59 protein-coding genes, 1 tRNA gene and 3 pseudogenes (2 of these 63 running past the window's edge) are annotated in these 54,523 nt (G+C 63.1%); 38 read left to right on the top strand and 25 right to left on the bottom strand.

What is annotated here, in order from left to right; genetic code table 11:
- Positions 1–823: the 3' portion of a S9 family peptidase gene (locus H9L14_RS04275; protein ID WP_187709360.1), read on the top strand. The gene continues 1,202 nt to the left of window position 1, outside the view; the window shows 823 of its 2,025 coding nt (coding positions 1,203–2,025); its start codon lies off the left edge, out of view; its stop codon occupies positions 821–823.
- Positions 824–908: 85 nt separating this feature from the next.
- Positions 909–1,688: a phosphoribosylaminoimidazolesuccinocarboxamide synthase gene (purC, locus tag H9L14_RS04270; protein ID WP_187709359.1), complete on the top strand. Its 780-nt coding sequence runs from the start codon at positions 909–911 to the stop codon at positions 1,686–1,688.
- Between the two features lie 3 nt (positions 1,689–1,691).
- On the opposite strand, the gene H9L14_RS04265 is transcribed toward purC, so the two are convergent.
- Positions 1,692–1,994, bottom strand: a complete 303-nt coding sequence (locus H9L14_RS04265) for an antibiotic biosynthesis monooxygenase (protein WP_187709358.1) — start codon at positions 1,992–1,994, stop codon at positions 1,692–1,694.
- Positions 1,995–2,051: 57 nt separating this feature from the next.
- Here H9L14_RS04265 and H9L14_RS04260 point away from each other — a divergent pair.
- The 3 genes and pseudogenes from H9L14_RS04260 (at position 2,052) to H9L14_RS04250 (ending at position 5,789) form a co-directional block, all read left to right on the top strand.
- Positions 2,052–4,213 (top strand): annotated as a pseudogene (locus H9L14_RS04260) (primosomal protein N').
- 51 nt (positions 4,214–4,264) lie between these two features.
- Positions 4,265–4,951: a hypothetical protein gene (locus H9L14_RS04255; protein ID WP_187709357.1), complete on the top strand. Its 687-nt coding sequence runs from the start codon at positions 4,265–4,267 to the stop codon at positions 4,949–4,951.
- Positions 4,952–5,249: 298 nt separating this feature from the next.
- On the top strand, positions 5,250–5,789 hold the full coding sequence (locus tag H9L14_RS04250) for a tetratricopeptide repeat protein (RefSeq protein WP_187709356.1): 540 nt from the start codon (positions 5,250–5,252) through the stop codon (positions 5,787–5,789).
- A 5-nt stretch (positions 5,790–5,794) separates the two neighbouring features.
- Here H9L14_RS04250 and H9L14_RS04245 read toward each other — a convergent pair whose 3' ends face one another.
- The gene (locus tag H9L14_RS04245) at positions 5,795–6,841 is read right to left on the bottom strand and encodes a bifunctional transcriptional activator/DNA repair enzyme AdaA (protein WP_187709355.1); all 1,047 of its coding nucleotides are present in this window, start codon (positions 6,839–6,841) and stop codon (positions 5,795–5,797) included.
- An 86-nt stretch (positions 6,842–6,927) separates the two neighbouring features.
- Here H9L14_RS04245 and H9L14_RS04240 point away from each other — a divergent pair, with 86 nt between their 5' ends.
- Positions 6,928–7,752 carry an endonuclease/exonuclease/phosphatase family protein gene (locus H9L14_RS04240; protein WP_222949915.1) on the top strand — a complete coding sequence of 275 codons (825 nt, stop codon included), beginning with the start codon at positions 6,928–6,930 and terminating at the stop codon, positions 7,750–7,752.
- Here the strand turns inward: H9L14_RS04240 and H9L14_RS04235 are convergent.
- On the bottom strand, positions 7,735–8,217 hold the full coding sequence (locus tag H9L14_RS04235; protein WP_343070224.1) for a DUF1203 domain-containing protein: 483 nt from the start codon (positions 8,215–8,217) through the stop codon (positions 7,735–7,737). The genes H9L14_RS04240 and H9L14_RS04235 overlap by 18 nt on opposite strands.
- 196 nt (positions 8,218–8,413) lie before the next feature.
- Here H9L14_RS04235 and H9L14_RS04230 point away from each other — a divergent pair, with 196 nt between their 5' ends.
- From H9L14_RS04230 to H9L14_RS04195, 8 genes are all read left to right on the top strand, one after another.
- A complete protein-coding gene (locus H9L14_RS04230) occupies positions 8,414–8,968 on the top strand; it encodes a F0F1 ATP synthase subunit delta (protein ID WP_187709353.1) in 555 nt (184 codons plus the stop codon).
- Positions 8,969–8,970: 2 nt separating this feature from the next.
- Positions 8,971–10,500 (top strand): F0F1 ATP synthase subunit alpha, encoded by a 1,530-nt coding sequence (gene atpA / locus H9L14_RS04225; RefSeq protein ID WP_187709352.1) that lies wholly within the window; start codon positions 8,971–8,973, stop codon positions 10,498–10,500.
- A 1-nt stretch (position 10,501) separates the two neighbouring features.
- Entirely contained in the window at positions 10,502–11,389 is an 888-nt protein-coding gene (locus tag H9L14_RS04220) for a F0F1 ATP synthase subunit gamma (RefSeq protein WP_187709351.1), read from the top strand.
- A 27-nt stretch (positions 11,390–11,416) separates the two neighbouring features.
- Positions 11,417–12,946 carry a F0F1 ATP synthase subunit beta gene (atpD, locus tag H9L14_RS04215; protein ID WP_187709350.1) on the top strand — a complete coding sequence of 510 codons (1,530 nt, stop codon included), beginning with the start codon at positions 11,417–11,419 and terminating at the stop codon, positions 12,944–12,946.
- Positions 12,947–12,952: 6 nt separating this feature from the next.
- Complete coding sequence (locus H9L14_RS04210) at positions 12,953–13,138, top strand: eL24 family ribosomal protein (protein ID WP_187709349.1); 186 nt, start codon at positions 12,953–12,955, stop codon at positions 13,136–13,138.
- Positions 13,138–13,398 (top strand): ATP synthase F1 subunit epsilon, encoded by a 261-nt coding sequence (locus H9L14_RS04205; protein WP_187709348.1) that lies wholly within the window; start codon positions 13,138–13,140, stop codon positions 13,396–13,398. Before H9L14_RS04210 ends, H9L14_RS04205 begins: the two co-directional genes overlap by 1 nt.
- Positions 13,399–13,508: 110 nt before the next feature.
- Positions 13,509–15,035, top strand: coding sequence for a TadA family conjugal transfer-associated ATPase (locus tag H9L14_RS04200; RefSeq protein ID WP_187709347.1), 1,527 nt, complete (start codon positions 13,509–13,511; stop codon positions 15,033–15,035).
- Positions 15,036–15,097: 62 nt separating this feature from the next.
- Complete coding sequence (locus H9L14_RS04195) at positions 15,098–15,862, top strand: carboxylesterase family protein (RefSeq protein ID WP_187709346.1); 765 nt, start codon at positions 15,098–15,100, stop codon at positions 15,860–15,862.
- Here H9L14_RS04195 and H9L14_RS04190 read toward each other — a convergent pair.
- The 3 genes from H9L14_RS04190 to H9L14_RS04185 all read right to left on the bottom strand — a co-directional run bounded on the left by H9L14_RS04190 (position 15,855) and on the right by H9L14_RS04185 (position 16,538).
- On the bottom strand, positions 15,855–16,100 hold the full coding sequence (locus tag H9L14_RS04190; protein ID WP_246444443.1) for a DUF2267 domain-containing protein: 246 nt from the start codon (positions 16,098–16,100) through the stop codon (positions 15,855–15,857). The two genes, H9L14_RS04195 and H9L14_RS04190, sit on opposite strands and share 8 nt — an antisense overlap.
- Before the next feature lie 38 nt (positions 16,101–16,138).
- Positions 16,139–16,330, bottom strand: coding sequence for a DUF2267 domain-containing protein (locus H9L14_RS14960; RefSeq protein ID WP_222949914.1), 192 nt, complete (start codon positions 16,328–16,330; stop codon positions 16,139–16,141).
- Between the two features lie 133 nt (positions 16,331–16,463).
- Positions 16,464–16,538 (bottom strand) — tRNA-Val (locus H9L14_RS04185).
- Between the two features lie 92 nt (positions 16,539–16,630).
- Here H9L14_RS04185 and H9L14_RS04180 point away from each other — a divergent pair.
- Positions 16,631–17,353 (top strand): hypothetical protein, encoded by a 723-nt coding sequence (locus tag H9L14_RS04180; RefSeq protein WP_246444440.1) that lies wholly within the window; start codon positions 16,631–16,633, stop codon positions 17,351–17,353.
- 20 nt (positions 17,354–17,373) lie between these two features.
- Here H9L14_RS04180 and cpdR read toward each other — a convergent pair whose 3' ends face one another.
- Positions 17,374–17,751 (bottom strand): cell cycle two-component system response regulator CpdR, encoded by a 378-nt coding sequence (gene cpdR, locus H9L14_RS04175; protein WP_187709345.1) that lies wholly within the window; start codon positions 17,749–17,751, stop codon positions 17,374–17,376.
- Positions 17,752–17,847: 96 nt separating this feature from the next.
- Here cpdR and H9L14_RS04170 point away from each other — a divergent pair, with 96 nt between their 5' ends.
- Complete coding sequence (locus H9L14_RS04170; protein WP_187709344.1) at positions 17,848–18,681, top strand: N-formylglutamate amidohydrolase; 834 nt, start codon at positions 17,848–17,850, stop codon at positions 18,679–18,681.
- Between the two features lie 163 nt (positions 18,682–18,844).
- Here the strand turns inward: H9L14_RS04170 and H9L14_RS04165 are convergent, their stop codons facing one another.
- A complete protein-coding gene (locus H9L14_RS04165; RefSeq protein ID WP_187709343.1) occupies positions 18,845–19,636 on the bottom strand; it encodes a SapC family protein in 792 nt (263 codons plus the stop codon).
- A 240-nt stretch (positions 19,637–19,876) separates the two neighbouring features.
- Between H9L14_RS04165 and H9L14_RS04160 the strand changes: the two genes are divergently transcribed.
- Entirely contained in the window at positions 19,877–20,263 is a 387-nt protein-coding gene (locus H9L14_RS04160) for a hypothetical protein (RefSeq protein ID WP_187709342.1), read from the top strand.
- 95 nt (positions 20,264–20,358) lie between these two features.
- Positions 20,359–21,696, top strand: a complete 1,338-nt coding sequence (locus H9L14_RS04155; protein WP_187709341.1) for a DEAD/DEAH box helicase — start codon at positions 20,359–20,361, stop codon at positions 21,694–21,696.
- On the opposite strand, the gene tgt is transcribed toward H9L14_RS04155, so the two are convergent.
- The gene (gene tgt, locus H9L14_RS04150) at positions 21,693–22,820 is read right to left on the bottom strand and encodes a tRNA guanosine(34) transglycosylase Tgt (RefSeq protein WP_187709340.1); all 1,128 of its coding nucleotides are present in this window, start codon (positions 22,818–22,820) and stop codon (positions 21,693–21,695) included. The genes H9L14_RS04155 and tgt overlap by 4 nt on opposite strands.
- Before the next feature lie 47 nt (positions 22,821–22,867).
- Between tgt and H9L14_RS04145 the strand changes: the two genes are divergently transcribed.
- Entirely contained in the window at positions 22,868–23,623 is a 756-nt protein-coding gene (locus tag H9L14_RS04145) for a TSUP family transporter (protein WP_187709339.1), read from the top strand.
- On the opposite strand, the gene queA is transcribed toward H9L14_RS04145, so the two are convergent.
- From queA to H9L14_RS04110, 7 genes are all read right to left on the bottom strand, one after another.
- Complete coding sequence (gene queA, locus H9L14_RS04140) at positions 23,608–24,645, bottom strand: tRNA preQ1(34) S-adenosylmethionine ribosyltransferase-isomerase QueA (protein WP_187709338.1); 1,038 nt, start codon at positions 24,643–24,645, stop codon at positions 23,608–23,610. The genes H9L14_RS04145 and queA overlap by 16 nt on opposite strands.
- A gap of 9 nt (positions 24,646–24,654) precedes the next feature.
- On the bottom strand, positions 24,655–25,224 hold the full coding sequence (locus H9L14_RS04135; protein ID WP_187709337.1) for a peptidylprolyl isomerase: 570 nt from the start codon (positions 25,222–25,224) through the stop codon (positions 24,655–24,657).
- A complete protein-coding gene (gene coaD / locus H9L14_RS04130) occupies positions 25,221–25,724 on the bottom strand; it encodes a pantetheine-phosphate adenylyltransferase (RefSeq protein WP_187709336.1) in 504 nt (167 codons plus the stop codon). Before coaD ends, H9L14_RS04135 begins: the two co-directional genes overlap by 4 nt.
- A gap of 18 nt (positions 25,725–25,742) precedes the next feature.
- Complete coding sequence (locus H9L14_RS04125; protein WP_187709335.1) at positions 25,743–26,657, bottom strand: polyprenyl synthetase family protein; 915 nt, start codon at positions 26,655–26,657, stop codon at positions 25,743–25,745.
- Positions 26,647–26,892, bottom strand: a complete 246-nt coding sequence (locus H9L14_RS04120; RefSeq protein WP_187709334.1) for an exodeoxyribonuclease VII small subunit — start codon at positions 26,890–26,892, stop codon at positions 26,647–26,649. The genes H9L14_RS04125 and H9L14_RS04120 overlap by 11 nt, the downstream gene beginning before the upstream one ends.
- A gap of 31 nt (positions 26,893–26,923) precedes the next feature.
- Positions 26,924–27,622 carry a DUF1013 domain-containing protein gene (locus H9L14_RS04115; RefSeq protein WP_187709333.1) on the bottom strand — a complete coding sequence of 233 codons (699 nt, stop codon included), beginning with the start codon at positions 27,620–27,622 and terminating at the stop codon, positions 26,924–26,926.
- A gap of 104 nt (positions 27,623–27,726) precedes the next feature.
- The gene (locus H9L14_RS04110; protein WP_246444438.1) at positions 27,727–28,767 is read right to left on the bottom strand and encodes an NAD(P)H-quinone oxidoreductase; all 1,041 of its coding nucleotides are present in this window, start codon (positions 28,765–28,767) and stop codon (positions 27,727–27,729) included.
- Between the two features lie 10 nt (positions 28,768–28,777).
- On the opposite strand from H9L14_RS04110, the gene H9L14_RS04105 reads away from it, so the two are divergent.
- Positions 28,778–28,975 (top strand): DUF1192 domain-containing protein, encoded by a 198-nt coding sequence (locus H9L14_RS04105; RefSeq protein WP_187709332.1) that lies wholly within the window; start codon positions 28,778–28,780, stop codon positions 28,973–28,975.
- A 149-nt stretch (positions 28,976–29,124) separates the two neighbouring features.
- Positions 29,125–31,470 (top strand): ATP-dependent Clp protease ATP-binding subunit ClpA, encoded by a 2,346-nt coding sequence (gene clpA / locus H9L14_RS04100; protein WP_187709331.1) that lies wholly within the window; start codon positions 29,125–29,127, stop codon positions 31,468–31,470.
- A gap of 67 nt (positions 31,471–31,537) precedes the next feature.
- Here the strand turns inward: clpA and H9L14_RS04095 are convergent, their stop codons facing one another.
- From H9L14_RS04095 to H9L14_RS04085, 4 genes are read right to left on the bottom strand one after another with little or no spacing between them, the layout of a single operon-like run.
- Positions 31,538–32,071, bottom strand: coding sequence for an SRPBCC family protein (locus H9L14_RS04095; protein ID WP_187709330.1), 534 nt, complete (start codon positions 32,069–32,071; stop codon positions 31,538–31,540).
- Complete coding sequence (locus tag H9L14_RS04090; protein ID WP_187709329.1) at positions 32,068–32,433, bottom strand: ArsR/SmtB family transcription factor; 366 nt, start codon at positions 32,431–32,433, stop codon at positions 32,068–32,070. The genes H9L14_RS04095 and H9L14_RS04090 overlap by 4 nt, the downstream gene beginning before the upstream one ends.
- Before the next feature lie 49 nt (positions 32,434–32,482).
- Positions 32,483–32,731: a hypothetical protein gene (locus H9L14_RS15565; protein WP_246444436.1), complete on the bottom strand. Its 249-nt coding sequence runs from the start codon at positions 32,729–32,731 to the stop codon at positions 32,483–32,485.
- Complete coding sequence (locus H9L14_RS04085; RefSeq protein ID WP_246444434.1) at positions 32,713–33,702, bottom strand: NAD-dependent formate dehydrogenase; 990 nt, start codon at positions 33,700–33,702, stop codon at positions 32,713–32,715. The genes H9L14_RS15565 and H9L14_RS04085 overlap by 19 nt, the downstream gene beginning before the upstream one ends.
- 187 nt (positions 33,703–33,889) lie before the next feature.
- Here H9L14_RS04085 and H9L14_RS04080 point away from each other — a divergent pair, with 187 nt between their 5' ends.
- From H9L14_RS04080 to H9L14_RS04060, 7 genes and pseudogenes are all read left to right on the top strand, one after another.
- Positions 33,890–35,509, top strand: coding sequence for a S9 family peptidase (locus H9L14_RS04080; RefSeq protein WP_425506896.1), 1,620 nt, complete (start codon positions 33,890–33,892; stop codon positions 35,507–35,509).
- Complete coding sequence (locus H9L14_RS17305; RefSeq protein ID WP_425506921.1) at positions 35,410–35,997, top strand: alpha/beta hydrolase family protein; 588 nt, start codon at positions 35,410–35,412, stop codon at positions 35,995–35,997. Before H9L14_RS04080 ends, H9L14_RS17305 begins: the two co-directional genes overlap by 100 nt.
- A gap of 380 nt (positions 35,998–36,377) precedes the next feature.
- Positions 36,378–37,759: pseudogene (locus tag H9L14_RS17300) on the top strand (M28 family metallopeptidase).
- Positions 37,760–37,884: 125 nt separating this feature from the next.
- Positions 37,885–38,517: a glutathione S-transferase family protein gene (locus H9L14_RS04070; protein ID WP_187709328.1), complete on the top strand. Its 633-nt coding sequence runs from the start codon at positions 37,885–37,887 to the stop codon at positions 38,515–38,517.
- Positions 38,518–38,520: 3 nt separating this feature from the next.
- Positions 38,521–38,958 (top strand): dienelactone hydrolase family protein, encoded by a 438-nt coding sequence (locus H9L14_RS15555; protein WP_246444430.1) that lies wholly within the window; start codon positions 38,521–38,523, stop codon positions 38,956–38,958.
- 100 nt (positions 38,959–39,058) lie between these two features.
- Positions 39,059–39,379 carry a dienelactone hydrolase family protein gene (locus tag H9L14_RS15550; protein ID WP_246444428.1) on the top strand — a complete coding sequence of 107 codons (321 nt, stop codon included), beginning with the start codon at positions 39,059–39,061 and terminating at the stop codon, positions 39,377–39,379.
- 27 nt (positions 39,380–39,406) lie between these two features.
- Positions 39,407–39,922, top strand: a complete 516-nt coding sequence (locus H9L14_RS04060) for a GNAT family N-acetyltransferase (RefSeq protein ID WP_187709327.1) — start codon at positions 39,407–39,409, stop codon at positions 39,920–39,922.
- Positions 39,923–39,977: 55 nt separating this feature from the next.
- Here H9L14_RS04060 and H9L14_RS04055 read toward each other — a convergent pair whose 3' ends face one another.
- The gene (locus tag H9L14_RS04055; protein WP_187709326.1) at positions 39,978–40,724 is read right to left on the bottom strand and encodes a Bax inhibitor-1/YccA family protein; all 747 of its coding nucleotides are present in this window, start codon (positions 40,722–40,724) and stop codon (positions 39,978–39,980) included.
- A gap of 121 nt (positions 40,725–40,845) precedes the next feature.
- On the opposite strand from H9L14_RS04055, the gene thpR reads away from it, so the two are divergent.
- A complete protein-coding gene (gene thpR, locus H9L14_RS04050) occupies positions 40,846–41,379 on the top strand; it encodes an RNA 2',3'-cyclic phosphodiesterase (protein WP_187709325.1) in 534 nt (177 codons plus the stop codon).
- Between the two features lie 60 nt (positions 41,380–41,439).
- Here thpR and H9L14_RS04045 read toward each other — a convergent pair whose 3' ends face one another.
- Complete coding sequence (locus H9L14_RS04045) at positions 41,440–41,640, bottom strand: hypothetical protein (protein ID WP_187709324.1); 201 nt, start codon at positions 41,638–41,640, stop codon at positions 41,440–41,442.
- Between the two features lie 797 nt (positions 41,641–42,437).
- Here H9L14_RS04045 and H9L14_RS04040 point away from each other — a divergent pair.
- The 3 genes and pseudogenes from H9L14_RS04040 (at position 42,438) to H9L14_RS14950 (ending at position 44,751) form a co-directional block, all read left to right on the top strand.
- On the top strand, positions 42,438–43,430 hold the full coding sequence (locus H9L14_RS04040; RefSeq protein WP_187709323.1) for a HupA family protein: 993 nt from the start codon (positions 42,438–42,440) through the stop codon (positions 43,428–43,430).
- A 99-nt stretch (positions 43,431–43,529) separates the two neighbouring features.
- Positions 43,530–43,715 (top strand): annotated as a pseudogene (locus H9L14_RS17295) (surface lipoprotein assembly modifier); the annotation flags it as partial.
- 367 nt (positions 43,716–44,082) lie between these two features.
- Positions 44,083–44,751, top strand: coding sequence for a surface lipoprotein assembly modifier (locus tag H9L14_RS14950; RefSeq protein ID WP_222949913.1), 669 nt, complete (start codon positions 44,083–44,085; stop codon positions 44,749–44,751).
- Positions 44,752–44,757: 6 nt separating this feature from the next.
- On the opposite strand, the gene H9L14_RS04030 is transcribed toward H9L14_RS14950, so the two are convergent.
- The gene (locus tag H9L14_RS04030; protein ID WP_187709321.1) at positions 44,758–45,048 is read right to left on the bottom strand and encodes a hypothetical protein; all 291 of its coding nucleotides are present in this window, start codon (positions 45,046–45,048) and stop codon (positions 44,758–44,760) included.
- Positions 45,049–45,203: 155 nt separating this feature from the next.
- Between H9L14_RS04030 and H9L14_RS04025 the strand changes: the two genes are divergently transcribed.
- Positions 45,204–46,205 (top strand): phytanoyl-CoA dioxygenase family protein, encoded by a 1,002-nt coding sequence (locus tag H9L14_RS04025; protein ID WP_187709320.1) that lies wholly within the window; start codon positions 45,204–45,206, stop codon positions 46,203–46,205.
- 77 nt (positions 46,206–46,282) lie between these two features.
- On the opposite strand, the gene H9L14_RS04020 is transcribed toward H9L14_RS04025, so the two are convergent.
- Positions 46,283–48,343 (bottom strand): M13 family metallopeptidase, encoded by a 2,061-nt coding sequence (locus H9L14_RS04020; RefSeq protein WP_246444426.1) that lies wholly within the window; start codon positions 48,341–48,343, stop codon positions 46,283–46,285.
- A 196-nt stretch (positions 48,344–48,539) separates the two neighbouring features.
- Between H9L14_RS04020 and uvrA the strand changes: the two genes are divergently transcribed.
- Complete coding sequence (gene uvrA / locus H9L14_RS04015; RefSeq protein ID WP_187709319.1) at positions 48,540–51,524, top strand: excinuclease ABC subunit UvrA; 2,985 nt, start codon at positions 48,540–48,542, stop codon at positions 51,522–51,524.
- Between the two features lie 325 nt (positions 51,525–51,849).
- Positions 51,850–52,302 (top strand): YybH family protein, encoded by a 453-nt coding sequence (locus tag H9L14_RS04010; protein WP_187709318.1) that lies wholly within the window; start codon positions 51,850–51,852, stop codon positions 52,300–52,302.
- Positions 52,303–52,356: 54 nt separating this feature from the next.
- On the opposite strand, the gene H9L14_RS04005 is transcribed toward H9L14_RS04010, so the two are convergent.
- The gene (locus H9L14_RS04005) at positions 52,357–52,563 is read right to left on the bottom strand and encodes a cold-shock protein (protein ID WP_187709317.1); all 207 of its coding nucleotides are present in this window, start codon (positions 52,561–52,563) and stop codon (positions 52,357–52,359) included.
- Positions 52,564–52,917: 354 nt separating this feature from the next.
- On the opposite strand from H9L14_RS04005, the gene H9L14_RS04000 reads away from it, so the two are divergent.
- The 3 genes from H9L14_RS04000 to H9L14_RS03990 all read left to right on the top strand — a co-directional run.
- Positions 52,918–53,124 (top strand): cold-shock protein, encoded by a 207-nt coding sequence (locus H9L14_RS04000; RefSeq protein ID WP_187709316.1) that lies wholly within the window; start codon positions 52,918–52,920, stop codon positions 53,122–53,124.
- A 201-nt stretch (positions 53,125–53,325) separates the two neighbouring features.
- A complete protein-coding gene (locus H9L14_RS03995; protein WP_187709315.1) occupies positions 53,326–53,970 on the top strand; it encodes a hypothetical protein in 645 nt (214 codons plus the stop codon).
- Positions 53,971–54,509: 539 nt separating this feature from the next.
- Positions 54,510–54,523, top strand: the 5' portion of a protein-coding gene (locus tag H9L14_RS03990; RefSeq protein ID WP_187709314.1) for a hypothetical protein. The gene runs 325 nt beyond the window's last position; 14 of the gene's 339 nt are visible here — the first part of the coding sequence; its start codon is at positions 54,510–54,512; its stop codon lies off the right edge, out of view.

The following is a 54,523-nucleotide window of genomic DNA, read 5'->3' as shown; positions in this document are numbered from 1 at the left end:
TCGCGACGGCAAGCCGGATCGCGCCGCTCCGATGGTGTTGTTCGTCCACGGCGGACCTTGGGCGAGGGACGAGTTCGGCTACAATCCCTACCACCAGTGGCTCGCCAACCGCGGCTATGCCGTCCTCTCCGTCAATTACCGGGCCTCCACCGGCTTCGGTAAGGAGTTCCTGGCGGCCGGGAACCTGCAATGGGGCAAGAAGATGCACGACGACTTGATCGACAGCGTCGATTGGGCGGTCGCGAATGGCGTCACCACGCCCGACAAGGTCGCGATCATGGGCGGGAGCTATGGAGGCTATGCGACCCTTGCAGGCCTGACCTTCACTCCGGACAAGTTCGCGTGCGGCGTCGATATCGTCGGGCCGTCGAACCTGTTCACGCTGCTCGAGACCATTCCGCCCTATTGGGAAGCCTTCAAGCAGCAATTCTATCAGCGGATGGGTGATCCGACGACCGAAGCAGGTCGAGCGCTCCTGAAGGAAGTGTCTCCGTTGACCTATACGGACCGGATCAAGAAGCCGCTCCTGATTGGCCAGGGCGCGAACGATCCTCGCGTGAACAAGCGGGAGTCCGACCAGATCGTGGACGCCATGAAGGCGAAGAACATTCCCGTTACCTACGTCCTCTTCCCTGACGAGGGCCACGGCTTTGCCCGACCAGCCAACAACATCGCGTTCAATGCGGTCGCCGAAAACTTCCTCCAGCCATGCTTGGGAGGCCGCGCAGAGCCCATCGGAGATGGGTTGAAAGGCTCCACCATCCAAGTGCTCAACGGAAGCAAGTATGTGAACACGCTCGATCAGTCGTTAGCCAGCAAGTAACGCAACTCTGCTTGATTGCGGGAGGGGGACGGCTCGCCTATAGCCGCCCCTCCCCGATCCCCGGGGGTGGAGTAAAGCGACAGCAATGGCCCGGCGCCGCCAGATCTATGAAGGCAAGGCAAAGATCCTTTACGAGGGTCCCGAGCCCGGCACGCTCATCCAGTACTTCAAGGACGACGCGACCGCGTTCAACGCGCAGAAGCGAGGGACGATCAGCGGCAAGGGCGTTCTCAACAACCGCATTTCAGAGCACATCTTCCTCGCGCTGCAGACGATCGGAGTTCCGACGCACTTCATCCGCCGAGTGAACATGCGCGAGCAGCTCATTCGCCAGGTCGAGATCGTCCCGATCGAGGTCGTCATCCGCAATGTCGCTGCGGGGTCGCTGACGAAGCGCCTCGGCATTGAGGAGGGCACGCAGCTCCCGCGGACGATTATCGAATATTATTACAAGGACGATGCGCTCGGCGATCCAATGATCTCCGAAGAGCATATCGCCTGCTTCGGCTGGGCCAGCCAGGAAGAGATGAACGACATCGCTGACATGGCGATCCGCGTGAACGACTTCCTCAGCGGCATGTTCGCCGCGATCGGCATCCGCCTGGTCGATTTCAAGCTGGAATTTGGCCGGGTGTGGGACGGCGACTATGCCCGCATCATCCTCGCTGACGAGATCAGCCCGGACGGCTGCCGACTGTGGGACGTCAAGTCGAACGAGAAGCTCGACAAGGACCGCTTCCGCCAGGATCTCGGCGGCGTCGAGGAAGCCTATCAGGAAGTCGCGCGCCGCCTCGGCCTGCTGCCGGCCGACGACGAGACGTCGGTCCTCGATTTCGACCAGCACCGCAAGAAGCGGGGCAAGTAGGCTTCAGCCTTCGATCACCTGAAAGTGCGTAACCTCGGGCTCCAGTTCGAGGAGGAAGTCGGGGTCGAAGTCGTAAAATTTCGCCTTCGCAATGTCGTCCCCGGCAAAGCGGTGGATCGCCCCGAGATCGTCCCACAGGGTGAACATCTCGACATGGACGACATCGCCCGCGCGGCGGTGCAGGCACCACGCCCCGCGGTTCCCTTCGGTTGATCGGTAATCGGCCAAGCCTACATCGTTCATCAGCCGGAGATATTCTCCGGCCTTCGAACCGGGCACCCGCCCGTGCCAGCGTCTTGCAATCATCGGACTAGTCCTCTTGTTAGAGGTCCTCGTCCCGCAACCCCGAAGTCCCCTTAGCCGATGAACCGCGCCCGTGTCGTTACCCTCAATGCAGCGCTCGGGCCGCTCGACTATCGAGTGCCCGACGACATGCACGTCGAGCCAGGGACGGTTCTGGTCGCGCCGCTCGGGCCGCGGCAACTTCTGGGCGTCGCCTGGGAGCCGGAGCGGCTACCGACTGAAGAGGTAGGTGACAATCGACTCCGGCCGATCATCGGAACCTTGGATGTCCCGCCGATCGCTACCCCGCTGCGGCGGCTCGCGGAGTGGACGGCGGATTACTATCTCTCGCCGCTCGCGTCGGTGCTCCGCATGATCCTTCCTTCGTCAAGTGCGCTCGAGGGCCCTCGACAGCTGACGGAGTACCGCCCGACCGGCTTTCAGCCCGACCGAATGACGCCGCAACGGCTTAAGGCCCTGGCCGCAATCGAAGGTCGCCAGGGCACCGTCCGCGAGCTCGCCGACCATGCCGAAGTCAGCGATGCAGTGATGCGCGGACTAGTGAATGCCGGCGCGTTGGAATCAGTCGCGGTCGAGGCCGACCGGCCCCTGCCCGTCCCCGATCCGGAATTCGCGCCGCCCGAGCTCAACGAGGAACAAGTCGAGGCGGCGGCAAGTCTTTCGTTCGCCATCGGCAAGGGCTTCGATCCGGTCCTGCTCGATGGCGTAACCGGGTCGGGCAAGACAGAAGTCTATTTCGAAGCGATCGCCGAATGTCTTAGGCAAGGGAAACAGGCGCTCGTCCTGCTTCCTGAAATCGCGCTGACCGAGCCGTTCCTGAAGCGCTTCACCAGCCGCTTCGGCTGTGAGCCGGTGGCCTGGCATTCGGACCTTCGCTCGTCGCAACGCCGCCGCGCCTGGCGTGCGATCGTCAGCGGCGAGGCCAAGGTTACCGTCGGCGCTCGCTCGTCGCTATTCCTGCCTTACGCGAAGCTCGGCCTGATCGTCGTCGACGAGGCGCACGAACCCAGCTTCAAGCAGGAGGAAGGCGTCCCGTACCACGCGCGCGACGTCGCGGTGATGCGCGGGAAGTTCGAGGACGTTCCGGTCATCCTTTCCTCCGCCACGCCAGCGATCGAGACGCGGCACATGGTCGAAATCGGCCGCTATCGCGAGGTGACGCTCAGCCGGCGATTTGCCGGTGCGAGCATGCCGGAAATCCGGGCAATCAATCTGACGGAAGATCCGCCGCTACGCGGGCGGTGGCTGGCGCCAAGCCTGGTGGCTGAACTGAAAGCCAATCTGGAACGAGGCGAACAGTCGCTGCTCTTCCTCAATCGACGCGGCTTTGCTCCGCTGACCCTCTGCCGCCATTGCGGCCATCGCTTCCAATGCCCGAACTGCACCGCGTGGATGGTTGAGCATCGGCTGATGGCCCGGCTTGCCTGTCATCACTGCGGGCACGTCATGCCGCCGCCCAAGGTCTGCCCGGAGTGCGGCGAGGAGGACAGCCTCGTTGCCTGCGGTCCCGGCGTCGAGCGAATTGCCGATGAGGTGGCGGCGCTCTTCCCGGATGCGCGGACCGCAATCGTCACGTCCGACACCATCTGGTCCCCGGCACGCGCCGCGGAATTCGTCGCCCAGATGGAAGCCGGAGCGATCGATATCGTGATCGGCACCCAGCTCGTCACCAAGGGCTATCACTTCCCCAACCTGACCCTGGTCGGCGTCGTCGATGCCGACCTCGGCCTTGCCGGCGGCGACCTCCGCGCAGCAGAGCGCAGCTTTCAGCAGATCCAGCAGGTCGCGGGCCGGGCCGGCCGCGGCGACAAGCCGGGCCGGGTGTTGGTGCAGACGCACGATCCGGAAGCTCCGGTCATTGCGGCGCTCGTTTCCGGAGATGCGCCCGGCTTCTACGCCGCTGAAACCGAAGCCCGCCGCGACGCCGCGATGCCGCCGTTCGGGCGACTGGCCGCGATCGTCGTGTCCGCAGAGGATTCCTCGCAAGCGGATTCCGTCGCCCGTCGCATCGGAAATGCCGCACCCAAGGTGGATGGAATGGCGGTCTTCGGTCCTGCCCCCGCCCCCTCGCGATGCTTCGCGGCCGGCACCGCCAACGCCTTCTCGTTCACGCCGCCCGAAGTCTCGACGTGCAGGACGTCATCCGCGACTGGCTGGCCAAAATCGAATGGAGCCCGAAGGTCCGCGTGAGCGTCGACGTCGACCCCTACAGCTTCCTCTAGACAGCTGTTTTCGCTGCGCTAATTTCCCCTTGTTGATTGAGGGAATCACAAATGTTTCTAAGGCTTGCAGCGTTGACGGCGCTCGCACTCGCGCCGTCGCAAGCACTGGCCCAGTGGAACGAGGCCAGAACCAACCACTTCATAATCTATTCCAAGCAGAAGCCGGATGCTTTGCGCGCCTATGCGACGGAGCTGGAGCGCTTCGACAGCGCCGTTCGGGCCGTGCGCCAGATGAAGGACCCGCCGCCCACCTCAACCAGCCGCCTTACGCTCTACACGCTGCGGGATTCGCAGGAAGTCTCGAACGTTACCGGGATCGGCGGCATCGCGGGCGTCTACTTCGGCCGCGCGTCTGGGCCCGTTTCCTTCGCCAACAGCGAACCGAAGCGGGATCGCTGGGATCTCGACGGCAGGACCGTCTTCTTCCACGAATATCTGCATCACCTGATGCTTCAGGACGCAACAGCCGCCTATCCGACGTGGATGGTCGAAGGCTATGCGGAGTTCTTCGCTCCGGCCGAACTGCTTCCGGATGGCTCGGTGGAATTCGGCGAGCCGCCGCATTACCGCGGCGCGTGGCTGCGCCTCCTTCGCGGAATGTCGCTGCCGGACATGCTCGGGGCATCTATAATCAGACTACCGACGAGGAATGGATTTCCCAGTACAGCAGCGGCTGGCTGCTCGCCCATTATCTGGCGTTCGAGCCGTCGCGGCGCGGGCAAACGACCAAGTATGTAGACCTGATCCAGAAGGGCGTTCCGGCCCTTGATGCCGCGAAACAGTCGCTTGGGGATCTCAAGAAGCTCGAGAAGGAGCTCAACACTTATCGCGGTCGAGACACCCTGCCGACCCGCATCATCCCTGCTTCGATGATCAAGGTCGGCCCCGTTGAGGTGCGGACTCTTCGGGATGACGAGCAGGAAATTCTTCCGGTGCGCATGAAGCTGGAGGCGCAGATGGAGGATTCGGCTGCGGCTCGCATGGTGCTCGGGGAGCAAGATCGGCAGCGGAGAAATTCCCCCGCAGTGCGATCGTAATGGAAACTCTCGCGCAGGCTGAATTCCAGGCAAGAAAATACGAAGAAGCATCGGTTGCCGCCGACCAGGCCCTGGCCTTGAATCCGAAGTCCTTCAAGGCGCTGATCTACAAGGGCCGCGCCGGGCTGGAGCTGGCAAAGAAAAATCCGAAGTCGGCGAATTGGACCGCAATCCGCAGCCATTTCTCGAAGGCCAACCGGCTGGACCTCAACTCGCCGGAGCCGCTCATGTACTATTACCAGAGCTTTGTAGAGGAAGGCGTGCCCCCGCCCGCACAGGCCATCGACGGGCTGCTGTTCGCGGTCGACCTAGTTCCCCAAGATGACGATCTCCGCCTGACAGCGGTCCGGCAACTACTCCGCGATACCGACGCGGCCGACGCGAAGGACCTGTTTGCCCCCATAGCCTTCAGTCCACATTTCCCGAGGGAAAAACGCCGTAACCTCGAGATCATGGAGAAGATCAAGGCGGGCGACGGAAAGGGCGCCCTCGTCATGCTCGAGGAAGACGAGAGAAAGCGACAGAAGGCGAAGCGTTAGCGTCCTCAGATCAGCAGCGGGTCGGCGCCCTCGGCCTTCAGAAGCTTACGCTTGCGGTCCAGGCCGCCGGCATAGCCGCCAAGCGAGCCGTCCGAGCGAATTACGCGATGGCAGGGAACGAGCACGGCGACCGGGTTCGAGCCGTTGGCAGTCCCGACCGCGCGCATTGCGCCCGGCTGACCGACCGCTCTCGCGATATCGGCGTAGCTGCGGGTCTGGCCGAGCGGAATCTTGCGGAGCTCGCGCCAGACGGCCTCCTGGAATGCCGTCCCACGCACATCGATCGGAAGCTCGGGAGCCGATTGCGGATGATCGATGGCGGTCAAAACACCTTCGATCAGGTCGGCCATCGATCCATCGTCCGCCACGAGATTGGCGTTCGGGAAGTTCCGGCGCAGCGCACTCTCGTCTTCCTCGAAAGTTAGGCGGCAAATGCCCTTCGGCGTCTTTGCCACCAGCAGCGGCCCAAGCGCACTGTCGACGACCGTCCAATGGATGGTTTCGCCACGGCCGCCATCGCGCCATGCCGAAGGAGTCATTCCGAGACGCTCCTTGGCGTCCGCGTAGAAACGGCTCGGACCGGAATAGCCGGCCTCGTAGATTGCTTCAGTCACCTGATCACTCTCCTCAAGAGCCTCGGCGGCGCGCTTTGCGCGAAGTCCCCGCCAGTATCCGGCTGGAGAGACACCGAGGGCGCGCGTAAAGACGCGCTGGAAATGGTGAGGCGCATAGCCGACGGCTTCGGCAAGGTCGGAAAGGCTGATCGCCTCTTCCGCCTGCTCGATCAGCTTCACCGCCTTGGTAACCGCAAGAGCCTCGCGACCCACCTCGTCCGGCTTGCAGCGCATGCAGGACCGATAGCCGGCTGCCCGCGCTCCAGCGGCGTCAAGGAAGAACTCGACATGCTCGCGTTTCGGGCGCCGCGCTGGGCAGCTCGGCTTGCAGTAGATGCCGGTCGTCCGGACTGCTCCGATTACTCGGCCATCCCAGCTGCGGTCGCGGCGCTCGAAGGCCGCCCAGGCCGCATCTGCATCTATGGTTTTCATCAACATGGACGTAGCATAGCGAGGCGGTCTAGGTCCTGCTTCCCATGGCTTGCTTTCAAACTAGGAAGATAGTGATCGCGGCGGTTGGCGCCATGACGATCGGTGCTGCGCCTGCAGCAAAAACCTGCCCTCCGCTGCGGGTGATGACCTACAACACTCGCCTCGATCTCGAATCCGACGGGATCAACCGCTGGTCCGCCCGCCGCGACCAGTTCATCGGACAAATCAAGATGATGAAGCCGGCTATCTTGGGGCTGCAGGAAGTGGTGCGGGGGCAGCAGGCCGACCTCGAACATGCCTTTCCCGATTACTCCTTTCTCGGGCTGCCTCGTGAAAGCGGTCCTATGGGCGAGTCTTCCAATGTCGCCTTCGATCGTACCGTCTTTCAGCTTAAGTCGAGCGGCACCTTCTGGCTCTCAGAGACACCGGACAAGCCGTCGAAAGGTTGGGACTCAGCTTACAGCCGTACCGCGACTTGGGCGCATCTCGTCCGGCGCAGCGACGGGAAGCGCTTCGTCGCGGTCAACACGCATCTGGACAATGAGGGGAAAGTAGCGCGCCTCGAAGGAGCACGGCAGATTCTTCGCTGGATTGCCGCGAAAAAGGCGCCTGGCGAATCAGTCATCGTCACCGGCGATTTCAATACCGAGCCGGGCACACCGCCCGTGCAGGCAATGACCCATTCAGCGCTCGGCCTTCGGGATGCGCACGACGCGACCCGCTCGATACCAGTGGGCCCGGAAGGAACCTGGAATGATTTCCAGACGCTTCCGAAGGAAAGCAGCCGGATCGATTTCGTATTCGTCAGTCCGCAGCTTAATATCGAACGCTACGCGGTGCTCGCCTGGCATTACGAAGGCGGCCGGCCGGCATCCGACCATTTCCCGGTCGTGGCCGACCTAAGCAGCTGCCGTTGAGCGCTCGATCCGGGCTGAGAAGCAGCCGCGGGTCGCGTTGTGCGCGTCAATGTGATCGACGGCTTTGTTGTCGAACAGGCGGCGGATAACGCCATCGGCCTCGCCCGGCTGGGCAAGCGCGGCATCGACCATCATTCCATTGTCGTCGAATGCGCGGAGTGAGAGGATTCGCTTTTCGAAGACGGGCGGGATCTGGTCGATATATTCAGCCGCTTCTTCTTCGCCTTCCGTGACAAAGATGGCGTGGGCGGCGCGGTAGGGATTGTCGACGTCGTGGCTGACATGATTGAGAAGAAGCACTGACTCCCCGATCTCGCGGTCGGTCAGGCTAACCCGGCACGGGAAGGTCGGGCTGCTGACCGTCATGCGGACGATCCCACGGCCGGCGAGCTCGTCATCGCTCATGCCGAACAGCGGCTTGTAGGGAGCAGGATCCAGGCCGGTAACGCGATAGGTCATCATCATCTCCTTGTTGGAGATCCATTACCGCCTGGCGCAGAGCGCTGCTTCCCGCCGATTGCGTTCAAACCGCGCCCACCCGCCTTGCATCCTGGAAGACCCCCTGCTAGTGGCGCGCCAACTCATGGGGGCGTGCGGGTCTAACCTGCGGCAGCGCCCCATTTTTCATGGGGCAAATTCCAGTTCTGGAGCTTTAAGCGCGGTGGAAACATCCAGCGGCATACAGGCTAGCTTAGCGGGGCGCTATGCGTCTGCTTTGTTCAACCTGGCTCGCGACGAACGGCAGATTGATGCGGTGGGTCAGAGCCTTGGGCTTCTGGCGCAGGCGCTGGTGGATTCGCGCGATTTCGCGGAGCTCACTTCGAGCCCGCTGATCGACCGCGCGGAGGCCGGGAAGGCGTTCGCGGCAGTCGCCAAGCAGCTCTCGCTCGATCCGATAACGGCCAATTTCCTCGGCGTGCTCGCCAGGAACGGTCGCAAGAACCAGCTTCAGAACGTGATCCGTGCGTTCCGCCGCCTCGCTGCCGAGCACCGCGGTGAGACCACTGCCGAGGTCGTGACTGCGCACCCGCTCAAGGACGACCAACTTTCGGCGCTGAAGCAGCAGCTTCGCGCTCGCGCCGGTCGCGACGTTGCGATCGAAACGAGCATCGACCCTGAAATCCTGGGTGGGATCGTGATCAAGATGGGCAGCCAGATGATCGACGCATCCATCCGCACCAAACTCAACAGACTCGCCGAGGCGATGAAAGGCTGAATATGGACATCCGCGCCGCTGAAATTTCCCGCGTAATCCGCGACCAGATCGCGAATTTCGATGCCGACGCGCAGGTATCCGAAGTCGGCACCGTGCTGTCGGTCGGCGACGGCATCGCCCGCATCCACGGCCTCGACAACGTCCAGGCCGGCGAGATGGTCGAGTTTGACGGCGGCATCAAAGGCATGGCGCTCAACCTCGAAGCCGACAACGTCGGCGTCGTCATCTTCGGTTCGGACTCCACCATTCGCGAAGGTTCGACCGCCAAGCGCACCGGCACCATCGTCGACGTTCCGATCGGCAAGGGCCTGCTTGGCCGCGTCGTCGACGCTCTCGGCAACCCGATCGACGGCAAGGGCCCGATCGAAGGCGCGGAGCGCCGCCGCGTTGAAATGAAGGCTCCGGGCATCATTCCGAGGAAGTCGGTTCACGAGCCTGTGCAAACCGGCCTCAAGGCGCTCGACGCCCTGGTTCCGATCGGCCGCGGCCAGCGCGAGCTGATCATCGGCGATCGCCAGACCGGCAAGACCGCCGTCGCGCTCGACACCTTCATCAACCAGAAGGAAATCAACAAGTCGGGCAAGGAGAGCGAGAAGCTCTACTGCATCTACGTTGCGATCGGTCAGAAGCGTTCGACCGTCGCGCAGATCGTCCGCGCGCTCGAAGAGAATGGCGCGATGGAATATTCCATCGTCGTCGCGGCGACCGCGTCCGAGCCTGCTCCGCTGCAGTTCCTTGCGCCCTACACCGGCGCCGCAATGGGCGAATATTTCCGCGACAACGGCATGCATGCCGTGATCGTTTACGACGACCTTTCCAAGCAGGCGGTTGCTTACCGCCAGATGTCGCTCCTGCTCCGCCGCCCGCCGGGCCGCGAAGCCTATCCGGGCGACGTCTTCTATCTCCACAGCCGCCTGCTCGAGCGTGCAGCGAAGATGAATGACGACAACGGCGGTGGCTCGCTGACCGCTCTGCCGATCATCGAGACGCAGGCAGGCGACGTGTCGGCCTACATTCCGACCAACGTCATCTCGATCACCGACGGCCAGATCTTCCTCGAGACGGACCTGTTCTACCAAGGCATCCGTCCGGCGATTAACGTCGGTCTTTCAGTCAGCCGCGTCGGCTCGGCCGCGCAGACCAAGGCGATGAAGAAGGTCGCCGGCTCGATCAAGCTGGAGCTCGCGCAGTACCGCGAGATGGCCGCCTTCGCTCAGTTCGGCTCGGACCTCGACGCCTCGACGCAGAAGCTTCTCGCTCGCGGCGCCCGCCTGACCGAGCTGCTGAAGCAGCCACAATATGCACCGATGCCGGTCGAAGAGCAGGTCGCCTCGATCTACTCGGGCACGCAGGGCTTCCTCGACAAGGTCGATACCAAGGACGTCGTCCGCTACGAGGCCGCGATGCTCAGCTACCTTCGCAACGAGAAGGCCGACATCCTCAAGGCGATCCGCGACAGCAAGGCGCTCGACGACGACACCGCCGCCAAGCTCAAGGACGCGCTGACCGAGTTCGGGAAGACGTTCGCATAAGATGGCCAGCCTAAAGGCCCTCAAGCTTCGCATCGGCTCGGTGAAGTCGACGCAGAAGATCACCAAGGCGATGAAGATGGTCGCCGCGGCGAAGCTGCGCCGTGCGCAGCAGAACGCCGAGGCCGGCCGTCCCTACTCGACCCGCATGAACGGTGTTGTGTCCTCGCTCGCGTCGAAAGTCGCTCGTAGCCCGCAGAGTCCCAAGCTCCTCGCGGGAACGGGCAAAGAAGACACGCATCTGATCGTGGTCGCCACCAGCGACCGCGGCCTGGCAGGCGCCTTCAACAGCAACGTCGTCCGCGCTGCTCGCCGCAAGGCCGACGAGCTAGCCGCCCAAGGCAAGACGGTCTTCTTCTACATCGTTGGCCGCAAGGGCCGTCCGGTCATCCAGCGCTTTTATCCGAAGGGCATCATCGCCCAGTACGATACGAGCGGAATGAAGGCCCCGACCTATGCGGACGCACAGGCGATCGCGAAAGACCTGATCGACCGCTATACGACCGACGGAATCGACGTGGTGCACCTCGCCTACGCGAATTTCCGCTCGACGCTCGTTCAGGAGCCGACGGTCGACCAGATCATCCCGGTCGCAGTGCCCGCCGCCAACGACGCAGGCACTGGCACGGCGTCGCTTGCTGCGGTCGAGTATGAGCCGGACGAGGAAGAGATCCTCGCCGACCTGCTGCCGCGCAATATCGCGATCCAAATCTATCGAGCATTGCTCGAGAACCAGGCCGGTTTCTACGGCTCGCAGATGACCGCGATGGACAATGCGACCCGCAATGCCGGCGACATGATCAACCGCCTGTCGATTCAGTACAATCGTCAGCGCCAAGCCGCGATCACGACCGAGCTCGTCGAAATCATCTCCGGCGCAGAAGCGCTCTAACCGAACACGAAGCCAAGGAAGACAGACATGGCAACCGCCGCTCCCGAGACCAAGCCCCGCAGCCGAGCCAAGAAGGCCGACGCGCCCGCGTCCGGCTCCGGTGCAGCTGCCGAGCAGCAGACCGGCAACCTCGTCGGCCGCGTCGCGCAGGTGATCGGCGCCGTCGTCGACGTCGCGTTCGAGGGTGAGCTTCCGCCGATCCTCGCCGCGCTTGAGACCGACAATGGCGGCAACCGCCTCGTCCTCGAGGTTGCTCAGCACCTCGGCGAGAACGTCGTTCGCACGATCGCCATGGACTCCACCGACGGCCTGACCCGCGGCCAGACCGTCAAGGCGACCGGTTCGCAGATCCGCGTTCCCGTCGGCCCGAAGACGCTCGGCCGTATCATGAACGTCATCGGCGAGCCGATCGACGAGCGCGGCCCGATCGGCAGCGACATGACCGCCTCGATCCACGCCGATGCTCCGGCATTCGTCGATCAGTCGACCGAAGCTGCCATCCTGGTCACCGGCATCAAGGTCATCGACCTGCTCGCTCCGTACGCGAAGGGCGGCAAGATCGGCCTGTTCGGCGGCGCGGGCGTCGGCAAGACCGTGCTCATCCAGGAACTGATCAACAACATCGCCAAGGGCCACGGCGGCGTATCCGTGTTTGCCGGCGTCGGCGAGCGCACCCGCGAAGGTAACGACCTCTATCACGAGTTCCTCGACGCGGGCGTCATCGCCAAGGACGCCGATGGCAACCCGACGCCTGAAGGATCGAAGGTCGCGCTCGTGTTCGGCCAGATGAACGAGCCGCCGGGAGCCCGCGCTCGCGTCGCTCTATCGGGTCTGACGCAGGCCGAATATTTCCGCGACCAGGAAGGCCAGGACGTCCTGTTCTTCGTCGACAACATCTTCCGCTTCACGCAGGCCGGTTCGGAAGTGTCGGCGCTTCTAGGCCGTATTCCTTCGGCCGTGGGTTATCAGCCGACCCTTGCAACCGACATGGGCACCCTCCAGGAGCGCATCACGTCGACCAATAAGGGCTCGATCACTTCGGTGCAGGCCATTTACGTTCCGGCCGACGACTTGACCGACCCGGCGCCGGCCACCTCCTTCGCCCACCTTGACGCCACCACGACGCTGTCGCGCGCGATTTCGGAACTGGGCATCTACCCGGCCGTCGATCCGCTCGACTCCGTCAGCCGTGTTCTGACCCCGGCCGTCGTAGGCCAGGAGCACTACGAGGTTGCTCGTGCGGTCCAGGAGACGCTGCAGAAGTACAAGTCGCTGCAGGACATCATCGCGATCCTCGGCATGGACGAACTTTCCGAAGAGGATAAGCTGGTCGTCAGCCGCGCCCGCAAGATCCAGCGCTTCCTGTCGCAGCCGTTCCACGTCGCCGAGGTGTTCACCAACATCCCGGGCAAGTTCGTGCAGGTCGAAGACACGGTCCGCTCGTTCAAGGCGGTCGTGAACGGCGAGTACGATCACCTGCCGGAAGCCGCGTTCTACATGGTCGGCGGCATCGACGAGGCGGTCGCCAAGGCCGAGAAGCTCGCTCAGGAGGCCTAAGGGGAATTGGCTGACCAACTTCGCCTCGAGGATTGCGTGAATGACGTGTGTCCCTGGTCGGGGAAGCCGGTCAGCTCCGACAGCCTGACGCTCTACAAGGGCAAGGTCGTCGGCTTCTGCAACACGGGCTGCCGCGACAAGTTCGAAGCTGCCGCAGGCGCGTTCGACGCCGCGATTGAGGGTAAGAAGTAATGGCCGATCTGAAGTTCGAACTCGTGACGCCTGACAGGTTGGTCATGTCGGACGACGTCTACATGGTCGTCGTTCCGGGCACCGAGGGCGATTCCGGCATTCTTGCTGGTCACGCGCCCTACATGACGACCCTGCGTGACGGCGACCTGTCAGTCTATCGCTCTCAGGGCGCCCAGCCGGAGAAGATCGCTGTGACCGGAGGCTTCGCAGAGGTCAGCGAGCGTGGCCTTACGGTGCTCGCGGAGAGTGCAGGCGCCTGATTGCGCGACCCGCTTCGGAAGCGGACAAGCTAAACGCGGTTAGCTTTTTCTAAAAGTTTGAGTCCTATTCACCAAACCTGATTTCGGCGGAACCGCAGGAAACGGGTAGAATGAACGCATTCGGCAAACGTGGCGGCGCGGGCGGCAACGGTCGTCCACAATTTGGTGTCGCCAAACCGATGAAATCCTCCGGTGGAGCGGCGGCAGCGCCATCCGTCCCGGATGAGGCCGAACAATTCCCGCCCGTCAGCGACCTGACCGCCAGTCTTGACGGCGGCCTTCAGGAGCCGAACGAAGCCGGCACCGCGGCGATGGACCGCCTGAACAGCCGCCAGAACGCCAGCGGAGACGCAGCAAGCAGCAGGTCTGAGGGCTTCGAAGCCTCCGTCCACCGAATCAAGGAGCAGGTTCTTCCGCGCCTGCTCGAGCGCGTCGACCCCGAAGCCGCCGCCACGCTCAGCAAGGACGAGCTCGCCGAAGAATTCCGCCCGATCATCAGCGAAGTGCTCACCGAGCTGAAGATCAACCTCAACCGCCGCGAGCAGTTCGCTCTCGAGAAGGTCCTCGTCGACGAACTGCTCGGCCTCGGCCCGCTCGAGGAGCTCCTGGCCGACCCGGCCATCAGCGACATCATGGTCAACGGTCCCGAGCAGTGCTTCGTCGAACGCAAGGGCAAGCTCGAACTGGCGCAGATCCAGTTCCGTGACGAAGAGCATCTGTTCCAGATCGCCCAGCGCATCGTGAACAAGGTCGGCCGCCGCGTGGACCAGACGACGCCGCTCGCCGACGCTCGCCTTCAGGACGGCAGCCGCGTCAACGTGATTATTCCGCCGCTTTCGCTTCGCGGCACCGCCATTTCAATTCGTAAGTTCTCCGAAAAGCCGATCACGCTCGACATGATGAAGGGCTTCGGCTCCATGTCCGAGAAGATGGCGACGGTGCTGAAGATCGCTGGCGCAGCGCGGATGAACGTGATCATTTCCGGCGGTACCGGTTCCGGTAAAACGACGATGCTCAACGCCCTGTCGAAGATGATCGACCCGGGCGAACGCGTGATCACGATCGAAGACGCGGCCGAGCTTCGTCTTCAGCAGCCGCACTGGCTTCCGCTTGAGACACGTCCACCGAACCTCGAGGGGCAGGGCGCCATCACGATTCGCGACCTCGTCATTAACGCCCTGCGTATGCGTCCTGACCGCATCATCCTCGGCGAGATTCGCGGCCAGGAGTGTTTCGACCTTCTGGCGGCAATGAACACGGGTCACGACGGCTCGATGGCCACGCTTCACTCCAACAGCCCGCGCGAATGCCTGGCTCGTATGGAAAACATGGTCATGATGGGCGACATCAAGATCCCGAAGGAAGCGATTTCGCGGCAGATCGCGGATTCCGTCGACCTGATCGTGCAGGTGAAGCGCCTTCGCGACGGTTCACGCCGCACGACCAACGTTACCGAGGTGATCGGCATGGAGGGCGAGGTCATCGTCACCCAGGAACTGTTTAAGTTCGAGTATCTGGACGAGACAGCGGACGGAAAGATCCTAGGCGAATATCGCTCGATGGGCCTACGTCCGTACACGCTCGAGAAGGCCAAGCAGTTCGGCTTCGACCAACCGTACCTCGAGGCCTGCCTCTAAGGCATCGTCTTTCGCTTATTGCTGTGCAACGCTGCGGCGGTTCTTGATGAAGGAGCCGCCGCATGCGTTTCTGGGTCGCCGTTGCTCTGGCTGCATTGAGCCTGCCTTCGGCCGTCGATGCGAAAAAGACACCTGCCCAGCCGCCGGCCGTCGAAGGGCAAACCGTGCAGGCTCCCGTCGCAGAAGGCGGCTTCCCCTACCTGCTGTTCATTCCCAAGGGCTACAATGAGAGCGGAGCGGACCGCTGGCCGCTGGTCATCTTCCTGCACGGATCGGGCGAGCGCGGGACCGACATCAATGTCGTCAAGAAGCACGGACCGCCCATGCTCGTGGAGAAGAACCCTGCCTTCCCCTTCATCGTCATTTCGCCGCAGCTACCCGAACAGTCGGACACGATTGGTGAATATTGGCCGGTTCCGCCGCTCGAAGCGATCCTCGATCATGCGATGAAAACCCTCAGGGTCGATCCTTCGCGGGTCTACCTGACCGGCCTCAGCTTGGGCGGAATCGCGACCTGGGAATGGGGCACAACCCATCCCGAGCATTTTGCCGCTCTGGCGCCCGTGGCAGCCTTCGGAGACCCCAAGAAGGCCTGCAATGCGAAGGAGGTCCCTGTCTGGGCATTTCACGGCGACCATGACGACGCCGTCGACACGCGCGGGGACTTTGAAATGGTGGACGCTCTCAAGAAGTGCGGAGCAGCGCCTCGCCTGACCATCTATCCCAACACCGATCACTGGTCATGGGTGCCCGCCTACAACGACCCGGCGCTTTGGATGTGGCTGCTGGAGCAGCGGAAGCCGTTACCGGCCAAGCCCGCTAAATAACCGGCGTCACCTCGAGGACGGTCGCTTCGACGACGATCGCTTCGGCCTCATCCCACATCTGTCTCAGCCCTTTCGGCAGCGCCTGTTTCACGTGGTCGACCTGACCTTGCGAGATATGCCTGGATAACGTCCGGAAGACCGCGTTGACCGCCTTTTCGGGATCGACCGGTCGAGTGTCGCTGAGCCACTCCGCGACCTCGTCCACGAACTCCTCGCGGGTGCGGCACACCGCCGGCATCTTCGCCGGCTCGAACTGGTCGTAATAGACACCGCGGATCAGCAGCGGCAGCTGGGCCCCAGATGGGCCGCAAGGTTGATCGAAAGCCGGTCGCGCAGCTTGTGAAGGACGGTTGAGAGCACCTTCCAGGCGACCTGCTTATCCGGCCCAAGATCCGCCATGATCTCCTTCAGCCAGACGTGCGTGATATCCAGTGTCTTATCGAAGACTTCGAGGCCGTTCGCGCTCATGGCCCCTCTCCTTCCACACGGTTGGTGAGATACGCCGAATTGCGAACGTTCAGGCGCAACGGCGCGTTCCGCAACCCGACGCATTTCAGACGCGCATTGGGGCGCGGTCAGAAAACGGTGTTGAAGGGAAAAATGGTGGGCGTGGCAAGGATTGAACTTGCGACCCCTGCGATGTCAACACAGTGCTCTACCACTGAGCTACACGCCCACTCTGGAGCGGGCATGTAGAGAGCGGCGGCGGACCGCGCAACCCTTCGCGAACAGTGTCTTGCAGTTGCGCGGCGAGCGCCGAGATGAGAGATGACCGCCATGGGCACGGTTCGCATCGAAAGACGGTTCCGGGGTCCGCCGAAGACCGGAAACGGCGGTTACGTGGCGGGTCTCGTGGCGGCTGCCCTTGGTGGCTCCAATTGCACTGTAACGTTGAAGGCGCCGCCTCCCCTGGACCGTGATCTAACGCTCGAGACTGACGGCATCTCGGCCTCCCTCCTGCAAGATGACCAAATAGTGGTGACCGCCGCGAAGGGGCCCGTCGAAATAGACGTCCCGCCACCGCCGACCCTCACGGAAGCGCAGGATGCCGAGCCGCGCTTCTCGGGCCATTCGCATCATATCTTCCCGGGCTGCTTCGTCTGCGGGCCGGATCGTGAAGCCGGCGACGGCATGCGAATATTCCCGGGCGCGCTCCACGATCACGCCAATCGTGTCGCAGCGACCTGGACGCCCGACGATTCGGTGACCGGCGAAGACGGACTGGTCCGGCCGGAGTTCCTCTGGGCCGCGCTCGACTGCCCGGGTTACTTTGCGACCGAGGACAAGGCGGGCCTGGCTCTGCTGGGACGGATGTCGGCGGTGCTTCATCGAGCCGTCCACGCGGGCGAACCGCTCATCGTGACTGGCTGGCCAATCGACAGCGAGGGCAGGAAGCACCGCGTGGGAAGCGCGCTGCACGACAAGGACGGTCAGCTAGTCGCTGCGGCGACCGCTACCTGGATTACCCTGAATGAGGCGAAAGCCGCTTAAAGGCGGCCGAGCACATCTGCTTAGAGACGGCCGTGCTGATCTTCCGTCTGGAAGATCCGGTCGACCTCGGCAACGAGATCCTTCAGGTGAAATGGTTTGGACAGCAGCTTGGCGCCAGGAGTCGTTCGCCCACCCTGCAAGGCGACCGCTGCAAAGCCCGTGATGAACATCACGCGAATCTCGGGGTCGATTGCCGACGCTTTCTGGGCAAGCTCGATCCCGTCCATTTCCGGCATGACGATATCCGTCAGCAGAAGGTCGAAATGGTCGGTTTCGAGGAGCGGCATGGCTTCCGTCCCACACCCTACGGCAGACACCTCGTACCCGACACGCTGCAGCGCGCGCTGCAGATATTCGCGCATCGACGTATCGTCTTCTGCCAGTAGTATTTTCGCCATGCGGGACCTTATGCTCGGAACGTTTAAGATTTTCCAGCGTGATGGGTTCCGGTTGACCCGAAACGCGACAGTCGTAGACAGGATTCATTGACGTCGATGCCGCTATCTCCGCCGGCCATTCATCCGTGCAACGCCGAAGTCCCGGTGCTTCTTTCGGTGCCTCACGCCGGTCGCGACTATCCGAACTGGCTGATTTCGCTGAGCAAGGGGGGTGAGACGGCCCTGGCCGGGCTTGAAGATCCACTGGTGGACGAGTTGGTCGAGAGCGCGATCAACAAGGGCGTGGGCGCGGTTGTTGCGCAAACCCCCCGAGCCGCGATCGACTGCAATCGAGCCGAAGACGAGATCGACCCGACGGTCGTCCGCTCCGGGCCTCTTCCCTCGCTTAGCCCCCGCGCCCGCGGCGGACTCGGAATTGTGCCGGGACGAACGGCTTCCCACGGCTCGCTGTGGCGGCAGCCGATCCCCCGTTACGAGCTGGAGGAGCGGCTGACGCAGGCGCATCGCCCATATCATCGTGCGATCGAGGAGCAGCTGAATTGCCTGCTCGACAGGTTCGGCTGCGCGTTGCTGCTCGACTGCCATTCCATGCCTTCACCGGATAGCGGACCGTCGGTGATCATTGGCGATCGCTACGGGCACAGCGCTGGCCCGTGGGTGACGTCCGAGGCGGTGAAGATCGTGACTTCGATGGGCTTCCGGGTCGGGGTCAACCAGCCCTTCGCGGGCGGGCATGTCGTTCAGCGGCACGGATCGCCCGGCCGAGCCGTTCACGCCTTGCAAATCGAGATCGACCGCCGCTGTTATCTTCAGTCCAACTCGGTGCGGCGAAGCTCTGGCTTTCCAAAGGTTGCTCGATTGTTTGATGAGCTGGCGATGCGGCTGGGCCAATTCCTGCTGGACCGCCGCTTCTCCGAAGCCGCCGAATAAAAAGGGCCGCCCCGGCCATGCAGGCGGGGCGGCCCAGTTCAGGGAGGAAACGCACCCGCTGGGCACGTGGTCCGCACACCGCAAGGAGGGGGCCAGGCGGCGGCGAACGTCCTTCAGATGGTTAGGCTGGGGGCCGAATTCAATTCGGCCCGCCGCGCGTCATTCACGCCTCGGCTGGAACCGGCTGCGGAGCGGCGATCGGGCCTTTGCCCTGTGCGACCTGCCGAGCGAACACCTCGCGAATCTGCGATAGTGAGAAGAGGTGCGCGTAGATGAGCGCGAGCATGCCGCTCTGGTTCATCTTGCGAAGCTCGTCACCGCGAAGCTCGCGCAGCTTCTCTTCGTCGACCATGCGGAAACCGCGATAGACGAACGGCTGCGGAGCGCCTTCGGGCTGGATGGCGACTTCGCCGTCCATGAGAAGGTCGCTGTTCTTCAGCTCCTGGATGAAGGCCGCAGTGCGCTGGCCGGCCGTCTCGAACTGCTCGCAGAACTGCAGAACCGCCTTCGTGGCTTCGGACGGCTGCTCACCGTCGAACAGCGCCTCACCTTCGGCAAACTCGCCGACCGCACCCGACGTCGGGTCGAAGCACAGCGACAGCTCGTCGCTGTCGGGCCGCAGGCGCGCCAGAAGGAACGGATAGCGGCGCATGTAGGCCGGAATGTAGACGCTCGGATCGTGCGGAAGTCCGGTCGAATCCAGGAATGCGTTCGCACCTTCGTTGAGGCCCATGAGCGCCAACGGAACCGGCTCGCCGCCGACGGAGAAGACGATCGGGTAGAAGCGCTGCAGAAGCGCGAACTCATCGACCGTAACCGGAACCGCATGGGTAGAACCCATCTCCGGCGCGCTCTCGATCCGGCGGATCTTCATGTTTCCATGCTGTCCGGCATTCAGAGCTTCGAGCTGATTGTAGAAAAGCGGCAATTCCTGTGTGGGCGCGGCAGTCGCCATTTTACGAGTTTCTCCTGGGTGCCGGCCCGAGCGCGCAGATGCGCACTTCCATCGGGCCGTTGAAATCGTCGCCGCGCTGTACTCATGGCCCTTGGCTTTCGCAAGCGCCGATAGGGGAGAGATCGGCTCGGGCGTTACCCGGACAATTCATTGATTGTTCAACGGACTGCCCGCAAGACCATGTCCGGGGATACAACTATCTTAATGCCATTCGCGTTCTTTCTTTCGCTGCTGCCGGCGATGTTCGGCTTCGCAACCGCCGAGCAGTCGGACCATGTGCGCACGCTCGTCGTCGAGCAGGAGGTGATCATGCGGATCCCCGTCCGTCCGCGCCCCGTTCAGCCCTTCGCATTTGAAGAGAAGAAGGGCCCGAAATGCCTGGATGCGAGCAGCATCCGCGGCGCCGCGCTTTCGGGACGTGAGACGGTCGATTTCCTGCTGTTCGACCGGAGGCGGTTCCGGGCCGAATTGTCCGAGGATTGCCCGGCGCTCGATTTCTACAACGGCTTCTATCTGACCCCGGAGGACGGCAAGATTTGCGTCCGGCGCGACGGCATCCACTCGCGCATCGGCCGTAGCTGTCGTATCGAGCGTTTTCGCCGGCTCGTGCCGAAGTTTCCGCGCTGATTCCTTGACAAGATTGAAAAGCGCGCCTTAGCCCCAATCTCATGGGAAGTGCCGCAACGAATGCGGCTACTCATCGCTCTTCTTCCGGATCTTGCATGACTTTTGCCGACCTCGGCCTTTCTGACCAATTGCTCCGCGCCGTCGATGAAAGCGGCTATTCGGAACCGACACCGATTCAACGCGGAGCGATCCCGTCGGTCCTGATGGGCCGCGACCTGATCGGCATAGCCCAGACAGGCACTGGGAAGACGGCCAGCTTCGTGCTGCCGATGATCGACATCCTCGCTCACGGCCGCAGCCGCGCGCTCATGCCGCGCTCACTAATCCTCGAGCCGACGCGCGAGCTTGCCGCGCAAGTCTCGGAGAATTTCGAGAAGTACGGCAAGTACAACAAGCTATCGATGGCCCTGCTCATCGGCGGCGTTCAGATGGGCGACCAGGTGAAGGCGCTCGAAAAGGGCGTCGACGTCCTGATCGCGACGCCGGGCCGACTGATGGACCTGTTCCAGCGCGGCAAGATCCTGCTTAACGGCTGCGAGCTTCTGGTCATCGACGAAGCGGACCGGATGCTCGATATGGGCTTCATCCCGGACATCGAGGAAATTTGCTCGAAGCTGCCGAAAAATCGACAGACCCTGCTGTTCTCAGCGACCATGCCGCCGCCAATCCAGAAACTGGCGGCCAAGTTCCTCAATGAGCCGAAGCGCATCGAGGTTGCTCGACCCGCTACAGCGAATGTCAACATCGAACAGCGCCTGATCAATGTTCGCGCCGACAAGAAACGTGAAGTCCTCCGCGACATCCTTCGTCACGAAGAGTTCAAGAACGCGATTGTCTTTTCCAATCGAAAGTCGACCGTTCGCGAGCTGGCGACAAGCCTGAAGCGCTCTGGGTTCGCGGTGGGCCAGATTCAGGGCGACATGGACCAGTCAGACCGCATCGCCGAGTTCGACCGCTTCAAGAATGACGAGATCAACGTGCTCGTCGCGTCAGACGTCGCCGCGCGCGGGCTGGATGTCAAAGGCGTCAGTCATGTCATCAACTTCGACGTGCCCTGGCAGCCCGACGATTACATTCATCGCATCGGCCGCACCGGCCGGGCCGGCATGAAGGGTATCGCGATCACGCTGGCGACTCGAGAGGACGCCGAGGCGGTATCCGCCATCGAGAAGCTGACTGGCGTGAAGTTCGCTCGCGCGGATGAACCGAAGAAGGAAGAGGCGGACCCGGCAGAGTCGAAGCGCAGCGAGAAGAAATCCAGCGATAAGAAGCCTGCCGAGAAGAAGCCGATCCGTACGAAGCGCGCGGAGCGGCCCCGACCCGAAGAGCGGGACCTGCCCGAAGAGCGCCAAGAACGCTCGCCGGTGGTCGAGGATATCCAGCCTGACTGGAACGGGCCCCTGCCGTCCTTCCTGTCGGTCGGCGCGCTCTAGCGCGCGACTCGATAGCGCTTCAGAAATTCGGCCGCGAAGGCGGACAATCGCGTTTCGGCGATTGCGTCACGAAGGCCCTGCATCAGCCGCTGGTAGAACCAGAGATTATGCTCCGTCATGAGCATCGCGCCGAGGATTTCTCCCGAGCGTACTAGATGGTGGACGTACGCCCGCTCGAACTTGGTGCAGGTCGGGCATGGACAGCCGGGCTCGAGCGGGTCCTGATCCTCGCCGAACTTTGCGTTGCGGATGTTGAGCGGACCGTCCGCGGTGAACGCCTGCCCCGTGCGTCCCGACCGCGTCGGAAGCACGCAATCGAACATATCTATTCCGCGCCGGACTGCTTCGACGATGTCATCGGGCTTGCCGACGCCCATCAGGTAATGCGGCTTGTCTGCCGGAAGCTGGCCCGGGGCATAGTCGAGGCAGGCGCACATCGCCTCGTGCCCTTCGCCCACCGCTAGACCACCGACCGCATATCCATCGAAACCGACGTCGATCAGCGCATCGGCTGAACTTTTGCGCAGTTGTTCATCGAGTCCGCCCTGCTGGATTCCGAAGAGGGCGGCGGACTCTGCATGCTCGCCGCCGCGGTCGAACTCGTCGCGCGAGCGCTTCGCCCAGCGCACCGAGCGTTCCATCGCGGCAGCCGCTTCCTCACGCGTCGCGGAGGCAGGCACGAGTTGGTCGAACGCCATCACGATGTCCGAGCCGAGCAGCCGCTGCACCTCGATCGAGCGCTCCGGCGAAAGCATGTGCCGCGTCCCGTCGAGATGGCTCGCGAAAGAAACGCCTTCCTCGCTCACCTTGGTCAGCTCGCTCAGACTCATCACCTGATAGCCGCCGCTGTCGGTGAGGATCGGCCGCTCCCACCCCATGAACCGATGCAACCCGCCGAGCCGGGCGACGCGCTCTGCCCCCGGTCGCAGCATCAGATGGTAGGTGTTGCCGAGAATAATGTCCGCGCCGGATGCGCGCACTTCCTGTGGCCTCATCGCCTTTACTGTCGCCGCTGTCCCGACCGGCATGAAGGCGGGCGTCCTGATCTCGCCGCGCTGCATCGCGATCGTGCCGGTACGGGCAGCGCCGTCGGTGGCGGAAATCTGAAAGGAGAAGCGAGACATTTCGCGCGCTCCTAGCGACCGCCGGACGGCGCGGCTAGGACCGCCGGATGATCGAGCCGTGGGTCTACCCCGCCCTGACCGTCATCGCCGTCCTGACCGGCTTCATCGATGCGGTCGCAGGTGGTGGCGGGCTCATCATGCTGCCGGCGCTGCTTTTCGCGGGTGCGTCGCCGATCCAGGCGCTGGCGACCAACAAGCTCCAGTCGATCTTTGGGACCGCAGTCGCGACGCGCAATTATGCGCGCGCCGGCCTTGTCGATTGGCACCGGCACAAGCTGACGATCGCCCTGGTCTTCGTCGGCGCGACCGCCGGCGTACTGCTCGTCCAGGCGATCGACACCAAGGTGCTGGGGCTGATCATTCCGCTGCTGCTGATTGCAGTGTCGCTCTACGTCCTGTTCAGCCCCCGAATGACCGACGAGGATGCGCATCACCAGGTTACCGAGCGAGGCTATGCACCGGTAGGCGGAGCGATCGGCTTCTACGACGGCTTCTTCGGGCCCGGCACCGGAACCTTCTTCAGCACCAGCCTTGTCGCGCTTCGAGGCTATGGCCTCACCCGCGCGACCGGCCTGACCAAGCTGTTTAACTTCACCAGCAATGTGGCGAGCGTCCTGTTCTTCACTCTCGGCGGGAAAATGTTGTGGCTTCTTGGCCTGTGCATGGCCCTCGGCGCGATGACCGGAGGCTGGCTGGGCTCGCACAGCGCAATCCGCTTCGGAGCGCGGCTCATCCGACCGCTACTCGTAGTGATCTCACTCGGACTGACGGCGCGGCTTTTGTCGGGCTATTTCGCCACCTGAGGAAGCAGAAGGCTCGCGTCGCCGTAGGAGTAGAAACGGTACTTCTGCTCCACCGCATGGGCGTAGGCGCGCTTCATCACTTCGAGGTCCATCAGTGCGCTGACCAGCATGAAGAGCGTGGAGCGCGGAAGGTGGAAATTGGTGATGAGGCCGTCGATCGCCTTGAAGCGATAGCCGGGGGTAATGAAGATTGCGGTATCGCCTTCGAAGGGATGGATGATGCCGCTCTCGTCCGCGGCGCTCTCCAGCAAGCGAAGCGACGTGGTTCCGACTGCGATCAGCCGGCCGCCCGAAGCTCGCACCGTGTTGAGCCGCTCGGCAGTTTCCTCGTCGATGCGGCCCCATTCGGCGTGCATCTTGTGCTCGATGGTGTCTTCCGCCTTCACCGGAAGGAAGGTCCCCGCGCCCACGTGCAGCGTCAGCGTCTCGCGGCGAATGCCGTTTTCCTCAAGCCGCTCGATCAGCGTTGGCGTGAAATGCAGCGCCGCTGTGGGCGCAGCTACTGCCCCCTCTTCCCGCGCGAACATGGTCTGGTAGTCGTCGCGGTCCTGCTGGTCCGCAGGCCGGCGCGAGGCAATGTAGGGCGGCAGCGGCATTCGACCTGCGCGCTCGAGCAGGATTTCGACGGGGTCCTCACCCTCGAAGTGGAGGAGAACGGCGCCCTCTTCGTCCCGGTCCGCAACGGTCGCGTGGACGCCGTTCCCGAATTCGACGACGTCTCCGACACGCAGGCGCTTGGCATTGCGTACGAACGCCCACCAATCGCGCGGCCCCTCCCGCTTGTGGAGCGTCGCTCCGATCCGGGCCTCGCCTCGGCGGCCTTCGAGCTGCGCCGGGATCACGCGGGTATCGTTGAAAACGAGCGTGTCACCCGGCCGAAGCAGGTTGGGCAGATCGAGCACGGCCTTGTCCGATATAACCTCGCCATCCACCAGCAGCAGCCGCGCTGAATCCCGCGGCCTGGCGGGCCTCAGCGCGATCAGCTCTGCAGGAAGGTCGAAATCGAAAAGGTCGACGCGCATTCGCGCGCTTTAGCCGCCCAGGGTCGCGCGGACGATCTTTGTCGGCTGCTCCGGCGGCTCCCCCGGTGCAATCGTGTCGACGGCCTGCATGCCCTCTATCACGCGACCGAACGCCGTGTACCGCTCGTTCAGCGTAGCATTTGGCGCGAACATGATGAAAAACTGGCTGTTCCCCGTATCGGGCTTGTCGGTACGGGCTGCGCCTACCGTGCCGCGCAGGAACGGTAGCGAGTTGAATTCGGCCTTGAGGTCGGGAAGCGGCGAGCCGCCATCGCCCTTACCGGTCGGATCACCGCCCTGCGCCATGAACCCGGGAACGACGCGATGGAAAATCAGACCGTTGTAGAAGCCCTGGCGGACAAGCGTTTTGACCCGCCCTACCATCTCAGGCGCGGCGTCGGGACGCATCATGATGACGACCCTGCCGCCCGTGCTGAGCTCCAGGATCAGCTTGTTTGAAGGGTCGTTGGCCACCTCCGCAGGCGCAATCACGCTAAGCATCGGCTTGGCCGGCGGATCGGCGGGCTTCGCCGCAACGAGCGCCAATGCTGAAATCGTAAACAAAACCCGGCCAATCATGCGCCCGCTTCTCCCTCGAGGTGCCTTCTCACGTCCGCCGCAACCAACGGCGTGACAAACTTGTCGATCGAGCCGCCATAGCGCGCGATCTCCTTAACCAGACGTGAGGCGATCGGCTGAAGCGACACGCCGGCCATCAGGAAGACCGTCTCGATATCGTCGTTCAGCTGCTGGTTCATGCCCGCCATCTGGAATTCATATTCGAAGTCCGCGACTGCTCGCAGGCCCCGGATGATCATCGAAGCGCCCTGCGATTCCGCGAAATCCATAAGCAGTGAGTTGAACTCGATGACCTGGATCTTGCCGTCGGCAAGACCGGCAACCTCGCGCCGAACCATTGCGAGCCGCTCCGAAAGTGAAAACATCGGCTCCTTGGACGGATTTGTCGTGACGCCGATGACGAGCCGGTCGACGAGGTGCACGCCGCGCCGGATGATGTCGATATGCCCGAGCGTGATCGGGTCGAACGTGCCCGGATAAACCCCGATGCGTTCCGTCATGCTACTCCCCAGTCCGCCTCAGTGGTTCCGCTCTATAGCGAACCGCGCGAGCGCCCGCAGCAAATCGGCTTCGGCTCCATGGTCCGCGAGATGCTCGATTGCCTGGCTGACGAGGAAGCGCGCCTGCTGCTCAGCGCGCTCGGGCCCTAGGACCGATACGAAGGTCGCCTTCCCCGCCTCCGCGTCCTTGCCGGTGCGCTTGCCGGCCGCGTCGGCGTCGCCCGCATGGTCGATGAGGTCATCGGCGATCTGGAATGCGAGCCCGATGTTGCGGGCGTAACCGCGATATGGCGTCCTCGCCTCCGAAGGCAGCCGGCCCATGATACAGGGCGCCTCGACCGCATATTCGATGAGCGCTCCGGTCTTCAGCTGCTGGAGCCTAGTGATCGCCGAAAGGTCGAGCGATTTTCCCTCGGCGGCGAGATCCATCATCTGGCCTCCCGCCATGCCCGAAGGCCCCGAGGCCTTTGCCAGCGCCAGGACAAGGTCCGACCGGACGAAAGGATCTTCATGGGTTTCGGGATCGGCAAGGATTTCGAATGCAAGTGCGTGAAGGCTGTCCCCGGCGAGAACCGCGGCCGCCTCGCCGAACATCTTGTGGACGGTCGGCTTCCCGCGACGAACGTCGTCATCGTCCATGCACGGAAGATCGTCATGGATCAGCGAATAGACGTGGATCGCCTCGATCGCTCCTCCGACACGCAGGGCCCGATCTCGCGCAATGCCAAACAGCCGCGATGCGGCAACCGTCAGGAGTGGTCGAAGTCTCTTTCCGCCACCGATCGCTGCATGGCGCATCGCCGCGTAAAGATCGTCGCGGCCATCGTTGCGCGACACGAGCAGACGTCCGAACAGCTCATCAATCTCGCCGCGAATCCGTTCGGCCTCGGCGTCCAGCTCGAGCCGCGCCCGGTCGACCGTCTCAACCGGCATCGAAGGGGGTGACGCCGGATGGCCGCCCGTCGGCCCCAAAGGCAATCTGCTCGATCCGTTCCTGAGCCGCCTTCAGGCGCGCCTCGCAATGACGGCGAAGCCGGTCCCCTTCCTGGTAAAGCTCGATCGACTGATCGAGCGGAGCCTCGCCACGCTCGAGCAGGCGCACGATTTCCTCAAGGCGCGCAAGCGCCGCCTCGAAGCTCAGTTCGCTCTGTTGTTCGGGCGCGTCCATGGACGAGGAATGACCCTCCGACAGGCTTAAATCAACGCTTGAACGGGTCGCGGATGCCCGGGACGATCTCGTCGGACGGAGCATCTTCACCAGCTTCGGCAGCCGCAAGCGCGGCCTCCGCGTCGCGATGATGCTGCTCGCGCTCGGCGCGGAGCTGCACGATCAGCGCGTCGCGGTCGCTCTCGAAGCGCTCGTCGGTCGGCGCCGCGCCGCCTGCGGCCTTCTGCGCCTTCGCGATCGCCGCATCCAGCTCGCGCTGGCTCGTCAGACCGAGCGTCACCGGATCCTTTGGCGTGATGTTCGCCATGTTCCAGTGCGAACGCTCGCGGATCGCGGCAATGGTCGTCCGGGTCGTGCCGATCAACTTGCCGATCTGCCCGTCGCTGACTTCCGGATGGTTCTTGATGATCCAGGCGATTCCGTCCGGCTTATCCTGACGCTTCGACACCGGCGTGTAGCGCGGACCGCGCGTGCGGCGGACCGGGTCCGGCGCCTTGTGCATCTGAAGGACGTAACTCGAATCCTTCTGGCCCTTCTCGATTTCCTCGTGGGTCAGTTCGCCTGCACGCACGGGATCCCGACCGGTCAGCTTGGTCGCGGCCGTGTCATCGGCAATGGCCTGGACTTCGAGGATATGCAGCCCGCAGAACTCGGCGATCTGCTCAAACGTGAGCGACGTATTTTCCACCAGCCAGGCGGCGGTCGCATGGGGCATCAGGGGCTGGGCCACTGGGTTTCTCCGGTCTTTAGAAACAATAAGGGCCGCCCCTTCCGGAGCGGCCAGCGTTGCGGGCGATGTAAACCGACCCGTGCCCTACGGCAAGGCAAAGACGGTCAGTTCGCGACATCCAGGACAATTTTGCCAACATGGTCCCCGGCTTCCATGCGCGCATGGGCTTCGGCGGCGCGATCGAGGGGGAAAATGCTGTCAATGACAGGCTTGAGCCGGCCGCCCTCGACATATGGCCATACGGTCCGCGTGATCTCGTCCGCGACCATCGTCTTGAACTCGACCGAGCGCGGCCGGAGCGTCGAGCCGGTCAGTGTCAGCCGGCGCCGCATGACATCCGGAAGCAGAACCTCGCCCTTCGCTCCGCGCTGGAAAGCAATGGAGACATGGCGTCCTTCCTCGGACAGCGAGGCGAGATTGCGGGGCAAATAATCGCCGCCGACCATGTCGAGGACGACTGCGACACCGCGCCCTCCGGTGAAGCTCTTCACCTCCGCAGCGAAGTCCTGCGTGCGGTAATTGATCGCGGCCGCAGCACCGAGCTCCAGCGCGCGCGCGCATTTCTCGTCGCTTCCGCAGGTCACGATGACCTTGAGATTGAACAATTTGCCGAGCGCGATTGCCATCGTGCCAATGCCGCTCGTCCCGCCGTGGACGAGCACCGTGTCTCCCTCCGCTGCATAGCCGCGCTCGAACAGGTTCACCCAGACTGTGAACAAGGTCTCCGGCATTGCGGCTGCTTCGGCCAGCGAAAGCGCTTCGGGAACGACGAAGCAGGTCCCGGCGGGCGCAACGCAATATTCGGCGTAACCACCACCGGCGACGAGCGCGCAGACCTTCTTTCCGATCAGATCGCCGGCCCCCTCACCCGCCTCGACGACCGTACCCGCGATCTCAAGGCCAAGGATGTCAGGCGCGCCAGGCGGCGGCGGATAAAGACCGCGACGCTGAAGGATATCTGGACGGTTCACGCCCGCGGCTGCGACCTGGATCAGGACTTCGCCTGCCCCGACCCGCGGGACCGGCCGTTCGACTACCGCAAGCTCCTCCGCGCCATCCGGCTGGGGGCGACGATCGCCTTCATGGAAGCTGGAACGGCTTTGGTCACTGCGCGCGCTTATTGACACCACGGCCGCATCGGTCAACGTTTCACCGATGGACCTCGAGGAACTCTTCCCGAGCAAGCCGGGCGACCCGCTGGTAGAGCTTGCAAAGCAGGATCTCGACCCAATCTCGATCGAGGAGCTTCATGCCCGCATCGAGGCTCTGAAAGCCGAGATTGCCCGCGTCGAAGCCCATATCGACCGAGCCACGAAACACCGCTCCGCCGCCGAAGAGCTGTTCAAGAAGTAATGCGGGTTCCGGTCCTACAGGCCGGGATAACCTTTAGGCGCGATAAATTGGGGATAATGAGGCCCAAGCCTCTTGATTGCTCGTTTGCCGCGTATGACATTCGTGAAGAGCCCGGCCCATTCCGGGGACCGGGCAGGAGTAAAACCTAAATGCCCAGTTTCGCTCGCGAACTCGAACAGACCTTGCACAACGCACTGGCTGAGGCCAGCCGTCGCCGTCACGAGTACGCGACCCTTGAGCACCTTTTGATCGCCTTGATCGACGACGAGCATGCGTCCAAGGTCATGACCGCATGCGGCGTCAGCCGGGACGAGCTTCGCGCGGCCGTGAAGCATTATCTCGACAATGAGCTTGGGGCCTTGGTCGCCGACACCGGCACCGACCCGACTCCGACGAGCGGCTTCCAGCGCGTCGTCCAGCGCGCGATTCTGCACGTCCAATCGTCGGGCCGTGACGAGGTCACGGGCGCCAACGTGCTCGTCGCGCTCTTCTCCGAACGGGAGAGCTATGCCGTCTATTTTCTGCAGCAGCAGGACATGAGCCGCCTCGATGCCGTGACCTACATCAGCCACGGCGTCGGCAAGGGCGAAACGCCCCCCGAACCTCGCGAGGTCGGCGGCGCCGAAGAGAAGAGCGGCGAGAAGGAGGGCAAGAAGGAATCTGCCCTCAAGCAGTTCACCATCGACCTCAACGAGAAGGCCCGCGCCGGCAAGGTTGACCCGCTCATCGGCCGCAGCGCCGAGGTGGATCGCACGGTCCAGATCCTCTGCCGCCGGTCGAAGAACAATCCGCTCTACGTTGGCGATCCCGGCGTCGGTAAGACCGCCATTGCCGAGGGCCTCGCACGCAAGATTATCGAGGGCGACGTTCCCGACGTGCTAAAGGGTGCGACCATCTATGCGCTCGACATGGGCGCCTTGCTGGCGGGCACGCGCTATCGCGGCGACTTCGAGGAGCGGCTGAAATCGGTCGTTTCCGAGCTCGAGAAGCTCCCGAACGCGATCCTCTTCATCGACGAGATCCACACGGTGATCGGTGCTGGCGCCACCAGCGGCGGAGCAATGGACGCATCGAACCTGCTCAAGCCCGCACTCTCGTCGGGTGCAATCCGCTGCATCGGATCGACGACCTACAAGGAGTTCCGCAACCACTTCGAGAAGGACCGGGCGCTGCTCCGGCGCTTCCAGAAGATCGACGTCAACGAGCCGACGGTCGAAGACACGATCAAGATTATCGCCGGCCTGCGCTCCTCGTTCGAGGGCCACCACAACGTCCGTTATACGCCTGACGCCATTAAGTCGGCGGTCGAGCTCAGCGCGCGATACATCCATGACCGCAAGTTGCCGGACAAGGCGATCGACGTGATCGACGAGGTCGGCGCGATGCAGATGCTCGTCCCGCCGTCACGCCGGAAGAAGGTCATTACGACCAAGGAAATCGAAGCCGTGGTGGCAACCATGGCGCGGATCCCGCCGAAGTCGGTTTCGACCGACGACAAGCGCGTCCTCGAGAACCTCGAGGCCGACCTGAAGCGCGTCGTGTTCGGGCAGGACCTTGCAATCGAGAAGCTCGCCTCGGCGATCAAGCTGTCGCGGGCAGGGCTTCGCGAGCCCGACAAGCCGATCGGCAATTATTTGTTCTCCGGTCCGACCGGCGTCGGCAAGACCGAGGTCGCTCGCCAATTGGCATCGATCATGGGCATTCCGCTCCAGCGCTTCGACATGTCGGAGTACATGGAACGGCACTCGGTGAGCCGCCTCATCGGCGCTCCTCCGGGCTATGTCGGCTACGACCAGGGCGGCCTGCTGACCGACGCGGTCGACCAGCATCCGCACAGTGTGCTGCTGCTCGATGAGATCGAGAAGGCGCACCCCGATCTGTTCAATATCCTCCTGCAGGTGATGGACAACGGAAAACTCACCGACCACCACGGCAAGACGGTCGATTTCAGGAACGTCGTCCTGATCATGACCACGAATGCCGGCGCGTCCGACATGGCGCGTGAGAGCATCGGCTTCGGCGCCGCTTCACGCGAAGATGCGCAGGAGGATGCGGTCAAGAAGATGTTCACGCCGGAATTCCGCAACCGGCTGGATGCGATCGTTCCGTTCGCATACCTGCCACCGGCCGTTGTCGCCCGTGTCGTCGACAAGTTCATCCTCCAGCTGGAGCTGCAGCTTGCCGACCGCGGCGTCCACATCGAGCTGGACGACGAGGCGCGCAAGTGGCTGACGGACCGCGGCTACGACAAGCTCTACGGCGCTCGTCCGATGGCCCGGCTAGTCCAGGAGAAGATCAAGCAGCCGCTCGCCGAAGAGCTGCTGTTCGGCAAGCTGGTCAACGGCGGCGAGGTCAAGGTCCGCATCAAGGACAATGCCCCGTCGTTCGAGATCGTCCCGGCACCTCCGAAGGCTGCAAAGCCGAAGGGCGGAAAGGCGAAACCGAAGGCAACGGCCAAGGGCAAAGCCGGCGACGAGACTACGGCAGCCGAATAAGGCAAGTTTCAAATGAACCAAGGGCCGGGATCGTCTCCCGGCCCTTTTATCTTGCCTTCAAACGATCTCAGGCAGGCAATTTGCTGTCGTAATCGTCCTTCAGACGCTCCCAGTTCTGCCAGAACTCCGCCGGCCGTTCGCCAGCCGATACCGCCTCCAGCACGTCGAGGTGCGCGTGCCAGCCTGCTGCGACCTTAAGCAGCATGTCGCGGCTTGGCAGGCGCCGATGAGTGATGGTCAGGAGCACGCCGTTGCCATCGGGTTCGAGCTCGAATGTCACTCCGCCGGTCGTGCCCCACTCGAACGACAGCTTCTTCGGCGGGTCTACTTCCGTGATCCGGCTTTCCATGCGGTGCTCTTCGCCGAAGCCATTCGGCCGTTGTCCGGGCGGATCGGTGAGTTCGTCGTTGCGCCACACTAGCTCGAACGGCGCTCCGACCGCGAGCTCCATCTCGCCGGATGCAAGCCACTTTCTGCGCATCTCGCTGTCCGTAAGATAGCTCCACACTCGCTCGATAGGGCCGGGCAGAACCCGTTCTATCTTCAGCGTAGTGGGCTCGACGAGTACGCCGTACGCATCCTTGGTCGTCCAATCGATCATCGATTTTCTCCTTTTGATTTGGAATTGGGAGAAGCGACCTCTTCGCGAAGCAGGCGCTCCAGGGTGTCGATACGTCCAGTCCAGAAGTGCTCGTAGAAGCGCAGCCATTCGTCAGCGCTTGCAAGCGGACCGGGCTCCAGCCTGCACCAGTGGGTGCGGCCACGAACCTCGCGTCGGATCAGGCCGGCATTCTCAAGTGCCTTGATATGCTTTGACGCCGCAGCGAGGGAAATATCGAACGGCTCGGCCAGTTGACCGACGGTGCGCTCCCCACCCGCGAGCTCCCGGAGCATGACCCGACGAGTGCGATCGCCGAGAGCATGAAAGACGACATCCAGCCGCGGCTCATCAAGTTCAACCATTTGGTTGAATTAGGACCCGCCTATTTGATTGTCAACCTTTCGGTTGAACTTACTGAGCCGGGATCGGGTTCGGCATTTCGTAGCGCGCGGCTTCTTCCGACCCGCCAGTCGCATCACCTTCGCTGTAACTGTGCGCACCCGTGCCCGCGAGCTTGCCGCCCTGGACGATCAGATACTCATCGCGGATCGGCCGACCCTCGAAGAAGCATTCGAGGATTTCCCGGGTACCCGCCGCATAACGAGCCTGCGCTGACAGCGACGTCCCGGAAATGTGCGGCGTCATCCCATGATGCGGCATCGTCCGCCACGGATGGTCACGGGCGCCGGCTGCGGGAACCAGACGTCGCCGGCATAGCCCGCCAGATGGCCGCTCCTGAGCGCGGCTGCTACCGCGTCGCGGTTCGCGATCTTTCCGCGCGCCGTGTTCACGAGATAGGCGCCTCGCTTCATCCGGGCGATCATTGCTTCGTCGAACAGGTTCTCCGTTTCGGGATGCAGCGGCGCATTGATGGTCACGACGTCGCAATGCGGGACCATGTCCGCAGCGGATTCGTGGAAGGTGACGCCAAGCTCCTGCTCGACCTCCGGCGGCAACCGATGCCGGTCGGTGTAATGCAGATGCACGTCGAACGGTTTCAATCGGCGAAGCACCGCCGATCCAATACGGCCTGCGGCGACCGTCCCGACGTGCATTCCCTCGATGTCGTAGGATCGCGCGGCGCATTCAGCGATGTCCCACCCGCCCGCCTTCACGTCTTCCCAGGACGGAAGGTAATTCCTCGCCAGCCCGAGGATCATCATGACGACGTGCTCGGCGACACTGATCGAGTTGCAGTAGGTGACCTCGGCGACGGTCACGCCGCGCTCGGCGGCCGCCTGCAGGTCCGTGTGATCCGACCCGATGCCTGCGGTCACGACCATCTTGAGGTTCCGCGCCTTGGCGAAGCGCTCGGCGGTCATGTACGCGGGCCAGAACGGCTGCGAGATGACGATATCGGCATCGACGAGCTCGCGCTCGAACACGGAATCCGGCCCGTCCTTGTCCGATGTGACCACGAACTGGTGGCCACCGGATTCGAGGAATTTCCTCAGGCCAAGCTCTCCCGAAACGCTTCCGAGCAATTGCCCAGGCTGGAAGTCGATCGCTTTTGGCGTCGGCAACGTCTGGCCGTCGGGATAGCGCTCGATGTGCGGCAGGTCGTCGCGAGGGTAGCTGGTCGGATAGCCGTCGGCGGGGTCGTCGTAGAGGACGCACAAGATCTTCGCCATGGATGTGCCTTTCATGGTCCTTGCGGCGGACGGCACAGGGATACTCTCGGGTCGTCCACGGCGGTGGCGCTGGCGGCGCGTCTCATACCAGCTTCAAGGAGCTTCGGCACGTTCGTTTCGAAGACGCTTGTCGCGGGCCCGCGAAAGTTGAATCGTGCGCGCCTTCATCCGGAGGGGAGCTCCTTTCATGCCCAATGCCCGCCGACTTGCGCCTTTCGCCCTCCTGCTTGCAGCGACAGTTCTAAGCCCGCCGGCGGCAGCCGCTCCGGCCGAAGGCCCGAGCCCAGTCTTCACCGGCCGCGACCTGTTCGACTTGAGCGCGGCGTCGGATCCGCAGATCAGCCCGGACGGCCGGACGGTAGCCTACGTGCGCCGCTCCGCCGACATCATGACCGACAAGGCGCGCTCGTCGATCTGGCTGATCAACGTCGCGACTGGAGAGCAAAGGCCGCTTGTCGCGGGAACGGGCGATCATTTCAGCCCGCGTTGGTCGCCGGACGGCCGCCGCCTCGCCTATGCCTCCACGGGCGAAGGCGGAGCGCCGCAGCTTTTCGTGCGCTGGATGGATACCGGGCAGTCGGTCCGGGTCACCGGGCTTCCCGATAGCCCGCAGGGCATCGCCTGGTCACCGGACGGCCGCCGCATCGCCTATCTCATGAACGTCCCCGATGAGGGTCCAAAGCTCGGCTCGGCTCCCGACAAGCCGGAGGGCGCGCAATGGGCCAAGCCGCTCGAGATCCTCGACAAGGTCACCTACCGAACCGACGACGCCGGTTACCTGAAGCCCGGCTTCGACAAGATCTTCATGGTCGATGCGAACGGCGGCGCACCGCGCCAGCTCACCTTCGGCGCGTACCATGACGGCGCTCCGGAATGGACGCCGGACGGTCGCGCGATCCTGTTCAGCGCGGTCCGCAAGCCCGACTGGGAAATGACCGTCGTCGACAGCGAGGTGTACAAGCTCGATCTCGACACGGGCAACGTCACCGCGCTGACGAGCCGCAACGGCCCGGACGCGGCTCCTGCGGCCTCGCCGGACGGCCGGAGCATCGCCTATCTCGGCTTCGACGATCACATGAAGGGATATGAGCAGGCCAGCCTGTACGTGATGAGCGCCAATGGCGGCTCTCCAAGACTGATCGCGCCGAACCTCGACCGTGGGATCAACCAGATCCACTGGTCCGCGGACGGCCGCGCAATCTACGCTGGATACGAAGAAGGCGGATCACTCACCGTGTCGCGCATCGGGCTGGACGGAAGCGTTCGGCCGATCACGCATGAAGCCGCTGATGCAGGCTATGATCGGCCTTATGCCGGCGGGGCGTTCACCGTCGCGAAGAACGGCACGATCGCCTTCACGACCAGCACGTTCGACAGGCCGGCGGACGTCGCGATCTCGAGCGGCGGGGCAAAGCGACAGCTCACCCGGCTCAACGATCTCAATCTCGGCGCAAAGAATCTGGGCACCTTGAGATCGTTCGTCGCGACCGCACCGGATGGCGCAAAGGTGCCGTCCTGGCTTCTCCTGCCGCCAACGTATCAGGAGGGTCAGCGCGTGCCGACGATCCTTGAGATCCACGGCGGACCCTACGCCGCTTACGGCCCGCACTTCTCGACCGATTATCAGCAATATGCCGCGGCCGGTTATGCGGTGCTCTACACGAATCCCGCGGGTCCACCGGTTACGGCCAGGGCTTCGCGGACGGGATCGAGAAGACCTATCCGGCGAGCAATTTCGACGACCTCATGGCGGCCGTCGATGCCGCGGTCGCAAGCGGCGTGGCCGATCCCGACAACCTCTTCGTGACCGGTGGATCGGGCGGCGGCATCCTCACCGCCTGGATCGTGGGCAAGACCAATCGCTTCAAGGCGGCGGCATCGCAGAAGCCGGTGACCAACTGGACCAGCATGTCGCTGACCTCGGATGGAACGCCCTTCTTCGCCCCGTACTGGATGGGCTCGCTGCCATGGGAGAATTACCAGGCCTATTGGTCGCGCTCACCGCTCAGCCTGATGGCCAATGTGAAGACCCCGACGCTCGTTGTCGTCGGCGCGTCCGATTACCGCACTCCGGTTAGCGAGGCCGAGCAGCTCTACTCCGCGCTCAAGCTCCAACGCGTGCCGACGGCGCTCGTGAAAGTTCCCGAGGCGAGCCACGGCGGAATTGCGTCACGACCAAGCCAGTCCGCCGCGAAAGCGAGCGCTATCATCGCCTGGTTCGATCGCTTCCGGAAGAAACCCGACGCCAGCAGCGTCGTTTCGACCAACGGCACTTCCCCAGCCGCCGCGCAATAAGTATCGGGTTTGCAACTGTTTCGGCGGCTGGGTCATCTCCTGACGTGCCGCCGATTCCTGCCTTGTGCCTCTGGGGAGAGTGTGGAGTGAAAATCGTTCATCTGTTCGCCGCGACCGCAATCGCGCTTGTGGCGGTTCCCGTCGTTGCCGCCGACACGGGCAGCTTCAGCCCGCAGCGCCTGTCGCAGCACATCCAGACGCTCGGGTCGGACGCTTACGAGGGCCGCGGCGTCAATACGCGCGCCGAGGTGAAGACCATCGACTACATCGTTGGCCAGTTCAAAGCGGCCGGGCTCCAGCCGGGCGGCGAAGTCGTGAATGGCCAGCGCCAATGGACGCAGCGCGTGCCGCTTCTGCAGTCCGAGATTGCCGGCGACCCAATGGTGACGATCCAGAATGCCGGCGGCGGCATGCGCCTCACTCAAGGCAATGAGATTTCGGTTCGTGCGCCGCAGAATGGTCAGAACCAAATCCGCATCGACAATGCGCCCCTCGTCTTCGTCGGCTACGGCGTGTCGGCGCCGGAGCGCAGCTGGGACGACTTCAAAGGCCAGGACGTGCGGGGCAAAGTAATCGTCGTGCTCGTCAACGATCCCGATTTCGAGGGAGGCGAAGGCGATTTCGGCGGCAAGGCGATGACCTATTACGGCCGCTGGACCTACAAGTATGAGGAAGCGGCGCGGCGCGGCGCTGCCGGCGTCATGATCGTCCACGAAACAGCGCCTGCCTCATACGGCTGGAACACGGTCAAGAACTCGAACACGAACGTCCAGTTCGACATCGTCCGGAAAGACCCTGCCGCCGCACACACTCCTTTCGAGACCTGGATCCAGCGCGATGTCGCGGTGGAATTGTTCCGCAAGGCCGGGCTCGATTTCGAGCAGGCCAAGCAGGCCGCCAAGCGCCGCGACTTCCAGCCGCTCGACCTCAAATCGACGGTTAGCGCGACTGCAAACGCCAAAGTCGAGACAATCACGTCGCACAATGTCGTCGGGCTGCTTCCTGGAAAGGCGCACCCGGACGAGACGGTGATCTATTCGGCGCATTGGGACCATCTCGGCATCGGCAAGCCGGATGCGAACGGCGACAACATCTACAATGGCGCGCTCGATAACGCGTCGGGCATCTCGCACTTGATCGAGCAGGCCCGCGCCTTCGCCAAGGGCCCGCGTCCCGACCGCTCGGTCGTCTTCCTTGCGGTCACCGCAGAAGAGAAAGGTCTCCTCGGCTCGGAATATTATGCGGCCAATCCGCTCTATCCGCTGAGCAAGACGGTGGGCGTCCTCAACACCGATTCGATGGGCCTGAACGGCCCGAGAAGAACTTCAGTATCTCGGGAACTGCCAAACTCGACCTGCTGGACGACCTGATCGCCGAAGGAAAGAAGCAGGGCCGCTATTTCACCGCCGATCCTCATCCTGAAAGCGGTGGCTTCTATCGCTCCGACCACTTCTCCTTTGCGAAGGCCGGCGTTCCGGCGATCAGCTTCAAAGCCGGCAACGATCTGGTGAACGGAGGAACGGCGCGCGGCGAGGCGATCGCTCGCGAATACACCGAGAAGCGTTATCACCAGCCGGACGACGAGTTTCAGTCGGTCTGGGACTTCCGCGGCCAGGCCGAGGACGCCCAGCTGCTTCACATGCTCGGTGAACGGCTCGCCAACTCGCGCGAATGGCCGAACTGGTCGTCTGACAGCGAATTCCGTGCAACCCGCGACCAGAGCGGGGCGGATCGCGCCGGAAGCGGCGGAGAACGCGGCTAAGAAACAAGCCTGCGCCGGGCTGGACCGTCCTCGGGATGAAACTTTCGGCGTCCATGCCCGGCAGACTTGAGCGTAGCCGCGCAGAGGAGTAGTTCGCGCTTTGTTCTAAATCAGGGAGAGCGGAAATGGCTGACCTCGTCTTCTACACCAATCCACAATCGCGCGGGCAGACGGTCCGCTGGATGCTGGAGGAGGTCGGCGCTCCCTACGACACGGAAATTCTCGACTACGCTTCGACCATGAAGGCCGAGCCCTATCTGTCGATCAACCCGATGGGAAAGGTTCCGGCGATCAAGCACAAGGGTAAGGTCGTCACCGAGGTTGCCGCAATCTGCTGCTATCTCGCCGACGCCTTCCCGGAGGCGAACCTGGCCCCACCGCCGTCCGATCGCGCGGATTACTATCGCTGGATATTCTTCACGTCGGGGCCAGTGGAAGCCGCCTTCAGCAACAAGGCAGCGGGATGGGAGCCGACGCCGGAGCGGCAACGCATGTTCGGCTACGGCAATTACGACCTAGCCATCAACACGCTGGAGAAGGCGCTGACGGGCCGCGAATATATCGCCGCTGACCACTTCACTGCCGCCGACCTTTTCGTCGGCGCCAACGTCAATTTCATGCTCGCCTTCAACCTGCTCGAGGCCCGACCGACCTTCGTCGATTATGCGCGGCGGATGACGGATCGCGACGCCTATCGCCGAGCCCGCGACATCGACAGCCAGCTGGTAGCCAAGGCCCAGCAGCCACAACCGGCTTAAGCGATGGACCCGCAGCTCAGGAAGGCCGCGATCGCTCTTTACGATCGCTTCACGCACGAGGGTTTCGACCGTCGTGTCTTCATGACGCGGATGGTCGCGCTTGCCGGAAGCGTGGCGGCCGCCGACGCGCTGATCGGCGCGATCGCCGCCTCCCCTGCTGCAGCGGCGATCGTGCCCGCAGACGACAAGAGACTTATCACGCGCACGAAAGACCTGGTCGGCGGGTACAAGGCATATGTTGCCGAGCCTCGGACCCGATCGCTGAAGGCGACGGTGCTCGTCATTCACGAAAATCGAGGCCTCAACGACTATGTCCGCGACGTGGCACGCCGCCTCGGCGTCGCCGGTTTCCGCGCGGTCGCGCCGGATTTTCTGTCGCTGTCGGCGGAACGCCTTCGAATGAGGACGCGGCGCGAGATGCCATTGGCAAGCTCAATCTAGACAAATCGGTCTCGGATGCGGTCGCCATGCTCGACGAGCTCGCCAAATCGAGCCGCGGCGGGAAGGTCGGCGCGGTCGGCTTCTGCTGGGCGGGGGTTTCGTGAACCGCCTCGCCGTCGCGGCCGGAGACAAGCTCGATGCCGGAGTGCCATTCTATGGCCCTGCCCCGGATCCGTCCGAAGCCTCGAAGGTGAAGGCTCCGCTGCTGATCCACGATGCGGGGCTGGACGAGCGAGTGAACCGCACGTCCTTCCCTTGGGTCGAGGCGCTGCGCGCGGCGGGCAAGCCGGTGAAGTTCTACCTCTATGACGGGGTGAACCACGCCTTCCACAACGACACGTCCGCGGAGCGGTACAACAAGGACGCTGCCGAACTGGCGTGGAAGCGGACGTTGGCCTTCTTCAAGCAGCATCTCGCCTAGCCCGGCGGCCTGCTGCTACGCGGAGCCATGGAGTTCCGCACCGAACGTCTTCTGCTGAGATCCGCCCGAGCGGACGATCTCAAAGGGCTGCACGCGATCCTCAGCGATCCGCGAGCCATGGCCTATTGGTCGTCGCCTCCGCATCAGAAATTGGATCAGACGCGCGACTGGCTCGCCTCGATGATCGCCATTCAGCCTTCGGAGGGCGAGGACTTCATCGTGGAGTTTGAAGGTCAGTTGATCGGCAAGGCCGGACTTTGGCGCTTTCCCGAGATCGGATTCATCTTCCATCCCGAGCATTGGGGACGCGGCTTCGCGCGGGAAGCGCTCGCGCCCGTGCTCGACCGTGCCTTTAGCGTTCATGGCCTGCCCAAGGTCGACGCCGATGTCGACCCGCGAAACGGCAGTTCGCTGAAGCTGCTTGGCCGACTGGGCTTTCACGAGACCGGACGGAAGGAACGCACATGGCTGATCGCGGACCAGTGGTGCGACAGCATCTATCTCGAGCTGGACGCCGGCGGCTGGCGCCAACGCCGCCCGTGAAAAAGGGCCGGCGGTTTCCCGCCGGCCCCTCTTATTTCTCGCTGCGAGCGATGCCTTAGCGGCGGTCGCCCATGAACTGCAGCAGGAACGTGAACATGTTCACGAAGTCGAGATAGAGGTTCAGCGCCCCCATGATCACGACCTTGCCCATCATGTCGGTACCCGCGACGTAGGCGTACATGCTCTTGATCTTCTGCGTGTCGTAGGCGGTCAGGCCCGCGAACAGCAGCACACCGATCGCGCTGATCGCCAACTGCATCGCAGGCGACTGTAGGAACAGGTTGATCAGCATCGCGACCAGAAGGCCGACAACGCCCATGATCAGGAACGTGCCGAAACCGCTGAGATCCTTCTTGGTCGTGTAACCGTAGAGGCTGAGGCCGAGGAAGGCCGCGGCCACCGCGAAGAAGGTCTGCGCGATCGATGTTCCGGTATAGGCGATGAAGATCGTCGACATCGACAGTCCCATCACCGTGGCGAACGCCCAGAACAGCAACTGCAGCGTGCCGGTCGAGATCCGATTGATGCCGAAGCTCATGACCATGACGAAGGCCAGCGGCGACAGCGTGATGATCCAGCCGAGGCCGCTGAGGCCACGACCGCTCGCGCTGACGAGAACGTCCGCAGCATAAGGTGCGAACAGCAGGGCGACGATGCCGGTCAGCAGCACGCCCGAGGCCATGTAGTTGTAAACTGACAGCATGTAGGACCGGAGCCCAGCGTCGCGGGCCGCGCGCGGAACACCAACCGTTGCGGTGGTATTCACGCCGGTCGTCGTGCGTGGGTCAAACTGGTTCTGCATTCTCTCTCCTATCGGACGGGCTAAGGGCCCGTGCTCCCGAAACGAATATCGTGGATACTAGAAGGGCTTTCAAGCGAAACCGGACAGATTGAACAACCGTTCATCTGGATGAAAGGAAGCAATGCACCGGTTGTTCGTAGCTATCCGGCCGCCCGAAGACGCCCGTGACCTGCTGATCGACGCGATGGACGACAGTCCTGCGCTGCGCTGGGTTGGCGACGAGCAACTTCATTTGACGTTACGGTTTATTGGAGAAGTCGAGCGTCCGGTGGCGAACGACATCGCCGCCGCACTTGATCGCGTTCGCTCGTCGAACTTCCAGATCCGCATCAGCAGCACCGGCAAATTCGAGAAGCGGAACGGCGGCGCTTTGTGGGCGGGTATCGAACCGAAAACGCCGGTTGTCGGCCTCGCCGCCAAGGTCGAGCGCGCGCTTCAGCAGGTCGGGCTGGAACCGGAGCATCGAGTTTTCTTGCCACACATCACGCTCGCACGCTGGAACCGCCGCAACTCGGAAGCGGTGGATGCCTTCCTGCGACGCACTTCCGACCTGCATTCGGAGCCCTTCGACGTCGACCGCTTCATCCTTTTCGAAAGCAAGCTGTCACGGCACGGCCCGCATTATGAGGAGGTGGCCGACTTCGCCCTGCTTTGAGCCATCACGAGATGATCATGAAAACATCGGCAGATCATCATCGTGGTCAGGCCGCGACCGCTATACCTCTCGAACTTCCGCATTGCGGGAGGACGAAATGGAAATTCGAGGTGCAACGAAGCTGTTCGCGGCCTCTGCCGCCTTGGCACTCAGCGCGTGCGGTGGCGGTGGCACCGGCACCGCGTTCCGGCCGGAGCCGACGCCGCTTCCTCCGCCGCCACCGCCTCCGCCGCCCCAGGCAGAGGCTGTCACGATCTTCACCAATCCAACGCCGCAGGATTACGCATCCGTCGGGGTCTGGTCCAACATCGGCGACCTCTCCACCCCTCCCTACGACGTTCAATTCACGGGGATAACGAGCGCGGAATCCAGTCAGCCGAAAATTCGCTACACAGCGGACGGTTTTTATGAAGTGCAGCTGCCCGGTGATGGATTCTCCCGGCTGATTCACGACGACTCCATCACCAATCCGACCTCCGGCAACACCGTCTTCGAGCTGCAATCGCAGATGAACCGGTCGTTCGTCATCACCGGTTCCCGAAACAGCGGCTACCGCTACTCGGAGATGGCGAAGTGGGCCCGGCCTGACCTGGACTTTGCTCAGACGGTCGACATGGGCTTCGTTGCTTTCGGAACGCCCACTCCCGCGGATGGTGTTCCCGTCACCGGCGCCGCAAGTTTCCAGGGTCAGATCCTCGGTGCGACAGACCTCCCGGCTACATCCTGCGACTGCGGTTTTCCTATCGCCGTCGAAGGAACGGTCGCGCTGAATTTCGACTTTGGCGCTGGAACGCTCGGCGGCTCCATGTCGATGGCCCTGAGTAGCGGATGGGGCCCGGTGCCAGTCGGCGACTACAACTTCGTCCAGACCGTTTTCTCACCTGGAAGCACATCCTATTCCGGTCGCTTCGACACCAGCCTGTCCGGCAACAACTTCTTCCTCGGCCGGTTCACGGGACCGAGCGCGGAGGAAACCATTGGCGCTTGGGCGGTCCCATTCAATTTTCAGGACGGCACTCATCAGGCGATCGGCGCGTGGATCGCCAAAAGGGGCAGTGATGACGAGCAGGTCAAATCGCTGGATGTTCGCAGCAGCCGCGGGACTCGCCTTGTCGGCGTGCGGAGGCAGCGGTGGTGGCGGAACGAGTGTTGCGTCCACGCCTACCCCACCGCCTCCGCCTCCGCCTCCACCAACACCGCCGCCGGTCAGGATCTTCGCCAACCCAGCGCCAATCGAATATGCGTCGGTCGGAGCCTCGGTCGCTGGCCCGGGCGGCAACCTCGACACCTACGACAGCAAGACCGCGACGTTCGGACCGATCTCGACCAACGACGGCGACCAGGCGCACATCCGGTACAACGCGGGCGGCTATTACGAGATCGAGCTTCCGGGCGCCGGCTGGGACCAACTTGTCCACTACAAGGGCATCGTCGGCCCGACGTCGGACAACAATTACTTCCAGCCGCAAGACGTCGCGATGAACCTCGCGTTCCTGGTAACTACGAGCGCGAGGGATCGGGGCTTCACTTATTCTGAGCTCGGAAGCTGGGGCTCGTCCGCGGCCTCGCGCTGGGGTTACGTCGCGTTCGGCATCCCGACCCCCGAAGGCGCCGTCCCAACGACGGGCTCTGCAACCTTTCAAGGCTATTCCGCAGGTAGCACGGACATCATGGTCGCCGACAATCTTTACGGCGGCTATTTCCCGCTCAACGTAGACGGGACCGTCGAGCTGAACTTCAACTTCGGTGCGGGGACTCTCGGCGGTTCGATGACCCTCTCGCTACCCGACGGCATGAATCCCGTGGAGATCGGGACCTGGGCGTTCCGGGACACGGTCTATTCCGCGGGAAGCACGACATATTCGGGCAGATTCGACACCAATGCCCTTGGCCAGAACTTCTTCCTCGGAAGATTCACGGGTCCGTCTGCCGAGGAGACGATCGGCGCCTGGGCGTTGCCGTTCGTGTTCGACAGGGGCGGCGAGTCCGTTACCCCGGACGGCCAGACCCACCAGGCCTTCGGCGCCTGGATCGCCAAGCGGGGCAATTGAGGCCTGCCCGTGGAACCCTGGCTTGAACTCGCCGGTGCGGTCGCGGCCTTGGCAGCGCCAGCGGCTCCGGCCGGGGCCCCGCGCACGATCCGGCTCAACATGGAACAGGTCTTTTCGCTGGCGGATGCGGCGCAGGAACGGGGAGACATTCGCGTTGCGGAGGCAGCATACGAAGCGCTCGCGCACGATCCGAACAAGCAGGTCCGCGCCGAGGCCCTGTTCCGGCACGCCAAATTGCTGGCCAAGGCTGGGCAGTTGGAAAGCGCGGCAACCCTGTTCCGGACGCTCCTGGACGAGCGCCCGGACGCCATCGGCGCGCGGCTGGAACTCGCGCGCGCGCTCGACCTAATGGGGACAAGGACGCTGCCTGGCGCGAACTACGCTCGGCTCAGGCATCAGGGCTGCCATCGAGGGTCGCTCGTCTCGTCGACCGATATTCGGATGCTCTGCGCAGCGCTCGCCCGATGGGCGCAAGCCTCGAGATCACGATTGCTCCCGACAGCAACATCAGTCGGTCAACCCGGTCGGACACGCTCGGGACAGTTCTCGGCGACTTCGAGATCGATGACGACAGCAAAGCCAAGTCCGGACTCGGACTCGCGCTACGGGGCAAGCCTACCGCCGGTTCGGCCTCGGCGAGGGATCAAGCATATTGGTTCGCGCGAGCGGGTTCGCAGACCTCTACAAGAAGTCGGAATTCAACGACATTGCGCTCGACGTGGCGGCCGGGCCCGAGTTCCTTGCCGGCCGAAGCCGCGTCCAGCTGGAGCTTGGCGCTACCCAGCGATGGTTCGGGCAGGACCCGTATCTCCGCTCCGCACGGGTGAAGGGAACCTGGACCCTACCGGTAGATGGTCGAAGCCAGTTGCGGATCGGAGCGAGCGCGACGCTCAACAACAATCAGCAGAACGATCTGCAGGACGGCAAGCGCTTCTCGGGCGAGATCGCATTCGAACGCGCCTTGTCCGCGTCCATGGGCGCCGCGCTCAGTTTGTCCGCCGACCGGGAGGTTGCGAGGGACCCCGCATACTCCACGCGCGGCTGGCGAGCGGGCGTGATGGCGTGGCGCGACATTGGCCGAACGACATTTACGGCAGGAGTGGATTTCGGCCGGCTTCGGGCAGACGATCGCCTCGCGCTCTTCCCCGATAAGCGCAGCGACCGTTACTATCGGTTGAGTCTGGGCGCGACCCTGCGCCAGTTTACCTTCGCCGGCTTCGCTCCGGTCACGCGGCTGGTGATCGAACGGAATCACAGCACGATCGAATTTCACGATTTCAAGCGCACTCGGACGGAGTTCGGAGTGGTTCGTCCGTTCTAGCCGACCCTATCGCTTGATCCTGCGCGCCGCGACCGCGACTGCAACGCAAACGCCGGTCGGCACGATCCAGTCGAGCCATGGATCGGGCTTCTGCCAAACGCGTAAATCGAGCCCGCCCCACCAAGGCATGTTCGCGCGCAGCCCTCCGCCGAACTGCTCGATCCAGCGATACTCCGCTTGGGCGATCTCCCTCGAAAGGAACCAGGTGAATGCCGCTGCGGTGCCAGCGGTCCAACTTCCTGAAATAAATCTCACAATGAGTTGGATCAGGATCGCGACGATTATATGATCGATCATTCCTCAAATACTCGAACTCAGATCGGTACAGTGTTCAGTTCGGCCCGAATATTACCAGAACAATTAGAATCGGATGCTGGATCACTTCCTAAGGAAGCGATGGGCCCGATCAAAGTCGTCGCACTACCCGCACCTCCCGCGCGAGCCGGATCTCAATGGTGGCGTGCGCCGTTCTGGGTCCTGGCTTTGCTCACCGGGCAAAGAGCTTCGCGGACAATCCGATCCTCGGTTCGCAGCGACTGAATGCCTCCGGACTGCATGTTTGGCGTCTCAAGCTGGCGCATGCTCTGGCCCGCTCGCGCCGTGCGCGCCTCGCCCAACGCCTTCCGGCCGACTGGAAGGAACAGTTCGACCGAAACGGTTTCGTCGTCGTGCGCGACTTCCTTCCGCCTCGCCTGCTCGAGGAAATTCAGACGGAATTGCTCGATCCCAGGCTGGAATGCCGCAGCCAGCAGCAGGGCGACACTGTCACTACGCGCATCCCGATCGGGCCGCGCGTTTTGCGCCGCCTGCCAGGCCTCGCCGCTGTCCTGGACAGCGCGAATTGGAAGGGCCTTATGGCCTACGTGGCGAGCACCCGAAGCACGCCGCTTTACTATCTCCAGGCGATTGCCGGGGGCGTTTCCGACGGCCCGCCGGACCCGCAGCTTCAGCTGCATTCAGACACGTTCCAGCCCTCGCTCAAAGCCTGGATATTCCTCACCGACGTGCCGGAGGACGGACGCCCGTTGACCTACGTCGCGGGCTCGCACCGCCTCTCGGACGAGCGGATCTCATGGGAACACCGAAAAAGCGTCGAGGTCCTGAAGACCGGCGATCGTCTTTCGCAACGCGGATCGTTCCGAATTTCGCCAGAAGAACTGCCTGAGCTCGGACTTCCCCAGCCGACGCATTTCAGCGTCCCCGCGAACACCTTGGTGGCGGTCGATACCTGCGGATTCCACGCACGCGCCTCGTCGGACCGGCCTACCCTGCGTATCGAGATCTGGGCATACAGCAGGCGTTCACCATTCCTCCCGTGGACGGGGCTGGACCTGCTTTCATGGAAGCCGATCGCCATGCGCCGCGCCGAGTGGTTGCAGAAGATCGTGGATTGGATGGACCGGCGCGGCTGGGCGAAGCAGCACTGGCAGTCCGCAGGTCGTTGGCCTCTATAGCCTAAAGGAAAAGGAAGCGCGCGGCCGACGATGCTCGACCGCGCACTCCCCTCGGCAGTCGGGGAACGAGCTGCCGATCACCAGATCCGGACGCGCTTGTCCGGGGCGATGTAAAACTTTGAATCCGGCCCGATACCGAATGCCGCGTACCAGGCGTCGAGGTTCCGCAACGGCCCGATGATGCGATATCGCCGCGGGCTGTGCGGATCGGACGCGACTTGCGTCTTGATTGACTCGTCGCGTTGTTCGCCGCGCCATCCCTGCGCGTATGCCAGGAAAAAGCGCTGGTCACCGGTGAGGCCGTCGATAACCGGCGGCTCCCTGCCGTTCAGCGACATCTTGTACGCCAGGTGCGCGACTTCCAGCCCCGACATGTCGCCGATGTTCTCGCCCATCGTCAGGTCGCCGTTGATGAAGACGCCAGGAGCCGCTTCGTAAGAGGCGTATTGCTTACCCAGCTCCGTCGTGAGCGCCTTGAACCGCTCGGCATCCGCTTTCGTCCACCAGTCCCGGACCGCGCCATTCTCGTCGATCTTGCGGCCTTGGTCGTCGAAGCCATGCATGATCTCGTGACCGATCACCGAGCCGATGGCGCCGTAGTTGACGGCGGCGTCCGCCGTCGGATCGAACAGCGGCGGCTGGAGGATTCCGGCCGGGAAGACGATCTTGTTCTCGAGCCCGCCGTTATAGGCATTAACGGTCGCGGGGCTCATGGCCCACTTCTTCCGGTCGACCGGCTTGCCGAGGTCCGCGAGCTGATACTCCCACTCAAATGCTGAGCTACGCTTCACGTTGCCGTAAAGGTCGTCGGGCCGCATTTCGAGCTTCGAATAGTCTCGGAATTTCTCGGGATAACCGACCATCACGTCCATCTTGGCCAGCTTTTTCAGCGCCGCCTGCTTGGTCGACTCCTCCATCCAGCTGTTGGCCTTGATGCGCTCGGCGGCAGCCAGCTTCAGGTTCTGGACGAGCTGCTCCATCATCGCCTTCGACTGCGCCGGGAAATACCGCTCGACATAGGTCTGGCCGAGAAGCTCGCCGAGGCGGCCGTCGACCTGGTCGATGCCGCGGCGCCAGCGTGGCCGAAGCTCCTTCGCGCCGGTCAGCACCTTCGAGAACTCGAAATTGCTGTCGACGAACCTCTTGGAGAGATAGGGCGCGGCCTGGCTCGCAACCTTGAAGCGCTGCCAGGTCTTGAGCGTCTCAAGCGGAGTCTTCGCGTAGAGGGCTGCCAGCGCCTTGATCGCGGTGTTGTCGGCGACGAGGATCTTCGGCGCCATCGTCTCGGACTCGGTCAAATACCGGTTCCAGTCGATCCCCGGCGCGTACGCAGCCAGCTGAGCCGGGGTCATCGGGTTGTTCAGCTTGTCGATGTCGCGAAGATCGGCCTGGCTCCACGAAAACTTCGCTATTTCCGTCTCGAAGGCCATGATCTGGTCGGCCTTGGCGGACGTATCGGCCGTGCCGACCAGGCCGAGAGTCCGCTCGATGTAAGCGCGATAGGCGTCGCGCTGCGGCTTGTACTTGTCCAGCAGATAATAATCGCGGTCCGGCAGGCCCATTCCGGACGTTCCAACGGCGAGGATGTTGATCGTTGGATTGTCGAGATCCGGGATGACCTGCAGGGTGAACAAGGTCGATCCGAAGTCCTTGACCGTCGACGCCATGAAGCTTCGGAACTGATCCTTGTTCTGGATCGCGTCAACGCGGGCGAGGTCGGTCTGCAGAGGCTTCATGTCGAGTTGCTCGAGCAGCGCCTCGTTCATGTAGCTCTTGTAAAAGGCGCCGAGCTGGCTGTCGGCTGGGGCGCCCATGACGATCTCGCGCAGCTGCTCCTGGTTGCGATCGCTCATCTCGGAGCCGATGCTGTTCGACGACTTGTCGGCAGGAATGTCGGTCTCGTCCATCCACTTGCCCGCGGCGTAGCGCTGGAAGTCGTCGCCCGGCTTCACCGAGAGATCGCGGGTCGAGAGGTCGACGCCCCAAGTGCCGAAGTGAACGCGCGCCGATCCTGCCATTTCGGTTGTGGATACGGCGGATGCCGGCGGTTGAGCCGACGCGGAAACCGCTCCGACGGCGCTGCACGCGAGCAGCATCGCGCAAAGACGCGGCGCACGGCGAGAAGAACGGAGAATCATGACTTGCCCCCAAACGCTTGATTTGATTGGAGCTAGTTCTCCACTCGAGCGCGGAGCCGCCACCCGCCGTCGACAAAGGTGCGGCTGGCGTCGATGAGTTGCGGAATCCATCCGCCGCACCCACATTCGGATAAGCCGCGTTGACCATCAGCGGTGGCTCGTTTAACCAGAACATAAACGGAACGAAAACCGGCTGATGCTGACCCATATTTCCGTCCGCGGCGCGCGGGAGCACAATCTGAAGGCAGTCGACGTGGACATCCCGCGCGAGAGCCTGACGGTCATCACCGGCCTCTCCGGCTCGGGCAAATCCTCGCTCGCGTTCGACACCATTTACGCCGAAGGCCAGCGTCGTTACGTCGAGTCCCTATCGGCATACGCCCGCCAGTTCCTGGAGATGATGCAGAAGCCGGACGTCGAGCATATTGACGGCCTGTCGCCCGCCATTTCGATCGAGCAAAAGACGACGTCGCGCAACCCGCGCTCGACGGTCGCAACGGTCACCGAGATCTACGACTACATGCGCTTGCTCTGGGCGCGCGTTGGCATTCCCTATTCGCCGGCGACCGGCCTCCCGATCGAGGCGCAGCAGGTCAGCCAGATGGTCGATCGCGTGATGTCGCTGCCCCACGGCAGCCGCCATTACTTGCTCGCGCCCGTCGTCCGCGGCCGCAAGGGCGAGTACCGCAAGGAGCTCGCCGAATGGCAGAAGGCGGGCTTCACCCGCGTCCGCATCGACGGTGAGTTCCACGACATCGAGGACGCGCCGGCGCTCGACAAGAAGTACAAGCACGACATCGAAATCGTCGTCGACCGCATCGTCGTCCGCGAAGGCATCGAGCCGCGCCTCGCCGACAGCTTCGAGACCGCGCTGAAGCTCGCCGAGGGCCTTGCCTATCTCGACCCGGCCGACCCGCCGGCCGAGCCCGAGCAGCAGTCGGGCATGAAGCTCGACTACGGCGCCCCCGGCCGCATCCTCTTTTCCGAGAAGTTCGCCTGCCCGGTCAGCGGCTTCACCATCGCCGAGATCGAGCCGCGCCTGTTCAGCTTCAACGCACCGCAGGGCGCCTGCCCCGCCTGCGACGGCCTCGGCGAGAAGCTGATCTTCGACGAGGACCTCGTCGTCCCCAACCACGCGCTCTCGATCAAGAAGGGCGCGGTCGTCCCCTGGGCAAAGTCTAATCCGCCCTCGCCCTATTACATGCAGGTGCTGAGCTCGCTCGCACGCGCCTACGACTTCGACCTCGAAACGCCCTGGGGCCAGCTTCCGGAGGAGGCGCAGGACGTCATTCTCCACGGCACCAAGGGCCGCGCCGTCACCCTCCGCTTCGTCGACGGCCGCAAGTCCTACGAGGTGAAGAAGCCGTTCGAAGGCGTCATCGGCAACCTCAATCGCCGGATGCTGCAGACCGAATCCACCTGGATGCGCGAGGAGCTCAGCCGCTACCAGGCCAGCCGCCCGTGCGAGGTCTGCCAAGGCGCCCGCCTCAAGCCCGAGGCGCTCAGCGTGAAGATCGCCGGCGAGGACATCTCCCTCTCCTCACGCCGCTCCGTTGCCGACGCTTTCGCCTGGTTTGGCAGCCTCGAGGACAAGCTCAGCCCAGTCCAGCGGGAAATCGCGCACGTTATTCTGAAGGAGATCAACGCGCGCCTCGGCTTCCTCCACAATGTCGGCCTCGACTATCTCCACCTCGACCGCACGTCGGGCACGCTCTCAGGCGGCGAGAGCCAGCGCATCCGCCTCGCGTCGCAGATCGGGTCCGGCCTCTCGGGCGTCCTCTACGTCCTCGATGAACCATCGATCGGCCTTCACCAGAAGGACAACGACCGCCTCCTCGAAACGCTGAAGCGCCTTCGCGGCCTCGGCAACACCGTGCTTGTCGTCGAGCATGACGAGGACGCGATCCGCCACGCCGACCATGTCATCGACATGGGCCCGGGCGCCGGAGTCCATGGCGGCCAAATCGTCTGCCAGGGAACGCTCGAAGAGCTTCTCGCCTGCACCACCAGCATCACCGCCGACTATTTGAGCGGCCGCCGCGAAATCCCGCTCCCGAAGAAGCGCCTCAAGGGCACCGGCAAGTTCGTCACCGTGAAGGGCGCCCGCGCCAACAACCTCCAGGACGTGACAGCGAAGTTCCCGCTCGGCACCTTCACCTGCGTCACCGGCGTCAGCGGCTCGGGCAAGTCCTCGCTGACCATCGACACGCTCTACGCCGGCGCCGCCCGCGTTCTGAACGGTGCGCGCATCGTCTGCGGCCCGTGCGACGGCATCGACGGCCTCGCCAACCTCGACAAGGTCATCGACATCGACCAGTCGCCGATCGGCCGCACCCCGCGGTCCAACCCGGCGACCTACACCGGCGCCTTCACCCAGATCCGCGACTGGTTCGCCGGTCTGCCGGAAAGCCAGGCGCGCGGCTACAAGCCCGGCCGCTTCAGCTTCAACGTCAAGGGCGGCCGCTGCGAGAAATGCACCGGCGACGGCCTGCTGAAAATCGAGATGCACTTCCTGCCCGACGTCTACGTCACCTGCGACGTCTGCCACGGCGCCCGCTACAACCGCGAGACGCTGGAGGTGAAGTTCAAGGGCAAGTCGATCGCCGACGTCCTCGACATGACGGTCGAGGATGCGGTCGAATTCTTCAAGGCCGTCCCCGGCATCCGCGACAAGATGCGCATGCTTCAGGAAGTCGGCCTCGGCTACATCAAGGTCGGGCAGCAGGCGACGACCTTGTCCGGCGGCGAGGCGCAGCGCGTGAAGCTGTCGAAGGAATTGTCGCGGCGGGCCACCGGCAAGACGCTCTACATCCTCGACGAGCCCACCACCGGCCTGCATTTCGAGGACGTGCGTAAGCTTCTGGAGGTGCTCCACCGCCTGGTCGAGACCGGCAACACAGTCGTCGTGATCGAGCACAACCTCGACGTCATCAAGACCGCCGACCACGTGATCGACCTTGGCCCTGGCGGAGGCGTGAATGGCGGGAAGATTGTGGTTGAGGGAACGCCGGAAGCGATCGCCGCGAGCGCGAACTCATTCACGGGCCAGTATTTGAAGCCGCTATTGGAACGCGCGAGCGTGAAGCCAGAAGTGGTTGAGAGCGCGCCGAAGAAGACGAAGCGGAAGACGGCGAAGGCGTTAGCGGATGAGGATCAGCCGGATTTGATTGCGGCGAAGTGAGAACCGCTGCCAGTTAGTCGAATGCAGAGTTGTCATTGGTCGTCAGTGCACGAACCAAGTCATCGAATATGGTATCGGCGCCCCAAGCTTGTGCGGCCGTAAATGCGACTTTGCGCCGCTCTTCACTGGTGAGGTCTCGGACTGGTTTGTAAACCAAATCGTGGTGAGCTTCAGACCAGCTTCGCTTCCTGACGCCCCTCGCTGCTTGGTTTAGACTGTTCGCTCGCATGCCGACCGGCGTTCAATGGCTCTACGCACTGGTTCGCATCTGCTACGGCAAAAGCGCTCGCCTGCGCTCGGCATTTCGTGTCAGGGGAAGGAGACGATGAAGCTCATGATCGCGCTTGTCGCGCTGGCTGCGGCCACGTCCTGCTCACCGGCAAAGGAAGAAGCGCCCGCTGCGCCCTCAGCGACGGCAGAGCTTCGCGCGGCCGAAGCGAGGCTGATTGCCCATCTCCAGGGCAATGACCCGATGGCCTGGGTCGGCGACTATACGAAGGACGCCGTGTTCCAGGAAGGTGATGGAGCGCCGGTCACCGGCCGCGCCGAGCTCACGGAGGTCGCGCGCACGCTCGGCCCGCTTCACGACACCGCGATCAAGCCCATCCGCACCGAAATCCAGGGCAACCTCGCCTACGTCCAGATCCGCGCCCGCTACGCCGCCGGCAACGACCAGCCGACCTGGTATCGCGGCGTCATGATCTGGCGGAAGGAAGCCGACGGCCAGTGGCGCATGCTCCACGAAATGCTCGTGAGAGACCGCCCGGCACGGGAGTAAATCCCGGGAGGTGAGCTTCGGTCAGTTTCGCTTCCGGACGCGTCGCAGCGCGGCTCAGATCGTAGCGAGGTTTACGGCGTTGGGCATACCGTTGGTGTGGTGCACATCGTACGACAGGCGCTGGCCTGCCCGCGGCGGAGCTACGTGGGTCCAGGACCCCGTGCCTTGCGCGAACCGGAGAGCCTCGCCACCGGTTTCGGGAATGATGAAGCCGTGACCGGTTTTCTCGTCAAACGACTTGACGGTTCCAAAATATTTCATGGGAAAATGTCCTGATTGCCGAAACATTCCCGATTGAACGTCCCGTGGTCTGAAGGACAAGACAGCTTATCCAATCATTTGGATGCGTACTTATCAACAGATTACGAGGATGATATAAGGCATCTCGTACAGATTTACTAGTTATCTCTGAACGAACATGGATGAATTATATTGCGAGTTTGCTTGAATTTATTTTGGGATTGCCACTTGTCATTTGCCGAATAGAAGTCCATTTACGTGTGGCTACCAGTCGCAATCGACGGTTTTTGGCGCTAAGTCGCACCTTCCTCCCTCTTTAACGTCTCCTAGCAGGCACCGCGCCAATTTTGGCGTGTGCCCACAAAGGAACTCAGCATGAAGCTATTTGGCACCGTAAAGTCGTTCGACACCATCAAGGGCCACGGCGAAATCAAGCCGGAAGTGGGAAGCGACATCATCCCGTTCGAAAAGAGCGCGATTGGCTGGGAAAAGGATCGTCTCCCGACGGTTGGCCAGCGTCTCTCTTATGAGACGGGCACCAATAACAACGCTCCCTGTGCGTTGAATCTACAGACGGTCTAATCGGTCAGAGGCGGGGGAAGTATTCCCCGCCCGCGTTCTTGCTCGCAAGGGGCCGAGCCCGGGCAGCTGCTGAGTGACTTTAGTCCTCGCCGCTGTCCGGGCTTTGTTGTTTTAGGTTCATGCATCTCTTCGTGCCGATGTTCGTTCTTTATTTGAACTCGCCGGCATTTCCTGGGCGAGACGAGGAATTTTTCCATGACAATGTTCACGAAACTCTTGACCGCAACTGCGGTGATTGGCGGCCTTGCGGCTCCGGCGATGGCGCAGACGCCCTACCCCTACGGCTATCCCCAGCAGCAGCCTGCCTACCCGCAGCCAGCTCCCGGCCAGCCGGGCTACGGATATTATCCCCCCGAACAGAGCTATCAGCAGGGTTATGGTCAGCAGGCCTATGGATATGGCTACCAGAACCAGAACCAGGGCGGTCTCGGCGCGATCATCGGCCAGCTGCTCGGCAATCGCTACAACGTGAGCGACCGCACCGCGGTTCAGCAATGCGCGAGCGCAGCAATGACCCAGGCCAACGCGCAGTATCGCCCGCAGAATGGCTACGGCCAGCCCTATGGCAACGCCTACGGCTACAACAACAATCGCGGTTACAACCAGGGCTACGGCATGAACATGCGCGTCACCGCGATCACCAACGTTGAGCGCCGCCGCAGTGGCCTCCGCGTCTCCGGCCTGATCGACAGCAACGGCGGATCCTATCCGCCCAATGGCCAGGCGTACGGCTATCACAACCAGGGCTACGCAGCGACCGGCGACCTGAGCTTCCGCTGCAACGTCGACTATCGCGGCGCCGTCAGCGAAGTTCGAATCCGCCGCGCCAACACCTACCGCGGTTAACCGCCTGTAACGCGTAAAACATGCGGCCCGGCCGGAGCGATCCGGCCGGGCCGTTTGCATGTCCGGACCCGAAAGAAATCCAATAAATCCGCCAATCGGCGACTCCTCGCAACGGCTCGTCGCAACCGGTCAAACCGTCTGCGTAACGGCTCGTTGGCCATCCGAAACGTCGCTTCGGCGGCACGGATACGAAGGTTTAGAACAGTGGGAACCTACAGGCTTTATTGCCTCGATGGGGTGGGGAAAGTCTCGTCCGCGGAGTGGATCGCCGCGGAGGATGACAAGACAGCGATCGAGGCTGCGAAAAACATGGTCGACGGGCACCCCTGCGAGCTCTGGGCTCAGTCGCGCCTGGTTATTCGCCTTGAGAGGAAGCGATAGATTTGTGCCGGTTGCGGCATGCCTCAACGATGCCTCAACCCACCGCAAAGACGAAAACAATCAAGTACTTGGCCGTTCAACCTCGCACACCTCGGAATTGAGGTGGGCAGAAGCGCGGGACCGTCCGCGTCTGTTCTTTGCCCAGACAGGAGTTGAACATGCGTAAGATGAT

It is taken from the genome of Sphingomonas sediminicola, assembly GCF_014489515.1.
Classification (GTDB): domain Bacteria; phylum Pseudomonadota; class Alphaproteobacteria; order Sphingomonadales; family Sphingomonadaceae; genus Sphingomicrobium; species Sphingomicrobium sediminicola.
This window is presented reverse-complemented; position numbering and strand designations above follow the sequence as displayed.

Excerpts from the sequence above, each read along its gene's own strand:
- H9L14_RS04170 (WP_187709344.1), top strand. The coding sequence starts at position 17,848 with ATGCCGCTATCTCCGCCGGCCATTCATCCGTGCAACGCCGAAGTCCCG.
- H9L14_RS04145 (WP_187709339.1), top strand. The coding sequence starts at position 22,868 with ATGATCGAGCCGTGGGTCTACCCCGCCCTGACCGTCATCGCCGTCCTG.
- H9L14_RS04250 (WP_187709356.1), top strand. The coding sequence starts at position 5,250 with ATGGAAACTCTCGCGCAGGCTGAATTCCAGGCAAGAAAATACGAAGAA.
- H9L14_RS04070 (WP_187709328.1), top strand. The coding sequence starts at position 37,885 with ATGGCTGACCTCGTCTTCTACACCAATCCACAATCGCGCGGGCAGACG.
- H9L14_RS04055 (WP_187709326.1), bottom strand. The coding sequence starts at position 40,724 with ATGCAGAACCAGTTTGACCCACGCACGACGACCGGCGTGAATACCACC.
- H9L14_RS04255 (WP_187709357.1), top strand. The coding sequence starts at position 4,265 with ATGTTTCTAAGGCTTGCAGCGTTGACGGCGCTCGCACTCGCGCCGTCG.
- cpdR (WP_187709345.1), bottom strand. The coding sequence starts at position 17,751 with ATGGCGAAAATACTACTGGCAGAAGACGATACGTCGATGCGCGAATAT.
- H9L14_RS04190 (WP_246444443.1), bottom strand. The coding sequence starts at position 16,100 with ATGCCGGCGGTGTGCCGCACCCGCGAGGAGTTCGTGGACGAGGTCGCG.
- H9L14_RS15555 (WP_246444430.1), top strand. The coding sequence starts at position 38,521 with ATGGACCCGCAGCTCAGGAAGGCCGCGATCGCTCTTTACGATCGCTTC.
- H9L14_RS04030 (WP_187709321.1), bottom strand. The coding sequence starts at position 45,048 with ATGATCGATCATATAATCGTCGCGATCCTGATCCAACTCATTGTGAGA.
- H9L14_RS04040 (WP_187709323.1), top strand. The coding sequence starts at position 42,438 with ATGACGAGCAGGTCAAATCGCTGGATGTTCGCAGCAGCCGCGGGACTC.
- H9L14_RS15565 (WP_246444436.1), bottom strand. The coding sequence starts at position 32,731 with ATGCCGCATCATGGGATGACGCCGCACATTTCCGGGACGTCGCTGTCA.
- H9L14_RS04200 (WP_187709347.1), top strand. The coding sequence starts at position 13,509 with ATGAACGCATTCGGCAAACGTGGCGGCGCGGGCGGCAACGGTCGTCCA.
- H9L14_RS04085 (WP_246444434.1), bottom strand. The coding sequence starts at position 33,702 with ATGGCGAAGATCTTGTGCGTCCTCTACGACGACCCCGCCGACGGCTAT.
- H9L14_RS03995 (WP_187709315.1), top strand. The coding sequence starts at position 53,326 with ATGTTCACGAAACTCTTGACCGCAACTGCGGTGATTGGCGGCCTTGCG.
- H9L14_RS04155 (WP_187709341.1), top strand. The coding sequence starts at position 20,359 with ATGACTTTTGCCGACCTCGGCCTTTCTGACCAATTGCTCCGCGCCGTC.
- H9L14_RS04080 (WP_425506896.1), top strand. The coding sequence starts at position 33,890 with ATGCCCAATGCCCGCCGACTTGCGCCTTTCGCCCTCCTGCTTGCAGCG.
- H9L14_RS04125 (WP_187709335.1), bottom strand. The coding sequence starts at position 26,657 with ATGCCGGTTGAGACGGTCGACCGGGCGCGGCTCGAGCTGGACGCCGAG.
- H9L14_RS04240 (WP_222949915.1), top strand. The coding sequence starts at position 6,928 with ATGACGATCGGTGCTGCGCCTGCAGCAAAAACCTGCCCTCCGCTGCGG.
- H9L14_RS04135 (WP_187709337.1), bottom strand. The coding sequence starts at position 25,224 with ATGATTGGCCGGGTTTTGTTTACGATTTCAGCATTGGCGCTCGTTGCG.
- H9L14_RS04220 (WP_187709351.1), top strand. The coding sequence starts at position 10,502 with ATGGCCAGCCTAAAGGCCCTCAAGCTTCGCATCGGCTCGGTGAAGTCG.
- H9L14_RS04205 (WP_187709348.1), top strand. The coding sequence starts at position 13,138 with ATGGCCGATCTGAAGTTCGAACTCGTGACGCCTGACAGGTTGGTCATG.
- H9L14_RS04005 (WP_187709317.1), bottom strand. The coding sequence starts at position 52,563 with ATGAAATATTTTGGAACCGTCAAGTCGTTTGACGAGAAAACCGGTCAC.
- H9L14_RS04265 (WP_187709358.1), bottom strand. The coding sequence starts at position 1,994 with ATGATTGCAAGACGCTGGCACGGGCGGGTGCCCGGTTCGAAGGCCGGA.
- H9L14_RS04165 (WP_187709343.1), bottom strand. The coding sequence starts at position 19,636 with ATGGCGACTGCCGCGCCCACACAGGAATTGCCGCTTTTCTACAATCAG.
- H9L14_RS14960 (WP_222949914.1), bottom strand. The coding sequence starts at position 16,330 with ATGAGCGCGAACGGCCTCGAAGTCTTCGATAAGACACTGGATATCACG.
- thpR (WP_187709325.1), top strand. The coding sequence starts at position 40,846 with ATGCACCGGTTGTTCGTAGCTATCCGGCCGCCCGAAGACGCCCGTGAC.
- purC (WP_187709359.1), top strand. The coding sequence starts at position 909 with ATGGCCCGGCGCCGCCAGATCTATGAAGGCAAGGCAAAGATCCTTTAC.
- H9L14_RS04000 (WP_187709316.1), top strand. The coding sequence starts at position 52,918 with ATGAAGCTATTTGGCACCGTAAAGTCGTTCGACACCATCAAGGGCCAC.
- H9L14_RS04120 (WP_187709334.1), bottom strand. The coding sequence starts at position 26,892 with ATGGACGCGCCCGAACAACAGAGCGAACTGAGCTTCGAGGCGGCGCTT.
- H9L14_RS04095 (WP_187709330.1), bottom strand. The coding sequence starts at position 32,071 with ATGATCGATTGGACGACCAAGGATGCGTACGGCGTACTCGTCGAGCCC.
- H9L14_RS04090 (WP_187709329.1), bottom strand. The coding sequence starts at position 32,433 with ATGGTTGAACTTGATGAGCCGCGGCTGGATGTCGTCTTTCATGCTCTC.
- tgt (WP_187709340.1), bottom strand. The coding sequence starts at position 22,820 with ATGTCTCGCTTCTCCTTTCAGATTTCCGCCACCGACGGCGCTGCCCGT.
- H9L14_RS04025 (WP_187709320.1), top strand. The coding sequence starts at position 45,204 with ATGGTGGCGTGCGCCGTTCTGGGTCCTGGCTTTGCTCACCGGGCAAAG.
- H9L14_RS04020 (WP_246444426.1), bottom strand. The coding sequence starts at position 48,343 with ATGATTCTCCGTTCTTCTCGCCGTGCGCCGCGTCTTTGCGCGATGCTG.
- H9L14_RS04105 (WP_187709332.1), top strand. The coding sequence starts at position 28,778 with ATGGACCTCGAGGAACTCTTCCCGAGCAAGCCGGGCGACCCGCTGGTA.
- H9L14_RS04060 (WP_187709327.1), top strand. The coding sequence starts at position 39,407 with ATGGAGTTCCGCACCGAACGTCTTCTGCTGAGATCCGCCCGAGCGGAC.
- H9L14_RS04195 (WP_187709346.1), top strand. The coding sequence starts at position 15,098 with ATGCGTTTCTGGGTCGCCGTTGCTCTGGCTGCATTGAGCCTGCCTTCG.
- H9L14_RS04160 (WP_187709342.1), top strand. The coding sequence starts at position 19,877 with ATGTTCGGCTTCGCAACCGCCGAGCAGTCGGACCATGTGCGCACGCTC.
- uvrA (WP_187709319.1), top strand. The coding sequence starts at position 48,540 with ATGCTGACCCATATTTCCGTCCGCGGCGCGCGGGAGCACAATCTGAAG.
- clpA (WP_187709331.1), top strand. The coding sequence starts at position 29,125 with ATGCCCAGTTTCGCTCGCGAACTCGAACAGACCTTGCACAACGCACTG.
- queA (WP_187709338.1), bottom strand. The coding sequence starts at position 24,645 with ATGCGCGTCGACCTTTTCGATTTCGACCTTCCTGCAGAGCTGATCGCG.
- H9L14_RS04245 (WP_187709355.1), bottom strand. The coding sequence starts at position 6,841 with ATGTTGATGAAAACCATAGATGCAGATGCGGCCTGGGCGGCCTTCGAG.
- atpA (WP_187709352.1), top strand. The coding sequence starts at position 8,971 with ATGGACATCCGCGCCGCTGAAATTTCCCGCGTAATCCGCGACCAGATC.
- H9L14_RS04235 (WP_343070224.1), bottom strand. The coding sequence starts at position 8,217 with ATGATGATGACCTATCGCGTTACCGGCCTGGATCCTGCTCCCTACAAG.
- coaD (WP_187709336.1), bottom strand. The coding sequence starts at position 25,724 with ATGACGGAACGCATCGGGGTTTATCCGGGCACGTTCGACCCGATCACG.
- H9L14_RS04010 (WP_187709318.1), top strand. The coding sequence starts at position 51,850 with ATGAAGCTCATGATCGCGCTTGTCGCGCTGGCTGCGGCCACGTCCTGC.
- atpD (WP_187709350.1), top strand. The coding sequence starts at position 11,417 with ATGGCAACCGCCGCTCCCGAGACCAAGCCCCGCAGCCGAGCCAAGAAG.
- H9L14_RS04180 (WP_246444440.1), top strand. The coding sequence starts at position 16,631 with ATGACCGCCATGGGCACGGTTCGCATCGAAAGACGGTTCCGGGGTCCG.